The following is a 57671-nucleotide window of genomic DNA, read 5'->3' as shown; positions in this document are numbered from 1 at the left end:
GCAGATACTTGGGGGCATGGGGTACATGCGCGAGAGTCTGGTCGAACGGCTGTATCGGGATAATCGCCTGCTGTCGATTGGCGGCGGGACGCGGGAAGTGATGAACGAAATCATCAGCAAGCAGATGGGGCTTTAGAAGCAAAAGATCGCAGCCTTCGGCAGCTCCTACACGGGATTGCATTTCACCTGTAGGAGCTGCCGAAGGCTGCGATCTTTTGATCTTTACTATTTGTCAGACAGTGCAAACTGCGTCAGGCAAAAGGTCGGAATGCCCATGTCCTGCAAACGCTGCGAGCCACCCAGCTCTGGCAGATCAATGATCGCCGCCGCTTCGTGAACGCGGGCGCCCATGCGGCGAATCAGGTTCGCTGCAGCAATCAGGGTGCCGCCAGTCGCGATCAAATCATCAAACATCACCACCGAATCGCCTTCACACAGGCTGTCAGCGTGCACTTCAAGGAAGGCTTCGCCGTACTCGGTCGCATAACCCTCGGCCAGCACGTCCGCCGGCAGCTTGCCTTGCTTGCGGAACAGCACCAGTGGCTTGTTCAACTGATAGGCCAACACCGAGCCGATCAGAAAACCACGCGCATCCATCGCGCCGATGTGGGTGAAATCAGCTTCCACATAGCGGTGGGCGAAGCTGTCCATCACCAGGCGCAGGGCCGTCGGCGACTGAAACAGCGGGGTGATGTCGCGGAAGATCACGCCCGGTTTCGGGAAGTCGATCACGGGGCGGATCAGGGATTTGATGTCGAAGGAGTCGAAGACCATCGTCGAGTTGTCCTGGCAGGGCTGCAAACGACGCAGTATACCCGCGGCTGAAACGATTCGCTCGGCCGCGGGTCGAGATCAGACTTCGAGCGAGCCGCCGGCCAGTGCGCACAGCTGAATCGGGTCGAGAATATGAATTTCTTTGCCCTCGGCGGCAATCAGCGCGTTCTGCTGAAAGCGCGTGAACACGCGGGACACGGTTTCCACCGCCAGCCCCAGATAATTGCCGATTTCATTGCGCGACATGCTCAAACGGAACTGGTTGGCCGAGAAGCCGCGAGCGCGGAAACGTGCCGAAAAATTCACCAGGAAAGTCGCGATGCGCTCGTCGGCCGTTTTCTTCGACAGCAGCAACATCATCTGCTGATCGTCGCGGATTTCACGACTCATCACGCGCATCAACTGGCGGCGCAGTTGCGGCAATTGCAGGGCCAGTTCGTCGAGGCGTTCGAAGGGGATTTCGCAGACCGAGGTGGTTTCCAGCGCCTGGGCGGAGACCGGATGTTTCTCGGTGTCCATGCCCGACAGGCCGACCAGTTCGCTCGGCAGGTGGAAGCCAGTCAGTTGTTCTTCGCCGGCATCGCTCAGGCTGAAGGTTTTCAGGGCGCCGGAGCGCACGGCAAAAACGGAATCGAACGTGTCGCCCTGGCGGAACAGGAACTCACCTTTTTTCAACGGGCGACCGCGTTTAACGATTTCGTCCAGCGCATCCATGTCTTCCAGATTCAGAGAAAGTGGCAGGCAGAGAGGGGCCAGGCTGCAATCCTTGCAGTGTGCCTGGTTGTGAGCGCGCTGTTTAACTGGCTCAGACATTTCTTCAATCCTTGTGGGAAAACACACATAAGACGTAAGGGTAACCCACGAGAGGACATCCAGGCCAGCTTGTGGCGAGATTGCCCCACAGGCATAAAGCCGCAGGGCAACGCCAAAGTCAGATCACCCGGGAAAAACGCTGACGGTTCTGCTGTTCCAGATAGGCGTCGAAGACCATGCACACCGAACGCACCAGCAAGCGTCCGGCCGGTAGTACATTGATCCGATCACGATCAAGTTCGATCAAGCCATCGCTGGCCATGTCTTGCAGTTGCGGCCAGAGTGCGCCGAAGTAGCCTTGAAAATCGACGTTGAAGGTGCGCTCGATTTCGGCGAAATCCAGGCTGAAATTGCAGATCAATTGCTGGATCACGGCGCGGCGCAAGCGATCATCGGCGTTGCACACCAGGCCACGACTGGTCGCCAGTTGCGCGGAGGCGAGGGTGTTCTGGTATTCATTCAGGTCACTGCTGTTCTGGCAGTACAGATCACCAATCTGGCTGATCGCTGAAACGCCCAGACCAATCAAATCGCAGTGCCCATGTGTCGTGTAGCCCTGGAAATTGCGCTGTAGCGTCGATTCTTCCTGAGCCACCGCCAGTTCATCGTCGGGCAGGGCAAAGTGGTCCATGCCGATGTAGCGATAACCGGCGGCAGTCAGTTGCTCGATGGTGCGCTGGAGCATTTCGAGTTTCTGCGCCGCTGCCGGCAGTTCGTTGCCATTGATCCGCCGCTGCGGCATGAAGCGTTCCGGCAGGTGCGCGTAGTTGAACACCGAGAGCCGGTCCGGTTGCAGGCTGATCACTTCGTCGACGGTGCGGGCGAAGTTGTCCGGGGTCTGCTTCGGCAAGCCGTAGATCAAGTCGATGTTGATCGAGCGAAATTGCAGGGTCCGCGCCGCATCAATTACCGCGCGGGTTTCTTCCAGGCTTTGCAGACGGTTGACCGCGCGTTGTACCGCCGGGTCGAGGTCTTGCAGGCCGATGCTGACCCGGTTGAAGCCCAGTTCACGCAGCAGGCCCATGGTCGACCAGTCGGCTTCACGCGGGTCGATCTCGATGCCGTAGTCGCCGGAATCATCGTCGAGCAGATTGAAATGCTTGCGCAGGTGCGCCATCAACTGGCGCAGTTCGTCGTGGCTGAGGAAGGTCGGGGTGCCGCCGCCGAAGTGCAGTTGCTCGACTTTCTGCAGCGGGTCGAGGTGGCAGGCGATCAGCTGGATTTCCTGCTCGAGCCGTTGCAGATAGGGCAGGGCACGCCCGCGATCCTTGGTGATGACCTTGTTGCAGGCGCAGTAGTAGCAAATGTTCGCGCAGAACGGCACATGCACGTACAGCGACAACGGACGCTGCGCCTTGCGGCTGTCGCGCAGGGCGTGGAACAGGTCGAAGGTGCCGACCTGACTGTTGAATTGAACGGCCGTGGGATACGAGGTGTAGCGCGGCCCCGCCAGGTCGTAGCGGCGGATCAAATCGGTGTCCCAACGAATGGCGTCGAGCATGCGGGCGTTCCCCGGATAGGCTGGCAGTGTTGGCGAGTCTATCGGGGTGAGGCGATGGGGCTCTTGATTTGCATCAACCGCAGATCTTAATGGCCCATCAGCCAATGCTGGTGTGGGCCGGGCAATGTCCAGATGCCGAACAGGATCACCAGCAAGCCGCCGGCCATACGCACGCTGCGTTTGCGCAACAACGCGGTGACGCGCTCGGCGGCGAGGCCGGTCGCGAGCAACACCGGCCAGGTGCCGAGGCCGAACGCGAGCATCAACAACGCACTGTCCAGCGCATTGCCCTGACTCGCCGACCACAGCAAGGTGCTGTAAACCAGTCCGCACGGCAGCCAGCCCCACAGCGCACCAAGGAGCAAGGCGCGCGGCAGGCTCGACACTGGCAATAGGCGATTGGCGACCGGTTGGATGTAGCGCCACAAACCGCGTCCGAGGCTTTCGATGCGGGTCAGTCCGCTCCACCAGCCGGCCAGATACAAACCCATGGCGATCAGCAGCAGCCCGGCCAACACGCGCATGAACAACGCCGCAGGACTGTTGGCCAGCGCCCAGCCGGCGAGTCCGATCAACAGCCCGGCCGTGGCATAACTGAGGATCCGCCCGAGGTTGTACGCCAGCAGCAAGCGAAAACGCCGACTGCGTTGTTCCTTGGGAATTGCCAGTGTCAGCGCGCCCATCAAACCGCCGCACATGCCCAGACAATGGCCACCGCCGAGCAAACCGAGGATCAGCGCAGACACCAGCAGTGGCGCCAATTCAAGCATGGGGCGGAGCCTTGTCGTCGGGTTTGGCCGGTTTGACTTCGTCCACCGCTGCAGTGTGGTTCGGGTCCTGATCGTCGAACAAAATGCTGTGGGCCGGGCCGTCGAGGTCGTCGTACTGACCGCTGTCCACCGCCCAGAAAAAGATGTACACGGCGATCGCCACGATCAGCAGCGCGGCCGGGATCATCACGTAAAGAGCTGGCATCTGCTACTCCAGGCCCGCGCGGCTCAGGCCGGCAGCGGGCGATTTTCCGACGTGGCGTGAATGCTTGGCGCGCTCGGCAAACGAGTCAGGCGCAGGGCATTGAGCACCACGGTCAACGAACTGATCGACATGCCGACTGCGGCCCACACCGGGGTGATCCAGCCGAGGGCCGCGAACGGCAACATGAGACCATTGTACAGCGCGGCCCACAGCAGGTTTTCGATGATTACCCGGCGGGTGCGACGCGCCAGCGTAAAGGCTTGCACCAGCGCGTCGAGACGATTGGACAGCAGCACCGCGTCAGCGCTGGTCTTGGCCAGATCGGTGGCCGAGCCCATCGCCACGCTGATGTCGGCCGCAGCCAGCACCGGCACGTCGTTGACCCCGTCGCCAAGCATCAACACCTTGCGGCCTTCCTTGTGCAGTTGTTGCAGTACTTGCAACTTGTCGTCCGGGCGCAGACCGCCATGGGCCTCGTCGATACCCAGTTCGGCGGCGACACTGGCGACCATCGGCGAACTGTCGCCCGACAGCAGCAGCGTCCGCCAGCCACGCGCCTTGCACGCGGCGAGCAACGCCGGAGCATCGGCACGCAAGCGATCATCGAGAACCAACCACGCCAGCGGCCCGTGGCTGTCTCCGAGCAACAACCATTGACCAGCTTCGTCGGGCATCGGCGGGATATCGGCTGTGCTGAGGGCGCAGACAAACTCAGCCTGGCCAATGCGCAAACGCTGCTCGCCGACCAGACCTTCCAGACCCAGCCCTGGCGAACTGTGCACTTCTTCGGCGGCCAGCGGCGCTCGGCCGAAGGCGCGGGCAATCGGGTGTTCCGAGCGGTTTTCCAGCGCGGCGGCAAGGCTCAGGCATTGATCGCTGTCGAGTGCGTCGAGCGGGCGGATCGAACGCAGCACCAATCGCCCTTCGGTGAGGGTGCCGGTCTTGTCGAAAATCACCGTGTCGATCTGGTTCAGGCCTTCCAGCACATGCCCGCGCGTCAGCAACAGACCGAGTTTGTGCAGGGTGCCGGTGGCGGCGGTTAGCGCGGTCGGCGTTGCCAGCGACAGTGCGCAAGGGCAGGTCGCTACGAGCATGGCGAGAACGATCCAGAACGCCCGCGACGAATCCAGCTCCCACCACAGCAGGCCGATGGCTGCGGCGGCGATCAACGACAGCAGCAGAAACCACTGCGCGGCACGGTCGGCGATTTCTGCCAGCCGTGGTTTTTCGGCCTGGGCGCGGTCGAGCAAACGGACGATGGCCGACAGCCGCGTGTCCTGACCCAGCGCCTGCACTTCAACCGTCAGTGCGCCTTCGACGTTGAGCGTGCCGGCGGTGACCGCATCCCCCGGCCTGCGCGGTTGCGGCAGGTATTCGCCGGTCAGCAGCGATTCGTCGACGCTCGACTGGCCGTCGAGGATCTTGCCGTCCGCCGGCAGAATCGAACCCGGTTGCACCAGCACGTGATCGTTGAGGCGCAGTTCGCTGAGCAGGATGCGCTCGCTCTGGCCGGACTCATCGAGACGCAGGCACGAGGCCGGCAACAAGTTCACCAACTGCGCAGTGGCGGCAGCGGTGCGCTCGCGGGCGCGGCGTTCCAGATAGCGTCCGGCGAGCAGGAACAGCGCGAACATGCCCACCGCGTCGAAATACAACTCGCCGACGCCAGTGATCGAGGTCCAGATCCCGGCGATGTAGGCGCCGCCAATCGCCAGCGACACCGAAACGTCCATGGTCAGATGGCGCGTGCGCAAATCGCGCATCGCGCCTTTGAAGAACGGCGCGCAGCTGTAGAACACGATCGGCGTGGTCAGAAACAGCGCGACCCAGCGCAGTATCGTGTGCAGCTCGGGGCTGAGGTCGATGTTGAATTCCGGCCAGGTGGCCATGGTCGCCATCATCGCCTGGAACCACAGCAAACCGGCGACACCGAGTTGACGCAGGGCGAGACGGTTTTCGCTGGCCATTTGTTCGCTGGCGCGGTCGGCCTGATACGGGTGCGCGGCGTAACCGATGTGGCGCAGTTCGCCGAGGATCTGGCTCAGCGGCAATTGCGCGTCGGCCCAGCGTACGTGCAGGCGATGGTTGGACAGATTGAGTCGCGCCTCGGCCACCGCTGGCAGAGTGCGCAGGTGTTTCTCGATCAACCAGCCGCACGCGGCGCAACTGATGCCTTCCATCAACAGGGTGGTTTCGGCCAGTTCGCCTTCATGCCGCACGAAAGGTTTTTGCACATCGGCGCGGTCGTACAGCGCCAGCTCGTCGACCAGTTGCACTGGCAGCGCTTGGGGGTTGGCCGAAGCTTCACTGCGATGCTGGTAATAGCTTTCGAGCCCGCCGGCGACGATGGCTTCGGCCACGGCCTGACAGCCCGGACAGCAGAACTCACGCGACTCCCCGAGCACGACAGCGGTGAAGCGGCTGCCGGACGGAACGGGCAGGGCGCAGTGGTAGCAGGGGAGTGGGGTGGTCATGGCATCGTCGACGGGGTAAGCCCGGGTATTTGAGTGGTCCGCTTGCCCTCACCCCAGCCCTCTCCCGGGGGGAGAGGGAGCCGAATGGTGGTGGCCGGATTAACAGGTTCAGTCAGCGCTAACGTCACTGAAGTAGATCAATTACGCAAACGCCCGAGACCAGTCCCCTCTCCCTCTGGGAGAGGGTCAGGGTGAGGGGCTTTTGACGTTGACTCACTTCTTCAGGTCTTCCGCGCCCTGGAGGGGTTCGTCTCCGAGCAGCAGATCCTTGTCATGGCTGACCTGTTCTTCTTCGAACATCCGCCAAATATGCTCATCCTGCGTACCGAGCAATTCGACGAACCGCCGACCTTCAACCTTGTCTCCCAACTGACCGATATAGCGGCCCGCTTCCGATTCGCTGCGCGCCAGCACAATCTTGCGATCCTTCTCCGGTTGCGTCGGCGAGATCAGGTTCAGCTCCAGAGTGTTCGGCTGGCTGTCACCGCTCAAGCGCAAATCGACTTCGCCAGTGACGCCATCCAGATGCACGCTGGCACGCATCTTCAGGGTCTGCGCCAACAGCTCGCGATCCAGCGAGCGGTTGATGCCCTTGCCCGCCTCGTAGTAGTTGTCGTTGACCAGATTGTCCGGGTTGTTCACCGCGATGGTCACCATGGACAGGGTCAGGGTCACCGAGCAGGCGAGAATCGCGATGATGATCCATGGCCAGAGATGCTTGTACCAAGGACTTGCGGCGTTTGCTGCGGGCATGTTCAGTTCTCTCAACGAATTTGTGGGCCGATGAATCGGCTCTTGGCTTCAACGTGGACGCTGGCGTCATCGGCATCCTTGAGGGTGAATTTCACCTCGTTGGTGCTCGACGGCAGTTGCTCAGGCGCGCTCGACAGCTCGACCGGCATGCTGAAAATATCCCCGGCGGCGACCTTGATCTCGCGTTTGCCTTGCAGACGCAGATCCGGCAGACCGCTGGCTTCGAGCAGGTAGGTATGGTCGCGCTGGTCCTTGTTCATGATCTTCAGGCTGTAGACGTTTTCGATTCGGCCTTCGGCGTTTTCGCGGTACAGCACGCGGTCCTTGCTGACGTCGAAACCCACCAGCGAGCGCATGAAGAAAGCCCCCGCCAACAGGCTGATCATCGCCAGCAGCACCACGGCATAGCCGATCAGGCGCGGACGCAGTTTATGGGTTTTCTGCCCGGACAGATTGTGCTCGGTGGTATAGCTGATCAACCCACGCGGGTAGTCCATTTTGTCCATGATGCTGTCGCAGGCGTCGATGCACGCGGCGCAACCGATGCACTCGATTTGCAGGCCGTCGCGGATGTCGATGCCGGTCGGGCAGACTTGCACGCACATCGTGCAGTCGATGCAGTCGCCCAAACCCTGCGCCTTGTAATCGACGCCTTTCTTGCGCGGGCCACGGGTTTCCCCGCGACGTGGATCGTAGGAAACGATCAGCGTGTCCTTGTCGAACATCACGCTCTGGAAACGCGCATACGGACACATGTAGATGCACACCTGCTCGCGCAACCAACCGGCGTTGCCGTAAGTAGCGAGGGTGAAAAAACCGACCCAGAAATACGACCAGCCATCGGCCTGGCCGGTGAAGAACTCGAACACCAGCTCACGGATTGGCGAGAAATAGCCGACGAAGGTCATGCCGGTGACAAAGCCGATCAGCAACCACAACGAGTGTTTGGCCAGCTTGCGCAGGAGTTTGTTGCCGCTCATGGGCGCTTTGTCGAGCTTGATGCGCTGGTTGCGGTCGCCTTCGGTGACTTTCTCGCACCACATGAAAATCCATGTCCAGACGCTTTGCGGGCAGGTGTACCCGCACCAGACCCGCCCGGCATACACGGTGATGAAAAACAGGCCGAACGCGGCGACGATCAAAATCCCCGACAGCAGGATGAAATCCTGCGGCCAGAAGGTTGCACCGAAGATAAAGAACTTGCGCTCCGGCAGGTTCCACCACACCGCCTGATGCCCGCCCCAGTTCAGCCACACCGTGCCGAAATACAGCAGGAACAGTCCGGCACCGCCCAACATCCGCAGATTGCGGAACAGGCCGGTGAAAGCGCGGGTGTAGATTTTTTCTCTAGAGGCGTAAAGATCGACGCTGTTGTTCGCGTTTTTGCTCGGTGGTGTGACGTCGTGTACCGGAATCTGATTGCTCATCATTGCATCCCACGGCAGTGGAAAAATGCCTCGGTCGATACGTGCCAACCGGGGTCAGAAAGGGCTGTTGCGGTGGCGCAATGATACGCCTGTCATACCGACGAACGGGTGCGACCTTTGGTCGCGTTGGGCAAAATCAATTGATGGTGTAATGACTTGAATCAATTGACTTGTGAGAGATCGCCCTTTTTGGGTCGGCCAATAAATGAGTCTAGGCGATTCGTCGCCATTGCGCTGTCTGGTCATCTGCATGGCCGAAACCCGGCTCCTGGCTGTTCGTTGCCAGTGGTCAAACTTCGAGAAGTCTGGTTGAAACAAGAAACTTTGGTTTTCTGTTGTTTGTATGTTTGAAACAAGTTTATTTAATTGCTCCTGTAGTCTGCTTTGAAAGATTCCGTTTGATCGAATATGTTTGCGTCTGGCGATATTCGCGCCAGTTCTTATTCAGATTAAATGGAGTTTCAAGGTTATGTATTTCAATGGAGTGGTAAAGTTTCTGCTGGGTGTCTGTTTATTCGTTTTTGTTACTTTGGCTCATGCCGTTGAGGGCATGCCACGGCATATGGTGTTCGCGTCCGATACGCAATACCCCTGGACTGACAAGACCGACAGCGAAGCGCCGGAATCCGATGCGGATTTCGAAAAGCGTGCCAAATGGCTGGTGGACAGCCAGTTGCGCAGTATCGCCGAGTTTCGAAATGCCCACGGGGGGCAGGCGGCAATCCCGTTGATGATCAACGGTGACATTACTGCTTTCGGCCACGGTTGGCAGCGCTCGTACATGAAGTCGGCCCTGGAAAAATACTTCAAGGGTGATTACCTGTACGGCCTGGGTAATCACGATTACGAAAATAACGTGGATGACTGTTTCAGCAATAGTTGTGCGGCGGGCAGTATTGTCGAGTTCAATGAACATCATAAGGCGAAGGTGAATAATTTCGACCTGAAAGTCACCGGCGGTTTTCTGGATATCCTTTATTCGGGCAGTCTGGCTTACTCGAAGAGTGTCGGAGAAGTTCATCTGGTACAACTCAATAACGAGCCTACCTATACCACGAAGATTGCTCATGCACTGAATCCGACAACCTTCAATATCACCAGCGCACTGGACTGGCTGGAAAACGATTTGTGGGTGGCGAGGACTCAGGGCTACGCCATCATCCTCAACATGCACAAATGGGATGACTGGCAGGGAGACAGGCAACAGCAACAGCGCTTTCTGGACATGATCGAGAAGTATGAAGTCACCGCCATCTTTGCGGGTCATTACCATACCCGAGGTGGGGCCAAGCGCTGGATGGGTAAGGTGCCGATGTTTCTCAGCGGCGCAACGTCCCAGCAGACTTACCTGACGGCCAGCTTCTCAGATGACCGCAAGCAGCTGCACGTCAACCTCATCGAGAACAATGAATGGCAAAAACCGCAGTCCGTGCCTACGGTCCCGGTGAAGTCCATCTGGGCCAGTCGGCCTTGAGTAACCTCCAGGGCACCGCTTTCATTGGTTTTATCCGGTACACCGGACTTTTTTCAAGGATGAAAATGTATGAACGAAAGCACTCTCAAGGCACTTGGCGTTACTCAGAAAGAAATTGATGCACTGAACGTCATTCTCAATATCGCGATTCCGGGAGCTTCCGTGGCCGTCGCGCAGCTGCAAGCGGCTCTGGCAGCGCTTGAGTCTACCGAAGCTGCAGAGGAGACGAAGGATCCGTCCACACAGAAGAGCAACCCGCCGGACGACTCTGGCAAGAAGCGCAAACCTTCCGGCCTGGACAGTCTCGGTGGAGGCAATATTCTATGAATCAGTAGAGAGGGAAAATGAAACGGCCCCGCCAATTCACATTGGTGGGGCCGTTTTTTTGCTTCAAGCGTTGGTGTTACTGCGCCTCGGCTTCCGGCGCTTTTTCACCGTGGGACAGGCTGTAAACGTAAGCCGCCAGCAGGTGCACCTTGTCATTGCCTTGCAGCTGTTCCTGCGCAGGCATCTGGCCCTGACGGCCGTAACGGATGGTCTGTTGCAGTTGCGCGAAGCTTGAACCGTAGATGAACGCGCCCGGGTGGGTCAGGTCAGGGGCGCCCATTGCCGGCGTACCTTTACCGGCTGGACCGTGACAGGCCACGCAGTTGCCGGCGAACAGTTTCTGGCCGTTGGCGACATCGGCTTTGGTGCCTTCCGGCAGCTTGCGCCCATCGAGGTTGGTGACCACGTACGCAGCCACATCGGCCACGCCTTGCTCGCCAATCACTTCGGCCCAGGCCGGCATCACCGCGTGACGGCCGCCCATGATGGTGGTCTTGATGGTTTCCGCTTCGCCGCCCCAGCGCCAGTCGGCGTCGGTCAGGTTCGGGAAACCGTAGGCGCCCTTGGCGTCGGAACCGTGGCACACCGAGCAGTTGGAGGCGAACAGGCGGCCACCCATCTTCAGTGCTTGCGGGTCCTTGGCCACTTCTTCAATCGGCATCGCCGCGAACTTGGCGAAGATCGGACCGAACTTGGCGTCCGAACGAGCCATTTCCTTTTCCCACTCGTGCACACCGGTCCAGCCGGTCTGGCCGTTGGCGAACGCGGTCTGTTTCTCGGTATCGAGGTAGTTGTAACCCGGCAGCAGACCTTTCCAGTTGCCCAGGCCCGGGTACAGCACCAGATAACCCAGGGCGAAAACGATGGTGCCGACGAACAGCATGAACCACCATTTCGGCAGGGGGTTGTCGTACTCCTCGATCCCGTCGAACGAGTGGCCAACCGTCTCGTCCGTCTGCTCGCTGCGCTGGCCCTTGCGGGTCGACAGCAGCAGCCAGGTCAGGGCGAAAATCGTACCCAGACTGAGGACTGTGACGTACAGACTCCAGAACGTAGTCATTCTTTGTTACTCCTAGAAGCTTGCTCGACGTGCTTGATGGCTTCGGGATCATCCGCGAAAGGCAACAAGGTCGCGTCTTCAAACTCCGACTTGCGCTTGGGGCTGAACACCCACAACGCCAGACCGATGAAGGCCACCATCACAACAACGGTGCCCAGGCCACGAATCATCCCGATATCCATCTAGATCACCGTTTGCTTTTGATGATGGTGCCCAGGCCTTGCAGATAGGCCACCAGCGCGTCCATTTCGGTTTTGCCCTTCACGGCATCCTGTGCACCGGCGATGTCTTCATCGGTGTACGGAACGCCGAGCGTACGCAAGACCTCCATTTTCTTGGCGGTTTCCTTGCCGTCGAGCTTGTTTTCCACGAGGAACGGGTAAGCCGGCATTTTCGACTCGGGCACTACGTTGCGCGGGTTGTACAAGTGCGCACGCTGCCAGTCATCGGAGTAACGACCGCCGACACGGGCCAGGTCCGGGCCGGTACGCTTGGAACCCCACAGGAACGGGTGATCCCACACGCTTTCACCGGCAACCGAGTAGTGGCCGTAGCGTTCGGTTTCGGCACGGAACGGACGGATCATCTGCGAGTGGCAGCCGACACAGCCGTTGGCGATATAAACGTCGCGGCCTTCCAGTTCAAGCGCGGTGCGCGGCTTCATGCCTTCGACCGGCTTGTTGGTGACGTCCTGGAAAAACAGCGGAACGATTTGCGTCAGGCCGCCGATGCTGACGGCGATGACCATGAAGAAGGCCAACAGGCCAATGTTCTTCTCGACTGCTTCATGCTTCATCAGTGAGCTCCAACTACAGCAATCTTGGCGGCGGCTTCGGCTTCCACCGGATCCGAGGCGCGAACGGTGCGGTACACGTTGTAAGCCATCAGCAGCATGCCGCTGGCGAAGAACGCACCGCCCAAAGCACGGACGATGAAGCCCGGATGGCTGGCTTGCAGCGCTTCGACGAACGAGTAGGTGAGGGTGCCGTCATCGTTGATTGCACGCCACATCAGGCCTTGAGTAATGCCGTTGACCCACATCGAGGCGATGTACAGCACGGTACCGATGGTCGCGAGCCAGAAATGCGCGTTGATCAGACCGACGCTGTGCATCTGCGCGCGGCCGAACAGTTTCGGGATCATGTGGTAGATCGCGCCGATCGAGATCATCGCTACCCAACCCAAAGCGCCGGCGTGTACGTGGCCGATGGTCCAGTCGGTGTAGTGCGAGAGCGAGTTGACGGTCTTGATCGCCATCATCGGCCCTTCGAAGGTCGACATGCCGTAGAACGCCAGCGATACCACGAGGAAGCGCAGGATCGGGTCGGTGCGCAATTTATGCCACGCGCCCGACAGGGTCATCATGCCGTTGATCATGCCGCCCCAGCTCGGCGCCAGCAGAATGATCGACATGGCCATGCCCAGCGATTGTGCCCAATCCGGCAGTGCGGTGTAGTGCAGGTGGTGCGGACCGGCCCAGATGTACAGGGTGATCAGCGCCCAGAAGTGCACGATCGACAGGCGATAGGAGTAGATCGGACGTTCGGCCTGTTTCGGCACGAAGTAGTACATCATCCCGAGGAAGCCGGTGGTCAGGAAGAACCCCACGGCGTTGTGGCCGTACCACCACTGGATCATCGCGTCGGTCGCGCCCGAGTAGGCCGAGTAAGACTTGAACAGATTCACCGGCAGGGACGCGTGGTTGACGATGTGCAGCATCGCGGTCACGACGATGAACGCGCCGTAGAACCAGTTACCCACATAGATGTGCTTGGTTTTGCGCTTGGTGATGGTGCCGAAGAACACCAGACCGTAGGTGACCCAGACAATGGCCAGCAAAATGGCGATCGGCCATTCCAGTTCCGCGTATTCCTTGGTGGTGGTGTAACCCAGCGGCAAGGTAATGATCGCGCCGACGATGACCGCTTGCCAGCCCCAGAAGGTGAAGGCCGCGAGGCTGTCGGAAATCAGTCGCGTCTGGCAGGTTCGCTGCACGACATAGTAGGAAGTGGCAAACAGTGCACAGCCACCGAAGGCAAAAATCACCAGGTTTGTGTGCAACGGGCGCAGGCGTCCAAAGCTCGTCCATGGCAGACCGAAGTTCAACTCCGGCCAGACCAGTTGCGAGGCGATGAAGACACCGAGCCCCATGCCAAGGATCCCCCAGACCACCGTCATGATGGCGAACTGGCGGACTACCTTATAGTTATAAGCAGTCGGACTGATTGCTGTGCTCATTCTAAGGTTCCACGGTTTGGGTGTTTTATTAGGATTAAAATCGGCCGCAAGTATGCAGAGAGCAGGGGGTCATTGCAACGCGCCATGACCTGGGTCAATGCTTCCCAGCGCTGATTCTGCGGCCTTTCCATACGCCGCGTAAGGTCAAAATTGGCCTCGGACAAAATGTCGCAGCGAACGAAAAAAGCGAAGGGTTCAGGTCACTTGTAACTGCGTGTGTTGAAAAGCCCGGATCGGGCGACCGATGGCATTTGGCACGACAGCCGGTATCTACCTGCCTTTGCGGCCAGTTGCTCATCTGATTGGTCGAACACATCGCGCAAGCTTGACCCGGAACCGGCACGCGCCAGTTCGCCTCGAGCAAGCTTAGACCCGAATCCGGGGATTCGAAAGGCGGGGTTTAGAGGGGGTGCGACAATGGGTCGCAAAGAGGCAGGGAACTGCCGCATCCAAAAGAATGCGGCAGTCGGGTGCTACGCTTCAGTCTTTCTTGGTTTCAACTTGCAGATTATCTGTATTCAATCCGTGTGACAGGCTGTACACATAAGCGGCGAGCAATTGTACTTTATCGTTGCCCAGCAACTCGTTCTGCGCTGGCATGTGGCCCTGACGACCGTGGCGGATAGTCTGCTCGAGTTGCGTCAGGCTGGTGCCATAAATGAATCCCGCCGGATGCGTCAGGTTCGGCGCGCCCATCGCTGCAGTGCCCTGACCGTTAGCGCCGTGACAGGCGACGCACATGGTGCTGAACGCCTGCTGACCTGCTTGCAGATCCGCCTTGTTATCCGCCGCCAGCGGCAGACCGGCCAGTTCATGACGCACGAATGCGGCAACGTTCTTCACACCGGCTTCGCCCAATGCTTCACCCCAGGCCGGCATCGCCGCCATCCGCCCACCCATGATGGTTGCCTTGATGGTGTCGGCGTCGCCGCCCCAGCGCCAGTCGCTGTCGGCGAGGTTAGGGAAACCGAACGCGCCTTTGGCGTCGGAACCGTGGCACACCGAGCAGTTGGAGGCGAACAGACGGCCACCCATTTTCAGTGCCTGCGGATCCTTGGCCACTTCTTCCAACGGCATCGCGGCGAACTTGGCAAAGATCGGCCCGAACTTGGCGTCAGCCTTGCTCATTTCCTTTTCCCACTCGTGCACGCCAGTCCAGCCGTCCTCATAACCCGGCAGGATACCTTTCCAGTTGCCCAGGCCCGGATACAGAATCAGGTAACCCACGGAAAACACCAGCGTGCCGGCGAACAGCATGAACCACCACTGCGGCAGCGGGTTGTCGTACTCCTCGATGCCGTCGAAGCTGTGGCCCATGGTCTGGTCGACGCTGCCCTTGGTCTCGCCCCGACGGGTGCCGACCAGCAGCCAGGTCAGGCCGATCAGGCTGCCGATGGTCAGTACGCAGATCCACGTACTCCAGAAGGTGGTCATGACCGGGTACTCCTTGTTTCTTCAGATGCTGGATTTGGGGCGAGTTGTGGTTCGTCGGCGAAGGGCAGCAGGCGCGCTTCGGCGAATTCCGGATTGCGCTTGCCGTTGAACACCCACAAAGTCAGGCCGACGAAGGCCACGAACACCACGACCGTGCCTAAACCACGAATCAGTCCTGCGCTCATTTCAAAGACCATCGTGATCACCTCTTGCTCTTGATCGCAGTGCCGAGCACTTGCAGATAGGAGACAAGGGCGTCCATTTCGGTCTTGCCCTTGAGGCTGGCGACCGCGCCGCTGATGTCGTCGTCGGTGTACGGCACGCCGAGGGTGCGCATGACTTTGAGCTTGGTTTCGGTGTGGCTGCTGTCGACCGCTTGCGTGACCAGCCATGGGTAGGCCGGCATCTTCGATTCCGGTACGACGTTGCGCGGGTTGTACAAATGCGCGCGGTGCCAGTCATCCGAGTAGCGTGCGCCGACCCGTGCCAGATCCGGCCCGGTGCGTTTGGAACCCCAGAGGAACGGGTGATCCCAGACGCTTTCGCCCGCCACCGAGTAGTGCCCGTAACGTTCGGTTTCGGCGCGAAACGGCCGGATCATCTGCGAGTGGCACTGTACGCAGCCTTCGCGGATATAGATGTCGCGACCTTCCAGTTGCAGCGCGGTGTAGGGCTTCATGCCTTCCACCGGTTTATTGGTTACGTCCTGGAAGAACAGCGGGACAATCTGCGTCAGGCCGCCGATGCTCACGGCGAGCACCATCAACAGCATCAACAGGCCGACGTTCTTTTCAATCGTTTCGTGTTTCATGGCGGACTCCTCAGGCCATCTGCGCGGCAGCGGCGACGTCAGCAGGCTGCGAGGCCCGCACGGTGCGCCAGGTGTTGTAAGCCATCAGGAACATGCCGCTGAGGAAGATCGCACCGCCTACCAAGCGCACGACGAAGCCCGGGTGGCTGGCCACCAGGGTTTCGACGAAGGAGTAGGTCAGCGTGCCGTCCTCATTGACTGCGCGCCACATCAGGCCCTGGGCGATGCCGTTGACCCACATCGACGCGATGTAGAGCACGGTGCCGATGGTCGCGAGCCAGAAGTGCGCGTTGATCAGACCGATGCTGTGCATCTGCTCGCGGCCGAAGATTTTCGGGATCATGTGGTACAGCGCGCCGATGGAAATCATCGCCACCCAGCCGAGCGCACCGGCGTGAACGTGGCCGATGGTCCAGTCGGTGTAGTGGGAGAGGGCGTTGACAGTCTTGATCGCCATCATCGGACCTTCGAAGGTCGACATGCCGTAAAACGCCAGCGACACCACGAGGAAACGCAGGATCGGGTCGCTGCGCAACTTATGCCAGGCACCCGAGAGGGTCATCATGCCGTTGATCATCCCGCCCCAGCTCGGTGCCAGCAGCACCAGCGACATCACCATGCCCAGCGACTGCGCCCAGTCCGGCAGCGCGGTGTAGTGCAAGTGGTGCGGGCCGGCCCAGATGTACAGGGTGATCAGTGCCCAGAAGTGCACGATCGACAGGCGATAGGAATACACCGGACGCTCGGCCTGTTTCGGCACGAAGTAGTACATCATCCCGAGGAAACCGGCAGTCAGGAAAAAGCCCACAGCGTTGTGCCCGTACCACCACTGCACCATCGCGTCGGTGGCGCCGGAGTACAGCGAGTAGGACTTGGTGAAGCTGACCGGGATTTCCAGGTTATTGACGATGTGCAGAATCGCCACGGTGATGATGAACGCACCGAAGAACCAGTTGCCGACATAAATGTGCTTGGTCTTGCGCTGCATGATCGTGCCGAAAAACACGATGGCGTACGCGACCCAGACGATGGTGATCAGAATGTCGATCGGCCATTCCAGCTCGGCGTATTCCTTGGAGCTGGTGTAACCCAGCGGCAGGCTGATCGCCGCCAACAGAATCACCAGCTGCCAGCCCCAGAACGTGAACGCGGCGATTTTCGGCGCAAACAGTTGGGTCTGGCAGGTGCGTTGCACCGAGTAGAACGAACTGGCGAACAACGCGCAGCCGCCGAACGCGAAGATCACCGCGTTGGTGTGCAATGGGCGCAGGCGACCGAAACTGGTCCACGGCAGATCGAAGTTGAGCTCGGGCCAGACCAATTGAGCCGCGAGAAAAACCCCGAGCCCCATGCCGACGATGCCCCACACCACCGTCATAATGGCGAATTGGCGGACCACCTTGTAGTTGTAGGCGGTACTGATAGAAGTGTTCATGGTTCCCCATCCACGGTTCAGCCGAAGTGAGCGCGCAAAAAATGCGGCGAATCCTTCGTCTGGAGTTATAGGCAGACTAAAAGCGAGGCAAGCATGGACAAACAGCACAAGGCCAGTATTGACGGGGATCAATGGGCGCAGTGTGTACGTGATCATGGGTGGCTTTGGGATGCGGCCAGCGGTGAGGCTTCGGCGACTCTCATCCTCGCCCATGGTGCTGGGGCGCCGATGGACAGTGAGTGGATGACGGATATGGCTGGGCGCCTTGCCGGGCTTGGGGTGAATGTGTTGCGGTTTGAGTTTCCGTATATGGCGCAGCGGCGGGTTGATGGGGTTAAGCGACCGCCCAATCCTGCGGCGAAATTGCTTGAGTGCTGGCGTGAGGTGTATGGCTTGGTGCGACTTCATGTCGCTGGGGTTTTGGCGGTTGGCGGGAAGTCGATGGGGGGGCGGATGGCCAGTCTTTTGGCTGATGAGTTGGGGGCTGATGCGCTGGTGTGTTTGGGGTATCCGTTTTATGCGGTGGGGAAGCCGGAGAAACCACGGGTCGAACATCTGGCTTCTTTGCGGACTCGGACGTTGATTGTGCAGGGGGAGCGGGATGCTCTGGGGAATCGGGAGGCGGTTGAAGGTTATTCGTTATCGCCGGAAATTGAAGTGTTTTGGCTGGTGGCAGGGGATCATGATTTGAAGCCGCTCAAGGTTTCGGGGTTTACGCATGAGCAGCATTTGGCTTCGGCGGCCGAGAAGGTTGGCCTGTTTCTCAAGGATTCTCCAAAATTCTGAACGGCATGAAGATCGGCTCCCTTTCCCCCTCGCCCCCTTGGGGGAGAGGGCTGGGGTGAGGGGGTAGATCTTGAACGTTGCACATTTTTCGATCTGTGTGCATATCCATTGCTGCGGCAACGGCCAATTAGGGTTCCGCCCTGACGGCGGGTCACCTTTTCCAAACGCCGAAAAGGTAACCCAAAAGGCTTTACCCCAACGTTCGGCCCACTCGCTAAGGCTCGGGGTTCCTTCGCTCCGGGGTTCATCCGGGGGCATCGCCTCCGGTTTGCTGCGCTGCACCTCCTCTCGATGTGTTTGGCTGCGCCAAACGGTCGCTGCGCTCCCACCCCGAATGAGCCCCTCCACTCAGCCTGCCGACGGGGCCGGTGGATCAAGATCAAGAGCGGCTGCCGAGCTAACGCTCATCCTGTTGAGTGGTGAGAGGCGGGTGGTTGGCTTTTGTTTTTTTGTGGGAGCCAGCCTGCTGGCGATGGCGGCCTGATAGCCGACCAGTTTCCAGCAAATGAACACAATCAACCTGTGCGGATTTGGTGACTGCGGTAAGGCCGCTATCTGTGTTCCTTCAGGGCCAGCCCTCACCCTAGCCCTCTCCCAGAGGGAGAGGGGACTGACCGAGGTGATCTTGAAAGTTACGCCGACGTGAAATACCGAGTCGAACTCAGATTTTGAAAGGCATGAAGATCGACTCCCTTTCCCCCTCGCCCCCCTGGGGGAGAGGGCTGGGGTGAGGGGGATGGATCTGACATACAACACAATTTTCGAGTGCAAGAAAATTGCAAGCCAACCAACCGTCACCCCTCTATTACCGCAAGCAATAAACACAACTCGGCCAGTGCGTTTAACTTACACGAACCGTTACTCCATAAAGGCTACAACAACTTGCGTCGTTGCCTACGCGTACGCCAGAATCCGCCGGCTTACGCGGCTATAGGGCGGGCTGTATCGTTTCCCTGTCACTGAAAAACAGTGATCGGGTTTGGTAGCCCGCCTCAAATTGTCGTTGTAGCGACACCCTAGATGCCGTCTCTTTTTTGGGTATGGCTTTGTATGGTGGGCATGCGTGGGGCTCCTTTGTGAGCGCCGGGTTTCCCGATTTGACCGGTCTACCAACCCGCGCATGGCCGCCACCCGCCGTTTGGTAGCGAGGGTGATGGCTCCTATTTTCAAATTGGAGCTCTATCTATGTTCAAAGCGACGCCAAACCCACCGCACACCGATCCAATCCCCTACGACCCCGAGCTCGAAGCCGAAAACATAAAAACGGCCACAGAACGAGCAATCAACCTCTACCTCGATCCTGCCACCCACAAGACATCCAAACCTTCACGCAAGCCCGGCCGAATCTTCCTCGTCAACCCGACCGTGGACGACGAAACCCTTCTCGTCGAAGCATGCGAAACGCTGTCGTCCGCCACGGACATGGCCCGCGACATTGCCAGCACCATCGATCCATCACAGCGCAAAGCAATGTTGGTGCTGCAGCAGGTCATCATGCTCAGTGAGCTGCTGGCCAATCGTGTGCTCGATAACCAGCGCATCCCGCAAGCCGGGGGTATCAACTGATGCTCACGACAGCGCCCACCGCCAGAATCATGGCCACTCCCTACACGCCCAGCGTGATGTTCATGGTCAATCCGCAAGCTGACACTGAGTCGTTACTGGTCAATGCCTGCGAGTCGTTGGCCTCAGCCACGGTCATGCTCGGTGATTTTGCCGGGTTGCTGGAGGGGCCGAACCGCAACACGCTTTTGGGTATTGCCCAGGTGGTGATGTTGGGGGAGTTGGCGGTTAATCGAGTGCTGGATAACGTTGTGCCGAAGGAGTAGTTGCGGTGGGGCTGCTTGCTGTGTTCCTTCAGGGCAAGCCCTCACCCTAACCCTCCCGAAACGTCGGACCGCCCAGAGGGAGAGGGGACTGAGCGAGGTGTTTGGGCGAAATACATCGACCTGCATTCCCGAGCCGAACTCAAAATTTGAACCGCATGAAAATCGGCTCCCTTTCCCTCTCGCCCCCTTGGGGGCGGTCCGACGTTTCGGGAGGGCTGGGGTGAGGGGGCAGCGGCCCCCCTGATACAACAAAAAACCCGGACAGCTCACGCCATCCGGGTTTTTTCGTTCCCGCCAAACCAATCAGCGGTTAAACCGCTCCACCAACGAATACTGCGTATTAGCCGTCTTCGTCAGCTCCTCACTCAGCAGCGCCGAGTTTTGCGCCTGTTCCGAGGTCTGGTCGGCCAGTTGCGAGATGTTGCTGATGTTGCGGCTGATCTCTTCAGCGACCGCACTTTGCTCTTCGGTCGCAGCGGCGATCTGGGTGGTCATGTCGGTGATGTTGGCCACCGCTTCGCTGATGCCTACCAGTGCCTGATCCGCTTCCAGAACCCGCGCAACGCCTTCTTCGGCCTGGCGGTGCCCGGCTTCCATGGTTTGCACGGCGCTCGAGGCGGTTTGCTGCAGCTTGGCGATCAAGGCATGGATCTGCCCGGTCGATTCGCTGGTGCGTTGTGCCAGTTGGCGCACTTCGTCAGCCACCACCGCAAAGCCGCGACCCATTTCACCGGCGCGGGCCGCTTCGATGGCGGCGTTGAGGGCCAGCAGGTTGGTCTGGTCGGCGATGCCTTTGATCACGTCGACCACGCCGCCGATTTCGTCGCTGTCCTTGGCCAGTTGGGTCACGGTCAGGCCGGTTTCGCCGACGACAACGGACAGGCGCTGAATGGCTTCGCGGGTTTCGCCGGCGATGTCGCGGCCGCGACCGGTCAGGCGATTGGCTTCCTGAGTGGCGTCAGCGGTGCGTTGCACGTGGCTGGCAACTTCCTGCGTGGTGGCGGCCATCTGGTTGACGGCGGTGGCGACCTGTTCGGTTTCCACGCGCTGACGCTCCAGACCGGTCGAGCTGCTGTGCGCCAGTCGGTCGGACTGCTTGGCCTGATCGGTCAGGTGTTCGGCGGTGTCCTGCAGACGGGTCAGGCAGGTTTTCAGGCGTGCTTCCTGGCTGAGGATCGCCATTTCCAGACGCGCCTGAGAGCCGCGGCTGTCGGTGTACATCTGTGCGATCAACGGGTCGGACGTGGTCTGTTCAGCCAGACGCAACAAGCGCTTGAGGCCACGCTGCTGCCATTGCAGGCCCAACAGGCCGAGCGGCACCGACAGGCCGGCGGCGAGGGCAAAGCCCCACTGCGAGTTGAGCGTGGCGCCGATCATGAAGCTCAGTTGGCTGACCAGAATAAATGGCAGCCAGTCTTGAACCACCGGCAGCCATTTGTCGCTCGAAGGAATCGCCGACTTGCCCTGGTTGATGCGTTGGTAGAGCGCTTCGGCACGGCGGATCTGTTCGGCGGTGGGTTTGACCCGCACCGACTCGTAACCGACCACCTGATTGCCTTCGAACACCGGTGTTACATAGGCGTTAACCCAGTAATGGTCACCGGTCTTGCAGCGATTCTTGACAATGCCCATCCATGGCAAGCCTTGTTTCAATGTGCCCCACATGTGCGAAAACACCGCAGCCGGGACGTCTGGGTGACGAACCAGGTTGTGCGGCGCACGGATCAGTTCTTCACGCGAAAACCCGCTGATCTCGACGAAAGCGTCGTTGCAGTAGGTGATCACGCCCTTGGCGTCGGTTGTGGAGATCAACCGTTGCTGAGCCGGGAAAGTCCGTTCGCGTTGTGTAATGGGCTGGTTGTTACGCATGGTTTTTCAATCCGCAAGGCTTTGAAAGGTTGTCGGCGGCCTCGGGAAATTATTGAATTTTTCTTTCAGTAATAAGTACCGCGTCGCAAAACGCGGCTTGCTTCAGCCGGCCAGCATCGGATAGGTGAACAGTCCGAAATGCAGCAGATTCAGGCCGAAGTGGGTGAGGATCGCCGCACCGAGTCCGCCGAAACGGTAGGCCAGACCATAGCCGACCCCCGCCAGCGTCGCCAGCAACACCCAGGTCCAGCCTGCGCCGATATGCGCCAGACCGAACAACAGGGACGCCAGCAGCAGCGCTAGATTTTCGCCATAAGGCAGGTGCTTGAAACGTCGGCTGAGGCCGCCTTGTATATAGCCGCGAAACAGCGCTTCCTCGACCAGCGTCACCAGCAGCAGATTGTTCAGTACCCACAACCACGCCTGATCCGGCCACTTCGGCGCCCAAGCGATCACGCCGAGCAACAGCGCGCCGCCCAAGGCAAGGATGGCGCTCAAGGCCAGGCCCATTGCCGTTGCATACACCGTCATGCGCAAAGACCGCCGCGCGACGATCCACGGGCAGACCAGCAACAGCCAAAAGCCGAGCAGCGGTTTGTCCTGATTGAGGTGCATCGAAAAGCGCACGGCATTGTCGGTGAGACGCTGCGGTTCGATCACTCGACCGTTATAGAAACCGGGTAGCCAATGCATGGCCAGCGCCACCGCCAGCACGATAAACAGCCCATGGCCGAGATATCGTGCGAACGGTACGGTTTGCTGACGCACGGCGTACCCGGCGAACAACAGCAGCGCTATGGAGATCAGCGCGAGCCAGCCAAGTTGGCCGAAGCTCAATGCCAGTGCGTAGCCGAGGCTGAGCAGGGCGAGTGAGAGCCATGGCAGGGAGGTCATGAAGAATCCTTGTACACATTTTTGGTGGACAGGCTTTCTACACGCACGACCGCCAAAGATCAAAGGATCGCAGCGTGCCGCAGCTCCTACAGTTTAAATGCGATCCCATGTAGGAGCTGCGGCACGCTGCGATCTTTTGATCTTGCTCTCAGCTCAAATTCAACTTCGCCGCAGCACGCTGGGTAATTTCCGTACGTAACTTCAACGAAGGCGCCGCACGCTTGCGCGCCTCCTCGACAACCGCACTCGGTGCAGTCTCGGGGCTACCGGCAGCAAACGGAGGCGCCGGCGCATATTCCAATTGCAGTTGTACCAGTTGCGCAGTGTCGGCACCGACCAGTTCCTGCGCCAGCACCAGCGCAAAATCAATCCCCGCGGTAATTCCGCCGCCGGTAAACAGATTGCCGTCACGCACCACCCGATCCTTCACCGCGATTGCGCCCAGCGTCGGCAGCAGATCGTGATAAGCCCAGTGTGTAGTCGCGCGTTTGCCTTGCAGCAAACCCGCCGCACCGAGCACCAGCGAACCGGTGCACACCGACGTCACATAACGCGCCTGCGCCGCTTGCCTCCGGATAAACGCCAGCGTCTGCTCATCCTCCATCAACGGCCCGACGCCGCCACCGCCAGGGATGCAGATCACATCCAGATCCGGACAATCCTCGAACGTGGTGGTCGGTTTCAACACCAGGCCGGTGCTGGCAGTAACCGGCACCAAATCTTTCCAGATCAGATGCACCTGCACGTCCGGCAACGAAGCCAGCACGTCATACGGGCCGGTGAGGTCGAGTTGCTGTACCTGCGGAAACAACAGAAAACCGATCTGCAAAGTCATGGCGTGTTTCTCAAGAGTGGGGTGGACGGCTTCACTCTAGGCGCGTAGCGTCTGGCGCATACGCCAATCACCCCACGAATTACGCCAAATGCCTAAAGCCATCCACGTACTCGCGTTTGCCAACGTTCAGCTGCTCGACGTCACCGGGCCGTTGCAGGTGTTCGCCACCGCCAATGACATCGCCCGCCAGCAGGGTTCGCCCGCACCCTATGCGCCGACAGTGATCGCCAGCGGTGGCGGGGCGGTAATGTCTTCGGCGGGGCTGGCGCTGCTGGCCGAGCCATTACCGTTGGAGGCCAGCGATACGCTAATCATCTCCGGTGGTTGGGGCGTGTATGCAGCCGCCGAAGACGTTGACTTAGTGAATTGGGTGCGCGATCACGCGGCGGAATGTCGGCGCGTATCGTCGGTTTGCACCGGGGCATTTCTACTCGCCGCCAGCGGCTGGCTCGATGGCCGGCGCGTGGTCACCCACTGGACCCGTTGCGAACAACTGGCCAAGCAGCACCCGCAATTGCACGTTGAACCCAACCCGATCTTCATCAACGACGGTCCGATCTGGACCTCGGCCGGGGTCACCGCCGGCATCGACCTCGCGTTGGCCATGGTCGAAGACGACCTCGGCCGCGACATGGCCCTCGACGTCGCGCGGCAACTGGTGGTGTTCCTCAAACGCCCGGGCGGGCAATCGCAATTCAGCGTGACCCTGTCGCTGCAAAAACACGGCAATCGTTTCGACGAACTGCACGCCTGGATCGCCGAAAACCTCACCCGCGATCTCGGCATCCCGACCCTCGCCGAACAGGCCGGCATGAGTGAACGCAGCTTCGTGCGCCACTACCGCGCCGACACCGGCCAGACCCCGGCCCGCGCCATCGAACTGATCCGCGTCGAAACTGCACGGCGGTTGCTCAGTGACACCGGGTTACCGGTGAAACGAGTCGCGGTGAATTGTGGCTTCGGCAGTGAGGAAACCTTGCGCCGCAGTTTTCTCAGGGCTATTGGTGTGACGCCGCAGGCGTATCGGGAGCGGTTTTCGGTGAGTGGTGCGACTGATCCCGCAATGCCATGACCGTCGCCTCCGCTATCCGAACAAAACCTTCTTCCAATGGTCTTCGCCAACAATAGCAATCGGCACGCCGCTATTTCGCAGCTCTACTGCTTTCTTGATTTTGGTGCCATAGCTGCTGTGAAGCCATTGATCGTTGCCAATGCTACCAACGACTAAATAGTGAATTTTTTTGCTGACAGAGCCGCCGATGATGCCGCCGCGCTCGACTACCAAGGCTTCACAATCTTTGCGCGGCCCGTGTTCCATGATTCCGGTGAATAGAAAAACTCGATCTGCCCAATTCAGATCCGGCGCAGGGTTGTCGAGTGGCAGGGTGGTGGAGGCAGTGGCGGATTGTGGCGAGCCGATGGGCAGACCCGTGAACTGATGCAGCATCTCCAACAATTCCGCCGACTCTTCTGCATGCAACACGTTGTCGCTGAGCATTTGAGCGAGGCGCGTGTAAAGAATGTTAACGACTGGATCGGCCAGGTGAATCAAATGGCTTTCGATCCATGTCTTGAGAAACTCGGCTTCCTGCTGGTTGATTTTGCCGTCAGCGGCGAGTCCGGCAGCAGTACCTACCAAGGCGTCAGCAGAACGACGGTCAATCCGTGCTTGGTGAAAGAAAGCGCTGTTTTGAAATTCCTGATGTAAATCGACCATCGTGCTTCTCCTTAAGCCTCAGTTTCCGCCACTTGATTCAAATACTTGCTGCGATCCGGCGTAAACGTCACCACCATCTTCGTCCGCGAGCAAGTCAGCGCGCGCTCCACGCTCAGATCGATATCCAGATCTTCCCCACGCAAGCCCTGCCACTGCGCAAGGTATTTCAACGAGCCGTACTTTTCGTTTTTCTTCAGGCTGCGACTCGCTCCGCCTTTCCAGCCGAGGACTGGCAGTTCATTGGCGAGGCAACGTTGGGCGAGGTCGGGGAAGCGGGTGGCGCGTTGGCGGCCGATTTCCCAGCATTTGATCAGGCCTTTGTCGGCGGCTTCCCATAGCTGGGTGCGGCTGAGGCCGGTGCGCAGGGGCGCGGCGATTTCACGGTGGATGCGCTGGGTCATTCTGGTTCCTTGAATCGGGTTTTATTGGACAGCTCCGCTGTGCCCGTTGCGGTGGATGGTAGGGGGGGATGTAACAGCTGGCAACAAGGTATTTCGGGGTGTGAGTGCGAGTTACAGCGCAGGCTTCGTTGGGATTTGTTTAATGGTTGCAGGTCGGACGCTGCGCTCATTGTGGCGAGGGGATTTATCCCCGTTCGGCTGCGCAGCAGTCGCAAACCCAGGCGATTCGGTACTTCTGGAGGAATGCGGGGGGATGGAATGGGGCTGCTGCGCAGCCCAACGGGGATAAATCCCCTCGCCACAGGGGGTTGGGGCACCGCTTTCTTTGTAAGTTTTAGTCCTACATTTTCAGAAGTGCATGGGAAATCTCTGACAGCCTGTGACGAGTTTTACGGCTGCCAGACGTTCTTTTCCCCACTCAGCTTGCGATCCAGGAAGCTCGCCGCGCTGATTAACGCCAAATGCGTCAGCGCTTGCGGCGTGTTACCCAGATGCCGGCCGCGACTGTCGAATTCCTCGGCGTATAGCCCCAGCGGGTTGGCGTAGCGCAACAGTTGTTCGAACTCAAGGTGCGCTTTCTCCACCTGTCCGGCGCGGGCCAGACACTCGACGTACCAGAATGAACACGCCGCAAACGCACCTTCAGTGCCGGCCAAACCGTCGATGCCGGCTTCTTCGTTGCGATAGCGGTAAACCATGCCGTCACGCACCAGAGTCTTTTCGATGGCCGCCAGCGTCGATAGCCAGCGCGGATCCTTGGCGCTGACAAAACGCACCAGCGGCATCAACAACATCGAACCGTCGAGGGCGGTGCCGCCCTTGTACTGGACAAAATGTCCGCGTTCTTCATCCCAGAAGTTGTCCCAGATGTCGCTGTAGATCGCCTGACGTGTCGCGTCCCAACGTTCAAATGGCGCCGGCAGCGAGCGTTTCGAGGCGAGGCGAATCGCCCGGTCCAGCGCTACCCAGCACATCAGCCGCGAATGCAGGAAATGATGTTGCTCACCGCGCATTTCCCAAATGCCTACATCCTTGGTATTCCAGGTCTCACAGACTTGATCGACAACTTCCACCACATGTTTCCAGCCCTCGTGGGAAATCGCGTCGCCGTACTTGTTGACCAGATACACCGCGTCCATCAGTTCGCCGAAGATATCCAGCTGGATCTGGTCGTAAGCGCCATTGCCGATGCGCACCGGTTTGGCGCCGCCGTGGCCGGAGAAATGGCTGAGTTCGGTTTCCGGCAATTCCTGACGGCCGTCGATGGCGTACAGGATATTCAGCTTCATAGGCTTGCCGCAGCAATCGCTGACCCGCCCGCGCAGCCAGCGCATGTAATCATTGGCTTCGCCGACAAAACCCAAACGCAGGAATGCGTAAACGGTGAAAGAGGCGTCGCGAATCCACGTGTAGCGGTAATCCCAGTTGCGTTCGCCGCCGGGCGTTTCCGGCAGGCCGAAGGTCGCGGCGGCGAGGATCGCGCCGTGTTTGCGCGAGGTCAGCAGCTTCAGGGCCAATGCCGAGCGGTTGACCATTTCGCGCCAGCGTCCGCGATAGATCGATTGACCAATCCAGTCGCGCCAGAACTTCAGCGTGCGCTCGATACACAATTCGGCCGCACCTTCGGCGAAGCGCGGATCGTCACTGGCGCCGAGCATGAACGCGGCCGTCTCATTTTGCGTGAGGGTGAATTGCGCGACCGCCGCATGTGCGTCAACGCGCATCGGCTGATCGGAGGCCAAGCGCAGGGTCGGCTGGTCAGTAGCGCTGAACGTCACATCGCGTTCGTCGATCTGCGCCTGCGTCTGCGCGCGGGCATAGTCATGCCGCACCGCGCAGCGCATATGGAAAGTCGCCTGCCCGCTGACCACGCGCACCCTGCGCATCAGCAGCGGCAGGGCGTCTTCGCTGTCGCCGATCGGCAGTAGATCGGTGATTTCCACCACCGCGTGTTCGCTCAGCCAGCGAGTTTGCAGGACGTTTGTGTCCGGCAGGTAAATCTGTTCGCGGCGCGCGTCGGGCAAGTCCGGGGCGAGTTGGAAAATCCCTGCGTCGGGACTGTCCAGCAGCGAGCAGAAGATCGTCGGGCTGTCGAATTCCGGCCAGCAGAAAAAGTCCACGCTGCCCTTGTCGTTGACCAGCGCTGCGCTGCGCATGTCGCCGATGATGCCGTGGGCGTCAATCGGACTTTGTCGTTCGGATTGATGCTCAGCCATTGCCACGGAACTCCGGATAGAGGCTCATGCCACCGTCGATGAACAGCGTGGTGCCGACGATGTAATCGGATGCATCGCTGGCGAGAAACACCACGGCGTTGGCCACGTCTTTGACATCGCCGATGCGCCCGTAAGGAATCAGTTTCAGCAGCTCTTCGGCAGCATCGCCCTCGGTCGCTTCTTTGTTGATTGCAGTGCGAATCGCCCCCGGCGCAATGCCGTTGATGCGGATGCGCTGGTGGCTGACTTCCTGCGCCAGCGTCTGCATCAACTGATCGACGCCGCCCTTGGACGCGGCGTAATTCACATGCCCGGCCCACGGAATCCGCTGGTGCACCGAGCTCATGTGGATGATCTTGCCAGCAGCGCGCGACACGCCTTCGCGTACGCCCTGACGGTTGAAAATACGCAGCGCAGCTCGGGCGCAGAGGAACTGGCCGGTGAGGTTGACGCCGATCACTTGGTTCCAGTCGTCGAGGGACATGTCGACGGCGGCGGCGTCTTTTTGCAGGCCGGAATTGGCGATCAGAATGTCCAGCGTGCCGAAGGCATCCAGGGTTTGCTGGAACAAACGCTCGACGTCTTCTTCTTTGGAGACATCGGCGCCAATCGCCAGCGCCTGACCGCCAGCGGCGATGATCTGCCGCGCGAGTTCCTGCGCCGGTTCAGCCTGGCGGTTGTAGTTGATGACCACGGCAGCGCCAGCGGCGGCCAGTGCTTTGGCGGCGCCGTGGCCGATGCCGGAACTGGCACCGGTGATGAGTGCCACTTGGCGGGCGAGGGAGATCTGCATGCAGGGTCGCGCCTTGGGTTGGGGGCTTATTTAGCTGACTGATGCCTGGCCGCGAGAGTTCATCCGCGTACATGAAAAGATCGACATCCAACCCTTCACACTCCACCAACAATTCCACGCTTCCCGGCCCACCAACCTTTATGGCAACTTGGCGGCCCTTGATGAGGCAGCAACCATGGCAAACCCGTACCGCGAACTGTTCAACGCCCCCGGCGCCCGCGCTTTTGTGCTGGCCGGAATGATCGCGCGCATGCCGATTTCCATGACTGGCATCGGCCTGATCACCATGCTTGCGCAATTGCATGGCGGCTATGGACTGGCCGGTGCGGTAGCGGCGACGTTTGCGTTGTCCACAGCATTTTGCGCGCCGCAGGTGTCGCGCCTGGTTGATCGTTTCGGGCAGGGGCGGGTGCTGCCGGTGTCGGCGTTGGTCGGTGGCGGGGCGCTGTTGATGTTGCTGCTGTGCACGCGTCTGCAGGCGCCGACCTGGACCCTGTTTATCTGCGCGGCGCTGGCCGGGTGCATGCCGAGCATGTCGGCGATGGTCCGCGCGCGCTGGACCGAAATCTATCGCGGCCAGCCGCAATTGCAGACTGCTTATGCGCTGGAATCGGTGCTCGACGAAGTCTGCTTTATCGTCGGCCCGCCGCTGTCGGTCGGCTTGTGTGTGGTGGCGTTTCCCGAGGCCGGGCCGTTGGCGGCACTGGTGATGCTGGCGATTGGCGTCACGGCGTTTGTCGCGCAGCGCAGCAGCGAGCCGCCGGTGCATCCGCACGAATTGCAGCATCAGGGTTCGATCATTCGTTCGACGGATGTGCAGTGGTTGCTGCTGTTGATGATCGCCATGGGCGTGATTGTTGGCGTGGTGGATGTGGTCAGCGTTGCGTTTGCCCAGCACCAAGGGCAACCGGCAGCGGCGAGCATTGTGTTGTCGGTGTATGCGATTGGTTCGTGCATGGCCGGTATCGCCTTCGGCGCGATGCGTTCAAAATTGCCGTTGCCGCGTCTGTTCCTCTACGGCGGCGTGGCGACGGCGGTAACGACATTGCCGCTGTTGCTGGCGACGAACATTTTCGGCTTGTCGCTGGCGGTGTTCATCGCCGGGTTGTTCTTCTCGCCGACGCTGATCGTGGCGATGGCGTTGATCGAACGCATCGTACCGCCGGCCAAACTCACCGAAGGCCTGACCTGGCTGGTGACCGGTTTGAGCATCGGCGTGGCCGTCGGCGCGGCGGGTTCCGGCTGGCTGGTGGATGCGTTCGGTGCGCGCAGCGGATTCTGGCTGGCGATTGGCGCCGGCGCCGTGGTACTCGGCTCCGCGGTGCAGAGCTTCCGCCACCTGAAATAGCGGTATCCCTGTAGAAGCAGCGTGTCGCAGCTCCTACAGGGGGGTGTGATCTTCTTTACCAACCCCGTCCCGAGTTCACCCAGAAGTTCACCGACAGCGACGTCGATACCGATTCCACTTGATGGAACCAGCCCTCCGGCAGAAACAGCAGATCCCCGGCCTCCAGCGTCACGCGCAGGAACGTGACGTTGCGCGCCAGCGGGAAGCGCTGATAATCCGGTGCATCCGGGTTGAAGTCGCAACCGTCCAGCCCACCTTGCGGCGCGGTCGACCACGTACCCAGCGCCTGACGGTGGTGCGGCGCGGCGAGGGTGAATTTTTTCTGGCCCCAGACCTGCGCGAACAGGTTGTCGGTGTCATCGCGGTGCAGCGGCGTCAGCGTGCCTTTGGGGCCGATCCAGATGCGCGGCGGGATAAACAGCGCAGCGTCGAAGTAGGGCGGGTACTTGATCTGCTCCATCAATTGCGCGGGCAGGATGTTGTTGCCCATGTACGCCGGCGGCTCGCCGTCCGCGCCTTTGGCCGCCGGGCTGTCCAGCGAGGCGATGAAATCAGCCATGGACGTGGAGCGAAAATCGCGTTCGGTGGAAAAGGTTTTCTTCACGTAATCGCCGTGCCGGGTGATCCCTTGCAGTTCGGCGAAATGCACCAGCGACTCTTCGCGGCTGAGCTTGAACAGCGGCCAGTCATGCAAGGCATCGCGGATCACCACGGGTACCCCGTTGGGCAGGTAGCGGCGTTTGAACTCGTCGACGGACAGCTCGCTGCGCGCGTGCCGCTCGACCACGGTCTGGGTCGGCAGGCTGGCGCTCACGCGCTCGCTGACCCGGGGCGGGGTCGGGTAGCGCTTGTTCATGTCGACCTTTTCCACCGGTGCGGCGCCGTGACGCGCATGGTCGATGATCTGCGGCAGCATCGTCGCCAGGCCCATGTTGCCTGCGATCTTCAGGCGTCCGCTGGCGAACAGCTCTTCGACGTTGGCGATGCCGGCCATGATTCCCAGAAAATCCTTTTCCGCCACCTCAATCGTCACGTCCGGACTGGCATGGCGCCCGGCCTCGGTGCGGCTGCTGGTCTTGATCTCGGACCAGTAGGCCTGATGCGGGCCGAACACGAATTGAAAGACCCCTTCAATACCGACTGCGCCAGCATTGGCGAACAGCTTGCCCAGAATCGTCTGCAGGTCCACGGCGTTGCCTCTTGTTCAGGTTTTGGCGTGAACAGGAAACGTACCGCTTAGTGAAAAATTTACCGGCGCCGCTAACTTTCAGCCGCGCTCGCGCGTTCTCTAAGCAATATGACTTTTGTGAGGTGAGTGCGGTGACTCAATTGACACTGCTGTGCCTGCCGTATTCGGGGGCCAGCGCAATGGTGTACAGCCGCTGGCGGCGCAAACTGCCGGAGTGGCTGAAGTTGCAGCCGGTGGAGTTGCCGGGACGCGGCATGCGTTTCGATGAAGAATTGCAGACCGACATGCAGGCGCTGGTGCAGCAACTGGCCAGGGAATTGCGCGGTTCGCTGAAAGCGCCGTATGCCTTGTTCGGCCACAGCCTGGGCGCGTTGCTGGCCATCGAGCTGGCACATGCGTTGCGGGCGATGGGTTGTCCGCCGCCGGTGGCGCTGTTTGCTTCGGGCACGGCGGCGCCGAGTCTGCGCGATGAATATGACCGCGATCTGGCGCGACCCAAGAGTGACGCTGAGTTGCTGGAGCAACTGCGCGGCTTGCAGGGCACCAGCGACGAAGCGCTGGCCAATGAAGAATTGATGAGCCTGACCCTGCCGATCCTGCGCGCCGATTTTTTGTTGTGCGGCAGCCACCACCCCGTCGAGCGGCCATTGCTCGATTGCCCGGTGCATGTGCTGGGCGGCACCACGGATCGCGCGACCACCGAGCAGTTGATCGGCTGGAGCCGGGAAACCCGTGGCAGCTTTTCCGTGGACATGTTCGCCGGCGGGCACTTCTTCATTCATGAGCACGAAGCCAAGGTGTTGCGCCTGATCAAAGATCATCTGGATATCCATCATCGCCGGCACGCAATCCCCGAAACCGCCTGAACACCACCCGGTCCCTGTAGGAGCTGCGGCACGCTGCGATCTTTTGATCTTGATCCTGAAAAATCAAAAGATCGCAGCCTCGTTTCACTCGACAGCTCCTACAAGGGGTTGTGTGGTTTGCAAAGCCTCGTTTTACCTCCCGCCTGACAGTTGTTCTCAATCGCTAATTTTTCCGGTGTGCATTCGTTTTATAGGGACGACGTGCCTTTGTGGCTGCCAGCCTACTGATCCGGATGCCAAGAAATGAATGCTGAAGACTCCTTGAAACTCGCTCGCCGGTTTATCGGGTTGCCCCTGGAAAAGCGCCAGATGTTCCTGGCTGCCCTGAATAAGGAAGGGGTGGATTTTTCACGGTTTCCGATTCCGGCCGGGGTCGAGGCTGAGGATCGTCAGGCGTTGTCTTATGCGCAGCAGCGCATGTGGTTTCTCTGGCAGCTGGATCAGCAAAGTGGCGCCTACAACCTACCGAGCGCGGTGCGCCTCAAGGGGCGCTTGAACGCCGAGGCGGTCGAGCAGGCCTTCACCAGTCTGGTGGCGCGTCACGAAACCTTGCGTACGGTGTTCGTGCGTCAAGCCGATGAAAGTTTGCAGCAAGTGCCCGCCAGCACGCCGTTGCGCGTCGAGCAGGTTGATCTGCGCGACTTGCCGGACGAGGCCCGCGAGCAGGCAGTGGTGCGCGAAGTCGAGCAGCAATCAGTGTTGCCGTTCGATCTGGCGCAAGGCCCGTTGCTGCGGGTGAAATTGCTGCGCCTTGGCGAGCAGGAGCACGTCCTGCTCCTGACCCTGCACCACATCGTTTCCGATGGCTGGTCGATGAACGTGCTGATCGACGAGTTCACCCGTTGCTACGACGCGCATGAGGCTGGCGTTCAGCCGCAGTTGCCGGCGTTGCCGATCCAGTACAGCGACTACGCGTTATGGCAGCGGCGCTGGCTGGAGGCGGGTGAGCAGGCGCGGCAGTTGGAGTACTGGCAGGCGCGTCTGGGTGATGAACACCCGGTGCTGGAATTGCCTACCGATCAGTCGCGCCCGGCGATGCCCAGCTATCGCGGCACGCGCCATGAGTTCGCCGTCGATGGCGAACTGGCCGAGCAACTGCGCAGCACTGCCCGCCAGCACAACATCACCTTGTTCATGCTGTTGCTCGGCGCGTTCAACGTGTTGCTGCATCGCTACACCGGGCAGAACGATATCCGCGTCGGCGTGCCCATCGCCAACCGTAACCGTGCCGAAGTCGAAGGCCTGATCGGTTTCTTCGTCAACACCCAGGTGTTGCGCACCGAGCTGGACGGGCAGACGCGCGTCGCCGATCTGCTGCGCACTGTCAAAGACACCGCGCTGGGTGCGCAGGCGCATCAGGATCTGCCGTTCGAGCGGCTGGTCGAAGCGCTCAAGCTTGAACGCAGCCTGAGCCACACGCCGCTGTTCCAGGTGATGTACAACCACCAGCCGCAGGTTGCTGACGTTTCCGCGTTGAGCACCGCTTCGGGCCTGCAACTGAGTGCGCTCGACTGGCAAAGCCGCACCACCCAATTCGACCTGACCCTCGACACCTATGAGCAGGGCGGCAAGCTGCGCGCGGCGCTGACGTACGCCAGCGACATGTTCGACGCCTCGACCATCGAACGCATGGCGCGGCACTGGACGCGGCTGTTGCAGGCGATGGTCGGCGACCCCGATCAGCGCATCGGCGAATTGCCGCTGCTGGATGCGGATGAACTCAACGTGCTGGTGCACGACTGGAACCACACCGCCCAGAGCTACCCGACCGAACACTGCATGCATCAGCTGATCGAAGCCCAGGCCGAGCGCACGCCGGATGCCACGGCGCTGGTGTTTGGCGACGTCGCGTTGAGCTATGCGCAACTGGATGCCCGTGCCAATCAGCTGGCCCATCTGCTGCGTGAGCAGGGTGTCGGGCCGGATGTGCTGGTGGGCATCGCGCTTGAGCGTTCGATTGAAATGGTCGTCGGTCTGCTGGCGATCCACAAGGCTGGCGGCGCTTATGTGCCACTCGACCCGGAGTATCCGCAGGAACGTCTGGCGTACATGATCGAAGACAGCGCGATTGCGCTGCTGCTGACCCAGAGCAGTCTGCTTGAGCGCCTGCCGACCCAAGGCGTGAACGTGATCACGCTCGATCAGGACGCCGACTGGCTGGACCGCTACAGCGACGCACGCCCGGCTGTGGCGATGCACAGCCTGAACCTTGCGTATGTGATTTACACCTCCGGCTCCACCGGCAAACCCAAGGGTGCCGGCAACAGCCACGCCGCGCTGGTCAATCGTTTGTGCTGGATGCAGCAGGCTTATGCGCTGGATCACAGCGATGCGGTGCTGCAAAAGACCCCGTTCAGCTTCGACGTGTCGGTCTGGGAATTTTTTTGGCCGCTGATGAGCGGCGCGCGGCTGGTGGTGGCTGCGCCGGGCGAACATCGCGAACCGGCGCGACTGATCGACACCATCAACCGCCAGCAGATCAGCACGCTGCACTTTGTGCCGTCGATGTTGCAGGCGTTCATTCACGAGCCGGGCGTCGAAGCCTGCACCAGCCTCAAACGCATCGTCTGCAGCGGTGAAGCGTTGCCGCTGGATGCGCAATTGCAGGTGTTCGCCAAACTGCCGCAGGCCGGGCTGTTCAATTTGTACGGGCCGACCGAAGCGGCCATCGACGTGACTCACTGGACGTGTGTCGATGAAGGCGCCGACAGCGTGCCGATTGGCCAGCCGATCGCCAACCTGCGCACTCACGTGCTGGACGCACAATTGCGTCCGGTGCCGGCCGGTGTGGCGGGCGAGTTGTACCTTGGCGGTGCCGGTCTGGCGCGCAGTTACCATCGGCGTCCGGCGCTGACGGCTGAACGTTTTGTGCCGTGCCCGTTCCACGCTGGCGCGCGGCTGTACCGCACCGGCGACCGCGTACGCCAACGCGCCGATGGCGTGATCGAATACCTCGGGCGTCTCGATCATCAGGTCAAACTGCGCGGCTTGCGCATCGAACTGGGCGAAATCGAAACCCGCCTGATGCAACATCCGCTGGTGCGCGAGGCCGTGGTGCTGGTGCCGGGTGGCAAACATCTGGTGGCGTATCTGGTGCTCGAAGACGCGGCGCCGGATGAGCAATGGCCGCAAACCCTCAAGGCCTGGCTGCTCGGCAGCCTGCCGGAATACATGGTGCCGACGTACCTGATCCCGCTGGCCAGGCTGCCGGTGACCGCCAACGGCAAGCTCGACCGCAAAGCCTTGCCTGAGCCGGAAGCGGCGGTGCAGCAAGCGTTTGTCGAGCCGCAGGACGCCATGCAAATCGCCCTGGCGCAGATCTGGCAGCAGGTGCTCGGCGCCGAGCGCATCGGCCTGGAAGACAACTTCTTCGAGCTGGGCGGCGATTCGATCATCTCGATTCAGGTGGTCAGCCGCGCGCGGCAGGCGGGGATTCGTCTGAGTCCACGCGATCTGTTCCAGTACCAGACGGTGCGCAGTCTGGCGCTGGTCGCGAGCTTCGAGCAGCACACCACGCTCGATCAGGCACCGGCCACTGGCGCGGTACTGCTGACGCCAGTGCAACATGCGTTCTTCGAACAACCGATGGCCGTGCGCGGACATTGGAACCAGTCGTTGTTGCTGACGCCACGGCAAGCCTTACAAGCGCCGCTGCTGGAGCGAGCGTTGACCCAACTGCTCAACCAGCACGACGCGCTGCGTCTGCGCTTCAACCAAGGCGCGCAAGGCTGGCAACAGGCTTACGCCGATGTCGTCAGCGAATCCGGTTTGTGGCAGCGTCAGGCCGACAGCGACGATTCGCTGGCCGCTCTGTGCGACGCAGCGCAGCGCAGCCTTGATCTGCACGACGGCCCGTTGTTGCGCGCGCTGCTGGTGCAGATGCCCGATCACACGCAACGCCTGTTGCTGGTGATCCATCATTTGGCGGTGGACGGCGTGTCGTGGCGGGTGCTGCTGGAGGATTTGCAGCAGGCCTACAGCCAACTGGAAAGCGGCGGTGGCGTGGTGCTGCCGGCGCGCACCAGCGCCTATCAGGCGTGGGCCGAGAAGCTGCATCAATATGCGCCGCAACTCAGTGCAGAGTTGCCGTACTGGCAGCAACAAACGGTGGTCGCCGAACTGCCACGCGACCGTGCGGATGGCAGCCTGGAAAACCGCTTCGGCCAGAAAATCGAAGTCAAGCTCGACAGCGCGCTGACCCGACAACTGCTGCAAACCGCACCGGCGGCCTATCGCACGCAGGTCAACGATCTGCTGCTGACTGCGCTGGCGCGGGTGGTTTGCCGCTGGAGCGGGCAGCCATCGACCTTGATTCAACTCGAAGGCCATGGCCGCGAAGACCTGTTCGATGAACTCGATCTGACTCGCACTGTGGGCTGGTTCACCAGCCTGTTCCCGGTCAAGCTGCAACCCGTCGAAACCCTGGCGGATTCGATCAAGTCGATCAAGGAACAGCTGCGCGCGGTGCCGGGCAAAGGTCTCGGTTACGGACTGTTGCGCTACCTCGGCGAGGCGCCGGCGCAACAAGCGCTGGCGGCCCTGACACCGCCGCGGATCACCTTCAACTACCTCGGCCAGTTTGATCGCCAGTTCGACGAAACCGCGCTGTGGGAACCGGCCCGCGAGCGCAGTGGCGTGGCCCAGGACGAACACGCGCCGCTGGCCAACTGGCTGACGGTGGAAGGTCAGGTGTATGGCGGCGAGCTGGCGCTGCAATGGGGTTTCAGCGAGCAGATGTTCGACGCGGCGACCATTCAACATTTGGCCGATGCCTATGCCGCTGAACTCAAAACCCTGATCGAGCATTGCTGCGCAACCCCGGCCGGGCAGGCGACGCCGTCCGACTTTCCGTTGGCCAGCGTCAGCCAGCAACAGCTGGAGGAACTGCCGCTGAACCTGTCGGCCATGGAAGATTTCTACCCGCTGTCACCGATGCAGCAGGGCATGCTCTTTCACACCCTGTACGAGCCGCAGGTTGGCGCCTACATCAACCAGTTGCGCCTGGATATTCAGGGTCTGGAACTGACGCGTTTCACCGCTGCATGGCAAGCGGCGCTGGAGCGCCATGACATTCTGCGCAGCAGCTTCCACTGGCTGGGTCTGCACAGCGCGCATCAGGCGATTCATCGTCAGGTCGAGCTGCAATTGCAGGTGATCGAGCAAGCGGATGCCGACCTCGATGCGCTGGCCGATGCCGAACGCGCGCGTGGTTTCGAGTTGAGCGCGGCGCCGCTGTTCCGTCTGCAACTGGTACGCACTGGCACCAACGATTGGCACCTGATCTACACCAGCCACCACATCCTGATGGACGGCTGGAGCAACGCGCAGTTGCTTGCCGAAGTCATTCAGCATTACGCCGGGCAGGCGCCGGGCAAACCGCTGGGGCAGTACCGCGATTACCTCGGCTGGTTGCAGCAACAATCGGCGAGTGCCGGCGAGCAGTTCTGGAAAACCGCACTGGCGCCATTGCCAGCGCCAACCCTGCTGGCCGAAGCGCTGCGTCCGCCGCAGGGCGGTCAGGGCAGCGCCGAGTATCGCGTGGCACTCGACGTGCCGAGCACCCAGCGCCTGGCGGATTTTGCCCGCCAGCAGAAAGTCACCCTGAACACCGTGATGCAAGCGGCGTGGGGCCTGTTGCTGCAACGCTATACCGGCCAGGATTGCGTGGCGTTCGGCGCGACGGTGGCCGGACGTTCAGCGGCATTGCCGGGCATCGAGCAGCAATTGGGGCTGTTCATCAACACCTTGCCGATGGTCTGCAGCGCAGCGCCGGATCAGCCGGTCGGCCAATGGCTGGGCGAACTGCAAGCCTTGAACCTGAGCATGCGCGAGTTCGAACACGTGCCGCTCTACGACATTCAGGGTTGGGCCGGGCAACAGGGCACGGCGCTGTTCGACAGCCTGCTGGTGTTCGAGAACTTCCCGGTGGCCGAAGCGCTCAAGCGCGGCGCGCCGGCCGGGTTGTCCTTCGGCGAGTTGCACAACCATGAACGCACCAACTATCCGCTGACCCTCGGCATCGAGCTGGGGGCTGGCCTCAGTCTGGAATTCAGCTACGACGCGGCACGTTTCAGCGCCGCGCAAGTCGCGCAACTCAGCGCCAACCTGCAACACCTGCTGGCGCAAATGGTCGCGACGCCGAATAGCCATCTCGGCGCACTGCAACTGCTGGATGACGCTGGACGTGCGGCGGTGCTGGCCGTCAGCCAGCCGCCGGCGTTGCATCTGCGCAGTGACGCGCTGGTGCATCAGCGTTTTGCCGCGCAAGCCGCTGCGACCCCGCAAGCGCTGGCGCTGCAAGTCGGCGAGCAACAACTGAGCTACGCCGAGTTGAATGCGCAAGCCAACCGTCTGGCCCATCGTCTGCTGGAACTCGGCGTCGCGCCGGGACAGCGTGTCGGCCTGGCCATGCGTCGTGGCCCGCAGTTGATCGTCGGCCTGCTGGCGGTGCTGAAAAGCGGCGCGGCTTACGTGCCACTCGACCCGAAATACCCGGCCGAGCGTCTCGCGTACATGATCGAGGACAGTCGCCTCAATCTGCTGCTGTGCGAGACCGGCCTGCTGCAAGATTTGGCGCTGCCGGACGCGCTGACGCGTCTGAGCATCGGTGATCTGCAACGTGAACTGGCCGGCTATGCCGACAGCGATCCACAATCCACAGCGCTCGCTGCTGACCTTGCGTATGTGATCTACACCTCCGGCTCCACCGGGCAACCGAAAGGCGTGGCCATCGATCATGGCGCGCTGCGCGAGTTCTGTCAGACCGCTGCCGAGTATTCGCGGCTGACTGCCGAGGATCGTGTGCTGCAATTTGCCACTTTCAGCTTCGACGGCTTCGTCGAGCAGTGCTATCCGCCGCTGTGTGTCGGTGCGGCGCTGATCATGCGCGGTGACGAGCCGTGGGATGTCGGCCAGTTGGCGGCCGAGATCGTCGCTCACGACGTGACTCTCGCAGACTTGCCGGCGGCTTACTGGTATCTGCTGGCGCGCGAATGCGCCAACGGCAGCGTGGCCGGGCTGGGCAACCTGCGTCAGGTGCACGTCGGCGGCGAAGCCATGTCGGTGGAGGGCTTGCGCCTGTGGCACGCGGCGGGGCTTGGCCATGTGCGCTTGCTCAACACCTATGGCCCGACCGAAGCGACCGTGGTTTCGAGCGTCCACGAATGTACGCTGGACGATGCCAACGACACCTTCGGCATTCCGATTGGTCAGGCCACGCCGGGCCGTGCGTTGTATGTGCTGGATGCGGCGGGGCAATTGTTGCCCGCTGGCGGGGTCGGCGAGTTGTGCATCGGTGCAGCGGCCTGTCTGGCGCAGAGTTACTTTGATCGTCCGGGATTGACTGCTGAACGCTTCCTGCCCGATCCGTTCTCCAGCGAACCGGGTGCGCGGCTGTATCGCAGCGGCGATCTGGCACGCTACAACGAGGCGGGGGCGCTCGAGTACGTCGGGCGCATTGACCATCAGGTGAAAATTCGCGGTTTCCGCATCGAAATGGGCGAAATCGAAGCCTGCCTGCAAGCGCTCGAACAGGTGCGCGAAGCGGCAGTGATCGCCCAGGACGGCCCGGGCGGCGCGCAACTGGTGGCGTACGTGGTGGCGAGCGATGCTTCACTGTTCGCCGCCGACCTGACTGCGCAAGGTGCATGGCTTGAACAGCGCAAAATCGCACTGCGCCAGGCGCTGCCGGAATACATGGTGCCGGCGCATCTGGTGCTGTTGGCGGCACTGCCGCTGAACAACAACGGCAAGCTTGATCGCCGGGCTTTGCCGGCAGTCGATATGAGCCAAAGCCAATACGCGTTCGTCGCGCCGACCACGCTCTTGCAGCAGCAATTGGCGGCCATCTGGGAAGCGGTTCTGCAGGTCGCGCCGATTGGTCTGGCCGATCAGTTCTTCGAACGTGGCGGTCATTCTTTGCTCGCCACTCAAGTGATTTCGCGGGTGCGGCATGAACTCAAACTCGACGTGCCGTTGCGCGTATTGTTCGAGCAGCCAAGCCTCGGCGGATTTGCCCAGGCCTGCGCCGAGCTGAGCGCCAGCCATTCGCTGCCGATGCTCGCGCTGGAGCGCGGCCAGCCGCTGGCGTTGTCGTTTGCCCAGGAGCGCCAGTGGTTCCTCTGGCAGCTTGAACCCGACAGCGCCGCCTACCACGTGCCGACCGCATTGCATCTGCGCGGTGCGTTGCATGTCGAGGCGCTGGACCAGGCATTGCAGGCGCTGGTGGCACGCCATGAATCGCTGCGCACGGTCTTCGTCGAAGAACCTGCACAAACCCTGCAAGTGATCCGCCCGGCCCAGCGGCTGCTGATCGAGCGCGACCGTTTCGCTGCGCACGCCAGCCAGGCACAACTGAAGGCGCGCGTGGAAGCCGAAATCCAGCGTCCGTTCGATCTGCTCAACGGCCCGCTGCTGCGGGTGCTGTTGCTCGAATTGTCGAGCGAGCACCACGTGCTGGTGATCACGGCTCACCACATCATTTCTGATGGCTGGTCGATGCAGATCATGGTCGATGAATTGGTGCGCTTGTATGGCGGTTTCAGTCAGGGGCACGAAGTGCAGTTACCGCCGTTGGCGTTGCAATACGCCGACTACGCCGTGTGGCAGCGCCAGTGGATGAACGACGGTGAAAGTGCCCGGCAACTGGCCTACTGGCGCGAGCGGCTGGGTGGCGAACAGCCGGTGCTGGAATTGCCGTTCGACTTCCCGCGTCCGGCCCAGCAGAGTTTCCGTGGTGCGCGCTTCGACTTCGAGCTGCCGGCTGATCTTGCGCAGCAGCTCAACGCACTGGCGCAGCGTGAAGGCGTGACCTTGTTCATGCTGTTGCTGGCCTCGTTCCAGACCTTGCTGCAACGCTACAGCGGGCAACGCGACATTCGCGTCGGCGTGCCGGTGGCTAACCGCAATCGTCTGGAAACCGAAGGCCTGATCGGCTTCTTCGTCAACACTCAGGTGCTGCGTGCCGAGGTCGATCCGGAATACGGTTTTGACCGCTTGCTGCAACAGGTGCGTCAATCGGTGCTGGATGCCCAGGCCTATCAGGATCTGCCGTTCGAACAGCTGGTGGATGCCGTGCAGCCGCAGCGCAGCCTGAGCCACAGCCCGTTGTTCCAGGTGCTGTTCAATCACCAGAACCTTCAGCGTGTGCCGACCGGGTTGGCGGGCTTGCAGATCGAAGGCATTGCCTGGGACAGCGCTGCGGCGCAGTTCGACCTGACGCTGGACACCGCCGAAGTGCCGGACGGTCTGGCGGCCTCGCTGACTTACGCCACCGATCTGTTCAAACCCGCGACCATCGAACAACTCGCGCGCCACTGGCTGAATGTGCTGCGCGCGGTGAGCCTTCAAGCGTCGCAAGCCATCGGCGATTTGCCGTTGCTCGACCATGCCGAACAACAGTTGATCATGGCCGACTGGAACAGCCTTGAACTGACGCAACCGACCGAGCAGACCATTCATGCGCTGGTCGAGGCGCAGGTCGCCGCCACGCCGCAGGCGTTGGCAATGATCTTCGGCGAGCAATCGTTGAGCTATCAACAACTGAACAACCGGGCCAATCGTCTGGCGCTGCAACTGCGTGAATTGGGGGTTGGCGCCGAGGTGCGGGTCGGCGTGGCGCTACCGCGTTCGGTGGAAATGATTGTCGCGCTGCTGGCCGTGCTCAAGGCTGGCGGCACCTACGTGCCGCTGGACCCGAGCTACCCGGCCGAACGTCTGGGCTACATGCTCGAAGACAGCCACGCTGCATTGTTGCTGGTGGGTGTCGACGGTCAGTTGGCGGGGTTGGCCACACCGGGTCTGCGCGTGTTGGTCGTGGCGCCCGAAGCGGATGATCTGCCGCCCGTGGCTGACCTGCCGGCGCTCAGCGTGGCCGATAACCTCGCATACGTGATCTACACCTCCGGCTCCACCGGTAAACCCAAGGGCGTGGCGATCACGCATCGCAACGCGGCGGCGCTGATCCAGTGGGCACACGGCGTGTACAGCCAGCAGGATCTGCAAGGGGTGTTGGCCTCGACCTCGATCTGCTTCGACTTGTCGGTATGGGAGCTGTTTGTCACCCTGGCCGGTGGCGGTTTCTTCGTTCTTGCGCAAAACGCGCTGGAGCTGCCGGACTTGCCGGCGCGCGACCGCGTGACGCTGATCAACACCGTACCGTCGGCGATTGCCGCGCTGCACCAGGCCGGACAGATTCCGCCGGGCGTGCGCATCATCAACCTCGCGGGCGAGCCGCTCAAGCAAGTGCTGGTGGACGCCTTGTATGGCCAGCCGTCGCTGCAACACGTCTACGACCTGTATGGCCCGTCGGAAGACACCACCTATTCGACCTATGTACGGCGTGAGGCCGGTGGCCAAGCGAGCATCGGCCGACCGCTGGCCGGCACCGACAGTTTTGTCCTCGACGCGCGCCTGCAACCGGTGCCGTTGGGTGTGGTCGGTGAGCTGTATCTGGCCGGCGCGGGCATTGCCCGGGGCTATCTGCTGCGTCCGGACCTGAGCGCCGAACGTTTCGTGCCGAACCCGTTCAGCACCAGCGGCGAGCGCCTGTATCGCACCGGAGATCTGGTGCGCTATCAGGTCGACGGCCAGATCGAATATCTGGGGCGCGTCGATCATCAGATCAAAGTGCGCGGCTTCCGTATCGAGCTGGGCGAAATCGAGAAACGCCTGCTCGCGCATGCCGATGTGCAGGAAGCGGTGGTGGTTGCGCGCGACAGCGGCCACGGCACGCAACTGGTCGGCTATGTGGTCAGCGACGCGCAAGCGCCTGTGCTGGATCAAGAGCTGCGCGCCTGGCTCAAGGAAACCCTGCCGGAATACATGCTGCCTGCGCAGTTGATGTTCCTCGCGCAACTGCCGCTGACCCCCAACGGCAAGCTCGATCGCAAAGCCTTGCCGGAACCGGATTTCAGCGCCGCGCAAGCCACTTACCTGGCGCCGCGCAATCCATTGGAGCAGGCGCTGGTGGCGATCTGGCAAGACGTGCTGAAGCTTGCGCAAGTGGGCATCAGCGACAACTTCTTCGAACTTGGCGGCGACTCGATCGTGTCGATTCAGGTGGTCAGTCGGGCGCGTGCGGCGGGGATTCATTTCAGCGCCAAAGAGCTGTTCCAGCATCAAACCATTCAGGACCTGGCGCGGGTCGCGCGACAGTCCGCGGCGCCGGCGCTGATCGATCAAGGGCCGGTGCGTGGCGCGACGCCGCTGCTACCGATCCAGCACGATTTCTTCGCTCAGGCGATTGCCGAGCGTTCGCACTGGAACCAGTCGCTGCTGCTGCGGCCTGCGCAAGCGCTGAACGCCGAAGCGCTGGAGCAAGCCTTGCTGGCGTTGCTTGAACATCACGATGCATTGCGCCTGAGTTTCGCCCCGGCCGCCCACGGTTGGGACGCGCTGCACCTGCCATTCGACGCGCAAAGCAGCGTGCTGTGGCAGGCCGATGTGGCCGATGCTGCGGCGCTCGAAGCCTTGTGCGACAAAGCCCAGCGCTCGCTGCACATCGAGCACGGGCCGTTGCTGCGCGCAGTGCTGGCGCAGATGGCTGATGGCAGTCAGCGGCTGTTGCTGGTGATCCATCACTTGGCGGTCGACGGGGTGTCGTGGCGGATTCTGCTGGAGGATTTGCAGAACGCTTACGCTCAGCGTGTGCAGGGGCAAACGCTGCAACTGCCGCTCAAGACCAGCGCCTTCAAAGCGTTCGCCGAGCGTATGCGCGAATACGCGGTGAGCGCGCCGGTGCAGGCCGAACTCGCTTACTGGCAGGCGCAAGGTGCGCTGGCCGAGCTGCCGTGCGACAACCCGGCGGGCAGTCTGCAAAACCGTTATGCGGCCACCGTGCAGAGCCGACTCGACACCACCCTGACCCGGCAACTGCTGCAAGACGCCCCGAGCGCCTACCGCACGCAGGTCAACGACCTGTTGCTGACCGCACTGGCGCGAGTGATCTGCCGCTGGACCGGGCACGCAGCGACCGCGATTCAACTTGAAGGGCATGGCCGCGAAGAGCTGTTCGATGACATCGACCTGACTCGCAGCGTGGGTTGGTTCACCAGCCTGTTCCCGGTGCGCTTGACTCCGCAAACCCGCCTCGACGACTCGATCAAGGCGATCAAGCAGCAACTGCGCGATGTGCCGAACAAAGGTCTGGGTTTCGGTGCCTTGCGCTACCTGGGCGATGCCGAAACGCAAGCAGCGCTGGGCGGCATAGCGATGCCGCGCATCACCTTCAACTACCTCGGCCAGTTCGACAGCCAGTTCGATGAGCGCTCGCTGTTCGTCCCGGCCAGCGAAAAGGCAGGCGCCGAGCAAAGCGAAACGGCACCGCTGAGCAACTGGTTGTCGCTCAACGGCCAGGTGTATGGCGGCCAATTGAGTCTGGACTGGAGCTTCAGTCGCGAGATGTTCGACGAAGCGACCATCCAGCGTCTGGCGGATGACTACGCCGCCGAACTGGGCGCGTTGATCGACCATTGCCTGCGCGCCGACAGCGGCGGTTTCACTCCGTCGGACTTCCCGCTGGCAACGCTGCAACAGGCGCAACTCGATGGCCTGGGCCTGATCGCCCGGGACATCGAAGACATCTATCCGCTGTCACCGATGCAGCAAGGCATGCTCTTTCACAGCCTGTTCGCCGCAGGCACTGGCGACTACATCAACCAGATGCGCGTCAGCGTGCAGGGGCTTGAAGTCGAGCGCTTCCGCGACGCCTGGCAAGCCACCGTGCAAGCGCATGCGGTGCTGCGCAGCGGGTTCATCTGGACCAGCGAGCAGGAGCAACCGGTGCAGGTGGTGCAACGCCACGCGTTGTTGCCGTTCAGTGTTCACGACTGGCGCACTCGGGCCGGGCAGGAACAGGCGCTGGAGGAGTTGGCCAGTGCCGAACGCGCAAGCGGTTTTGATCTGACACGCGCGCCATTGTTGCGTCTGGTGCTGGTCCGCACGAGCGATGACACCCATGAGCTGATCTACACCAGCCACCACATCCTGATGGACGGCTGGAGCAACTCGCAGCTGCTCGGTGAAGTGCTGCAACGCTACAGCGGTGCAGCGCTGCCGAGCCGTGTCGGCAGCTACCGCGATTACATCGGCTGGCTGCAACGTCAGGACGCGCAGGCCAGCGAAACCTTCTGGAAGGCGCAACTGCGCCTGCTGGATGAGCCGACCTTGCTGGCGCGGGTCTGGGCGGATGGCACGCAAGTCGCGGCCAGCGGCCACGCCAGCCACACGCAATTGCTCGACAGCGTGCAGACGCGCAGTCTGAGCGAGTTTGCCCGTCGCCAGAAAATCACCGTCAACACCGTGGTGCAGGGCGCCTGGCTGTTGCTGTTGCAGCGCTACACCGGTCAATCGGCGGTGGCGTTCGGCGCGACAGTCTCGGGTCGTCCGGCGGAATTGCCGGGCGTCGAGCAACAGGTAGGCCTGTTCATCAACACCTTGCCGGTGATCGCCGCGGCGCGACCGGAGCAAGCACTGGGTGCATGGCTGCAAGCCTTGCAGGCACAGAACCTGGCACTGCGCGAGTACGAACACACGCCGTTGTTCGATATTCAGCGCTGGGCCGGGCAGGGCGGTGAAGGCCTGTTCGACAGCTTGCTGGTGTTCGAGAACTACCCGGTCTCGCAAGCCTTGGAACAGGGGGCGCCGCAGGGCATGCGGTTCGGTCAGGTGTCGAGCCATGAACAGACCAATTTGCCGCTGACCGTGCTGGTGGATCTGGGTGAGACCCTGGCGCTGGAATTTGCCTATGCACGCCAGCACTTCAGCGCCGACGTGATCGAGCAGATCGCCGGGCAGATGCAGCATCTGTTGCTGCAATTCAGCCAGGCCTCGGCCGAGCATCTGATCAGTGACATGCGTCTGCTCGATGCTGCACAGCAACAGTCGGTGGTGCAGGACTGGAACCGCCACAGCGCGACCTTCCCGCAGACCACCAGCCTGCACCAACTGATCGCCGAACAGGCGCGGCGCACGCCACAAGCGATTGCCGTGAGCCTGGACGAGCAACAGCTGACCTACGCGGAGTTGAACCAGCGCGCCAACCGTCTGGCGCATGCGCTGATCGAGCGCGGGGTCGGTGCCGACGTGCTGGTGGGGCTGGCGGCCGAGCGTTCGCTGGAGATGATTGTCGGCCTGCTGGCAATCCTCAAGGCGGGCGGGGCTTACCTGCCTCTCGACCCGCAATACCCGGCCGAGCGTTTGCAATACATGGTCGAGGACAGCGGCATCAGCCTGCTGTTGATGCAGCCGGGAGTGCTGGCGCACGTCGCTCTGCCGAATACCGTCCAGACGTTACTGCTGGGCGAAGAGGGCGCGGGTTATCCGTCGACCGATCCGCACGTCACGGTCGACAGCGACAACCTCGCGTACGTGATTTACACCTCCGGTTCCACCGGCAAACCCAAGGGCACGCTGCTCGCGCATCAGCAGGTGTTGCGCCTGTTCGACGCAACCGGACACTGGTTCAACTTCGGCCCGCAGGACAGCTGGACGCTGTTCCACTCGTATGCGTTCGACTTCTCGGTCTGGGAAATTTTCGGCGCGTTGTTGCACGGTGGGCGGCTGGTGATCGTGCCGCACGCGGTCAGTCGTTCGCCGCAAGAGTTCTACGCGTTGCTCTGCCGTGAGCAGGTCACGGTGCTCAACCAGACGCCGTCGGCGTTCAAGCAACTGATGCAGGTCGCCACTGATGCGCAGCAGACCGCGCAACCGGCGCTGCGCTACGTGGTGTTCGGCGGCGAAGCGCTGGAGGTCAAGAGCCTCAAGCCGTGGTTCGACCGTTTCGGCGACAGTGCACCGCAATTGGTGAACATGTACGGCATCACCGAAACCACCGTGCACGTGACTTACCGGCCACTGACCCTGGCCGACTTGCACAACGCTGCCGGCAGCCCGTTGGGCGAGCCGATCCCGGATCTGTCGTGGTACGTGCTCGACGCCGATCTCAACCCGGTGGCCAAGGGTTGCATCGGTGAACTGCACGTCAGCGGCGCCGGTCTGGCGCGTGGTTATCTCAATCGTGCTGACCTGAGTGCGCTGCGCTTTGTGCCGAATCCGTTCAGCGCCCACGGGGCGCGGCTGTATCGCACCGGTGACCTGGCGCGTTATTGCGCCGACGGCCGGATTGAATACAGCGGCCGGATCGACCATCAAGTGAAGATCCGTGGTTTCCGTATCGAGCTGGGCGAAATCGAGGCGCAGTTGCTTGCCTTGCCGGGTATTCGTCAGGCCGTGGTGCTTGATCAACCGGGCGCCGGCGGCGTGCAACTGGTGGCGTACATCGTCGCCGCGCAAGCGCTGGACGCGGCGCAGCAGGGCGCATGGCGTGATCAAGTGCGCCAGGCACTCAAGGGCAATCTGCCGGATTACATGGTGCCGGCGCACCTGCTGCTGCTCGACAGCTTGCCGCTGACAGCTAACGGCAAACTCGACCGCCGCGCCTTGCCGCAACCGGACGCGCATTTGTTGCAGGGGGCTTACGTGGCGCCGGTCAGTGAGCTGCAACAGCAGATCGCCGAAGTCTGGGGCGAAGTGCTCAAACTGGAACGCGTGAGCCTCAGCGACAACTTCTTCGAACTCGGCGGCCATTCGTTGCTGGCGACGCAAGTGGTGCTGCGTTTGCGCGAGCTGCTGGGCTTCGAAATACCGCTGGCGAGCCTGTTCGGCAGTGCCGATCTCGCAGCGTTCAGTGCTGCGGTGCAAGCCCTGCAACCCGATTTGCAGCCCGTTCATGATGTTTTGGCTAAATCCTTGGAGGCCCTCAATCGTTTATCAGCAGATGAACTTGAAAAACTGATTTCCTAACGAGGACCACGGCATGCAGGAGTTGATTGAATCGGTAGGCGCGCTTTCTCCCGAGAAACGCAAGGCGCTGGCGATTCTACTGGGCAAACAAGGGGTCAATCTCTATGGCATCGCCCCGGTTTTCCGGCGCGGCGCCAGTGAGCCCCTGTTGCTTTCCTATGCTCAGGAGCGGCAGTGGTTCCTCTGGCAAATGGAGCCGCACAGCGCGGCCTATCACATTCCGACCGCGCTGCGTCTGCGTGGGGCGCTGGATCTGCCAGCCTTGCAGGCCAGCGTCGCGGCACTGATCGAACGGCACGAAAGCCTGCGTACCGGGTTCGTGCTCGACGAGCAGGGCAAAGTCTTGCAGACGATCCATGCGCCGTTCGAACTCGCGTTGGCGGTGCAGGATGTGCAAGGCATTGATGAGGCGGCGTTGAAAGCGCTGATTCAGGAGGAAATCGCTCAGCCGTTCGACTTGCTGCAAGGCCCGTTGCTGCGCATTCGCGTGTTGCGTCTGGGCGCCGACGAGCATGTGTTGGTGGCAGTGCAGCACCACATCGTGTCTGACGGCGTGTCGATGCAAATCATGGTCGATGAGCTGATCCAGTTCTACGCCGCATGCAGTCGCGGTCAGGCCGTGGCATTGGCGCCACTGCCGATCCAGTACGCCGACTACGCGTTGTGGCAACGCAGCTGGATGGACGCGGGCGAGCGCGAGCGGCAACTGGCGTACTGGACCGACCGCCTCGGCGGCGAGGCCTCGGTGCTCGAATTGCCGCTGGATCATCCACGGCCGGCCGGCCAGAGTTTTCGCGGTGGCAGCCTCGACATCAGCCTGCCGTCGGCTTTGAGCCAAGGCTTGCAGGAGGTGGCGCGGCGCGAAGGCGTGACCTTGTTCATGCTGTTGCTGGCGTCGTTCCAGACGTTGTTGCACCGCTACAGCGGCCAGAATGATATTCGTGTCGGCGTGCCGATTGCCAACCGCAATCGCAGCGAAACCGCAGGCTTGATCGGCTTCTTCGTCAACACTCAGGTGTTGCGCGCGGAACTCGACGAGCAGCTGCGTTTCAGCGATTTTCTGCAACAGGTCAAGCAACATGCACTGGGCGCGCAGGCGCATCAGGACTTGCCGTTCGAGCAACTGGTCGAAGCGCTGGCGCCGACCCGCAGTCTGAGCCGCAGCTCGCTGTTTCAGGTGATGTTCAATCACCAGACCGCCGCCGTGGCCGCACACAAATCGCTGCAAATGCCCGGGCTGAGCGTCGAGCCGGTGAGCTGGGACAGCCACACCGCGCCGTTCGATCTGACCCTCGATACCTACGAATCCGCCGCTGGCCTGAGTGCTTCGCTGGTGTACGCCAGCGATCTGTTCGACGCCGCGACCATCAGCCGTATGGCAGATCACTGGCAGCGTTTGCTCGGCGGCATCGTGGCCGACAGCAACCAGCGTATCGGCGAGTTGCCGATGCTCGGGCGTGAAGAGTTTACGCAGCTGCAACTCGACAATGCACTGGCGCCGATGGATCTGCTGCCGGTGCATCAACGTTTTGCGCGCATCGCGGCAACTCAGCCGCAGGCGCTGGCAGTACGTTGCGCCGAGTTGCAACTGAGCTTCGCCGAGCTGGACGTTCAGGCCAACCGCCTGGCACAGCGCCTGCTGCTTGAGGGTGTCGGGGCGGAAGTACGCGTCGGTATCGCATTGCCGCGCAGCCCGCAGATGCTGGTGGCAATGCTTGCGGTGCTCAAGGCGGGCGCGGCGTATGTGCCGCTGGATGCCAGTTATCCGCGTGAGCGGCTGGCGTACCTGATCGCGGATTCGGGGATTGCCTTGCTGCTCAGCGACTCGACGCTGATCGACCAATTACCGCTGACTGATGGATTGCCGAGCCTGTGCCTCGACACGCTGGACACTACGACGTTTCCTGACACCGCGCCTGCCGTGGATATTCATGAACACAGTCTGGCGTACGTGATTTACACCTCCGGTTCCACCGGGCAACCCAAAGGCGTGTGCGTGGCCCACGGCCCGCTGGCGATGCATTGCCAGGCCATCGGCCAGCGCTATGCGATGAGCCCGGACGATTGCGAACTGCATTTCATGTCGTTCGCTTTCGATGGCGCGCATGAGCGCTGGATCACGCCGCTGACCCACGGCTCCAGCCTGTTGCTGCGCGATGACAGCCTGTGGACGGCCGAACAGACGTACCGCGCGATGCAGCGTCACGGCGTGACCGTGGTGGCGTTCCCGCCGGCCTATTTGCAGCAGTTGGCCGAGTTCGCCGAAATCGACGGCAACCCACCGAACGTGCGCATTTACTGCTTCGGCGGCGACGCCGTGCCCAATGACAGCTTCGAGCGCGTGCGCCGCGCCTTGGCCCCGCAACACATCATCAACGGTTATGGCCCGACCGAAACCGTGGTCACGCCACTGCTGTGGAAGGCCGATCGCGACACCGCGTGCGGCGCAGCGTATGCGCCGATCGGCCAACGCGTGGGCGAGCGCAGCACCTGGGTGCTCAGCGCGCAACTGCATCCAGTGCCGCAAGGCGTGGCCGGCGAGTTGTACCTGGGCGGCTACGGCGTGGCGCGCGGTTATCTGGATCGTCCGGCGCTGACTGCCGAACGTTTTGTGCCGGATCCGTTCGGCGAGCCGGGTGCGCGTCTGTATCGCAGCGGCGATCAGGTGCGCCTGCGCGCTGACGGCGTGTTCGACTATCAGGGGCGGGTCGACAATCAGGTCAAGGTGCGCGGTTTCCGCATCGAACTGGGCGAAATCGAAGCGCGTCTGATGGCCCTCGACTCGGTGCGCGAAGCGGTGGTGCTGGCGCAGCAAGGGCCGAACGGCGCGCAACTGGTGGGCTACGTGGTCGCCGCGCATGCCATCGCCGACAGTCAGCACAACGCCTGGCGCGAACAGATTCGCGCCAGCCTCAAACATAGCCTGCCGGACTACATGGTTCCGGCGTACCTGATGGTGCTCGAGCAGATTCCGCTGACGCCCAATGGCAAGGTTGACCGCAAGGGCTTGCCGCAACCCGACGCCAGTCTGCTGCAGCAAACCTATGTGGCGCCGGTGACTGAGCTGGAGCAGCAGACCGCACAGATCTGGGCCGATGTGCTCAAGCTGGAGCGGGTCGGCATGACCGATCACTTCTTCGAACTCGGCGGCCATTCGTTGCTGGTCACGCAAGTGCTGTCGCGCGTGCGTCAGGCCCTGCAACTGGACGTGCCGCTCAAAGCCTTGTTCGAACACAGCAGCCTCGGCGCGTTCTGCGGCCATCTGGCGCAGGCAGCAAACGCTGCGCAACAACCGGCGCTGGTGGCGCTGCAACGCGGGGCGCCGCTGGCGTTGTCGTTCGCGCAGGAGCGTCAGTGGTTCCTCTGGCACATGGATCGCAACAGTTCGGCGTACCACATTCCCACCGCGTTGCGCCTGCACGGGCCGCTGGATCGCGCGGCGCTGCAACGCAGCTTCGACAGTTTGATCGAGCGTCACGAAAGCCTGCGCACCTGCTTCCTGCAAGATGCCGACGGCACTCGCCAATTGATTCTGGCGCCGTTCAGCCTGGCGATTGAATGCCAGAGCCTCGCCGCCGACAGCGATGACGCTGCGCTCAAGGCGCGGGTCGAGGCTGAAATCAGCCGGCCGTTCGACTTGCACCAAGGGCCGCTGCTGCGTGCCACGTTGCTGCAACTGAGCGCCGAAGATCATGTGCTGGTGTTGATCCAGCATCACATCGTCTCCGACGGTTGGTCGATGCAGTTGATGGTCGATGAGCTGATCCGCCTGTACGCCGGCTACTGCCGTGGCGACGCGCTGCAGTTGCCGGCACTGCCGATTCAGTACGCCGACTATGCCGTGTGGCAGCGGCAGTGGATGGCGGCGGGCGAGCGTGAACGACAACTGGATTACTGGCTGACCCGGCTCGGTGGCGAGCAACCGGTGCTCGAGCTGCCGCTGGATCATCCGCGCCCGCCGACCCAGAGTTTGCGCGGTGGACGCTTTGAACTGGCGCTGGACGCGACCCTCAGTCAAGCCCTCAACGAGGTGGCGCGCCGTGAAGGCGTGACGCTGTTCATGCTGTTGCTGGCATCGTTCCAGACCTTGCTGCACCGTTACAGCGGCCAGGACGACATCCGCGTCGGGGTGCCGGTGGCCAACCGTAACCGGGTGGAAACCGAAGGCTTGATCGGCTTCTTCGTCAACACTCAGGTGATGCGCGCTGACCTCTCTGGCGGCATGACCTTCAGTGCGTTGTTGCAACAAGTCCGCCAGGCGGCGCTTGGTGCCCAGGATCATCAGGATCTGCCGTTCGAGCAACTGGTGGAAGTCTTGCAACCGGAGCGCAGCCTGAGCCGCAGCCCGCTGTTCCAGGTGATGTTCAACCACCAGGCGCAAACCCGTCGCAGCACGGCACTCGCGCAACTCGACGGTTTGCAGATCAGCGAGGTCAACTGGGACAGCCTGATGGCGCAGTTCGACCTGACCCTCAATACCGAAGAATCAGCCGACGGCATCTGCGCCTCGCTGGTGTATGCCGCCGACCTGTTCGACGCCGCGACCATTGCGCGCATGGCCCAGCACTGGCAGGCGTTGTTGCGCAGCATCAGTGCACAGCCGCAGCAATTGATCGGTGAGTTGCCGATGCTCGGCCAGCCGGCCATTCAACACAGCCTCAGACAATGGAACCCGGCACCGCGCAGTTTTCCTGTGCAGCAAGCGCTGCACCATTTTATCGAAGCCCAGGCGCACAAGGCGCCAGAGGCGATTGCCGTGAGCCTTGGCGAGCAGCAACTGAGCTATGGCGAACTCAATCGTCGGGCCAACCGGCTGGCCCATGGGTTGATCGCGCGCGGTGTTGGCGCGGATGTGCTGGTAGGGCTGGCGGCCGAGCGGTCGCTGGAGATGATTGTCGGCCTGCTGGCGATTCTCAAGGCTGGTGGCGCTTATCTGCCGCTGGACCCGCAATACCCCGCCGAACGTTTGCAGTACATGATCGAGGACAGTGGCATTGCACTGTTGCTGGCGCAGCCCGGTGTGCTTGATCACGTCGCGGTCGGCGCGCACGTCACTCGCCTGTCGTTCGCTGACGGCGCCCAAGGGCAGGCGGACAGCGATCCGCAAGTCAGCGTCGATCCGGCCAATCTGGCCTACGTGATTTACACCTCCGGCTCCACCGGCAAGCCCAAAGGCACGCTGCTCAGCCACGCCAATGCGTTGCGCCTGTTCGAGGCCACGCAAGACTGGTTCAACTTCGGCGCGCAAGACTGCTGGACGCTGTTCCATTCCTGCGCGTTCGACTTCTCGGTCTGGGAAATCTTCGGTGCATTGCTGCATGGCGGGCGTCTGGTGATCGTGCCGCAGGACGTCAGCCGCTCGCCACAGGATTTCTACCAGTTGCTGTGCCGCGAGCAGGTCACGGTGCTCAATCAGACGCCGTCGGCGTTCAAGCATTTGATGCAAGTCGCCTGCGAGTCCTCGGCGCAGCTGCAACCGGCGCTGCGTTACGTGGTGTTCGGTGGCGAGGCGCTGGAGGTCAAAAGCCTGCGACCGTGGTTCGAACGCTTCGGCGACAGCGCGCCGCAACTGGTGAACATGTATGGCATCACCGAAACCACCGTGCACGTCAGCTACCGTCCGCTGTCGCTGGCCGATCTCGACAACGCGGTCGGCAGCCCGTTGGGCGCGCCGATAGCAGACTTGTCCTGGTACGTGCTGGATGCCGACCTCAACCCGGTGGCGCAGGGCTGCATCGGTGAGTTGCACGTGGCCGGCGCCGGTCTGGCGCGCGGTTATCTGAACCGCGCCGATCTGAGTGCCATGCGTTTTGTGCCCAACCCGTTCAGCGCCGAGGGTGCGCGGTTGTATCGCACCGGCGATCTGGCGCGTTACTGCAGCGATGGGCGCATCGAATATGCCGGGCGTATCGATCACCAGGTGAAGATTCGCGGGTTCCGCATCGAACTCGGCGAAATCGAAGCGCGCCTGCTCGCGTTGCCGGGCGTGCGTCAGGCCGTAGTGCTCGATCAGCCGGGTGTCGGCGGCGTGCAACTGGTGGCGTACATCGTTGCGGCGCAAGCACCGGAGCCGATTGAACAGGCTGCCTGGCGCGAACAGATCCGCCACAGCCTGCGCCAGGATCTGCCGGACTACATGGTCCCGGCGCACCTGTTGCTGCTCGACCAATTACCGCTGACCGCCAACGGCAAACTCGACCGCAAGGCACTGCCGACGGCGGATGCCAGCCTGGCGCAGCAAGCCTACGTGGCGCCCGTGACTGAGCTGGAGCAACAGGTCGCGGCGATCTGGGGCGATGTGCTCAAACTCGATCAGGTCGGCCTGACCGACAACTTCTTTGAATTGGGAGGTCACTCCCTGCTGGTGATAAACATCGTGTCGCGCATTCAACTTGAACTCGGCAGGACGCTGCTCCCGCAAACCATTTTCCAGCACCCGGTGCTCGGCGATCTGGTGGCGCAATTGCAAGGTAACGGTGAACAGGTCACGGCCTCGAAACTGAGCCTGCTCGAAGACCTCCTCGACGAAATGGAGGACGCGTGAATGGACATTAACGTCGCCACGCGGATTGCCCGCCGTTTCATCACCCTGCCGCTGGAGAAGCGTAAGGAATACCTTGGCAAGATGCTCGCCGAGGGCGTGTCCCCGGCCAACCTGCCGATTCCCGAAGTGCAATCGGCTTTCGACAGCGTTGCGTTGTCGTACGCCCAGGAGCGCCAGTGGTTTCTCTGGCAACTGGAACCGGACAGCGCGGCTTATCACATTCCGATGGCCCTGCGCTTGCGCGGCCAGCTCGATGTGCCGGCGCTGCAACGCAGCTTCGACAGCCTGATCGAACGTCATCAGACCCTGCGCACGGTGTTCGTCCACGACGGCCAGCGTCCGCAGCAGGTGCTGGTAGAAGCTGCAGGCTTGAGCATCGTGCAGCAGAATCTGCCGGCCGATACTGCCGACAGTGAGCTGCAACGGATGATCGAAGCCGAGATCCAGCAGCCGTTCAACCTGGCCGATGGGCCGTTGCTGCGGGTCAAGTTGCTGCACCTGGGGGCGGATGAGCATGTGCTGATTCTGATCCAGCACCACATCGTGTCCGATGGCTGGTCGATGCGGGTGATGGTCGATGAGTTGATCGGTCTGTACGCCGGTTTCAGCAGCGGCACGCCGACCGCATTGCCGGCGTTGCCGATTCAGTACGCCGACTATGCGCTGTGGCAACGCAGCTGGATGGAGGCAGGTGAGCGTGAGCGGCAACTGGCGTATTGGCTCGAACAGCTCGGCGGGGAACAACCGGTGTTGGAGTTGCCGCAGGACCGCGCGCGGCCGGCAGTGCAAAGCTATCGCGGCGCGCGGGTCGACCTTGAACTCGACGCTGATCTGAGCCGTGGTCTGCACGCCATCGCGCGCCGTGAAGGCGTGACGCTGTTCATGGTCTTGCTGGCGGCATTCCAGAGCTTTTTGCACCGTTACAGCGGTCAGGGCGATATCCGCGTCGGCGTGCCCAACGCCAACCGCAACCGCACCGAAACCGAAGGCCTGATCGGCTACTTCGTCAACACCCAGGTACTGCGCGCACAGCTGGAACCGCGCCTGCCATTCACGGCGTTGTTGCAGCAGGTCAAACAGGTGGCGCTCGGCGCGCAAGCGCATCAGGAGCTGCCGTTCGAGCAATTGGTCGAAGCTCTGGCGCCGGAGCGCAGCCTGAGCCGCAGCCCGCTGTTCCAGGTGATGTTCAACCATCAGACCGCCAGCCGCGAGCAGGGCGCGAACGCTTCACTGGCGCAGTTGCAGGTCGAACCGATGACCTGGGACACCCATCAGGCACAACTCGACCTGACCCTGGAGACGCACGAATCGGCCGACGGCATCGGCGCGTCGCTGATCTACGCCACAGATCTGTTCGACGCCGCGACCATCGAGCGCATGGGCCAACATCTGTTGGCGCTGTTGCACGGGATTGTTGCGCAGCCAGAGCAAGTCATCGGCGAATTGCCGATGCTCACCGCGCAACAACGCCAAGTGATCTTGCACGACTGGAACGCCACGGCTGTCAGTTACCCGCTGACCTCCAGCGTCCAGCAGTTGATCGAAGCGCAAGTCGCGAAAACCCCGGACGCTCCGGCGCTGGCGTTTGGCGACACGCATCTGAGCTATGCACAACTTAATGCCAAGGCCAATCGCCTCGCGCATCGTCTGATCGAAAGTGGTGTCGGCCCCGAGTCGCTGGTGGGCATCGCCGTCGAGCGTTCGATTGAAATGGTCGTCGGCCTGCTGGCGGTGCTCAAGGCTGGCGGTGCTTATGTACCGCTGGACCCGGAGTACCCGCAGGATCGCCTGCGCTACATGATCGAAGACAGCGGCGTGCAGCTGCTGCTGACGCAAGCGGCGCTGCTCGCCAGCCTGCCGCTGACGGACAACGTCCAGACCCTGGCGCTGGATCTGCTCGGTGAGTTGGAGGCGTATCCGTGCAGCGATCCGCAAGTGCCGGTGGATGGCGAAAACCTCGCCTACGTGATCTACACCTCGGGTTCCACCGGCAAGCCCAAGGGTGCCGGCAACCGCCATTCGGCGCTGACCAACCGTTTGTGCTGGATGCAGCAGGCCTATCAGTTGGGTGCCGCTGACAGCGTGCTGCAAAAGACCCCGTTCAGCTTCGACGTGTCGGTGTGGGAGTTTTTCTGGCCGCTGATGACCGGCGCGCGACTGGTGGTTGCAGCACCGGGTGATCACCGCGATCCGGCGACGCTGGTGGCGCTGATCAAGCGTGAACAGATCACCACGCTGCACTTTGTGCCGTCGATGTTGCAGGCCTTCCTGCAAGATCGCGACGTGTCGACTTGCCATAGCCTCAAACGCATCGTGTGCAGCGGCGAAGCGTTGCCGGCCGATGCGCAACAGCAAGTGTTTGCCCGACTGCCGCTGGCCGGTCTGTTCAACCTCTACGGCCCGACCGAAGCCGCCATCGACGTGACGCACTGGACGTGCGTGGAGGAGGGCCGCGACAGCGTGCCGATCGGTGCGCCGATTGCCAATCTGGCGTGCTTCATCCTGGACGACGAACTGCAGCCGGTGCCGGTCGGTGTGCTCGGCGAACTGTATCTGGCCGGCGCCGGTCTGGCCCGTGGTTACCACCAGCGCCCGGCGCTGACTGCCGAACGCTTTGCGGTCAGCCCCTATGGCGATGGCCAGCGGATTTATCGCACTGGCGATCTGGCGCGGTATCGCGACAACGGCGTGATCGAGTACGCCGGGCGCATCGACCATCAGGTCAAGCTGCGCGGCTTGCGCATCGAAATGGGTGAGATCGAGGCGCGTCTGCTCGAACACGAGGCCGTGCGCGAAGCGGTGGTGCTGGTGATCGACGGCAAACAGTTGGTGGCGTACGTAGTGCTGGTCGACGAAAGCCCTGACTGGCGTGAAGCACTGGCCGCGCATGTGCAGCAACAATTGCCCGAATACATGGTGCCTACGCAATGGCTGGCGCTGGCGCAAATGCCGCTCAGCCCCAACGGCAAACTCGACCGCAAGGCTTTGCCGAAACCCGATGCGAGTGTCGCGCAGCAGCAATATCTGGCGCCGGACAACGCCATGGAGCAGCAACTGGCCGAGATCTGGCAATCAGTGCTGGGCCTG

At 61.6% G+C, this 57671-nt stretch carries 35 protein-coding genes and 1 pseudogene (2 of these 36 only partly in view); 12 read left to right on the top strand and 24 right to left on the bottom strand.

What is annotated here, in order from left to right; all coding sequences use genetic code 11:
* Positions 1-136, top strand: partial view of an acyl-CoA dehydrogenase family protein gene (locus ACOI8A_RS03970; RefSeq protein ID WP_420648781.1) — the end only. The gene continues 1013 nt to the left of window position 1, outside the view; the window shows 136 of its 1149 coding nt (coding positions 1014-1149); the start codon falls outside the window, past its left edge; it ends in the stop codon at positions 134-136.
* A gap of 89 nt (positions 137-225) precedes the next feature.
* On the opposite strand, the gene ACOI8A_RS03965 is transcribed toward ACOI8A_RS03970, so the two are convergent.
* The 8 genes from ACOI8A_RS03965 to ccoG all read right to left on the bottom strand — a co-directional run bounded on the left by ACOI8A_RS03965 (position 226) and on the right by ccoG (position 8717).
* Positions 226-774: an adenine phosphoribosyltransferase gene (locus ACOI8A_RS03965; protein ID WP_150701076.1), complete on the bottom strand. Its 549-nt coding sequence runs from the start codon at positions 772-774 to the stop codon at positions 226-228.
* A gap of 78 nt (positions 775-852) precedes the next feature.
* Complete coding sequence (gene fnr / locus ACOI8A_RS03960; protein WP_420648780.1) at positions 853-1587, bottom strand: fumarate/nitrate reduction transcriptional regulator Fnr; 735 nt, start codon at positions 1585-1587, stop codon at positions 853-855.
* Positions 1588-1705: 118 nt separating this feature from the next.
* Positions 1706-3088: an oxygen-independent coproporphyrinogen III oxidase gene (gene hemN, locus ACOI8A_RS03955; protein ID WP_420648779.1), complete on the bottom strand. Its 1383-nt coding sequence runs from the start codon at positions 3086-3088 to the stop codon at positions 1706-1708.
* A gap of 86 nt (positions 3089-3174) precedes the next feature.
* Entirely contained in the window at positions 3175-3858 is a 684-nt protein-coding gene (locus tag ACOI8A_RS03950) for a sulfite exporter TauE/SafE family protein (protein WP_115077156.1), read from the bottom strand.
* Complete coding sequence (gene ccoS / locus ACOI8A_RS03945) at positions 3851-4063, bottom strand: cbb3-type cytochrome oxidase assembly protein CcoS (protein WP_420648778.1); 213 nt, start codon at positions 4061-4063, stop codon at positions 3851-3853. The genes ACOI8A_RS03950 and ccoS overlap by 8 nt, the downstream gene beginning before the upstream one ends.
* A 23-nt stretch (positions 4064-4086) precedes the next feature.
* Positions 4087-6537 carry a heavy metal translocating P-type ATPase gene (locus ACOI8A_RS03940; protein WP_420648777.1) on the bottom strand — a complete coding sequence of 817 codons (2451 nt, stop codon included), beginning with the start codon at positions 6535-6537 and terminating at the stop codon, positions 4087-4089.
* 213 nt (positions 6538-6750) lie between these two features.
* Positions 6751-7290 (bottom strand): FixH family protein, encoded by a 540-nt coding sequence (locus ACOI8A_RS03935; protein WP_420648776.1) that lies wholly within the window; start codon positions 7288-7290, stop codon positions 6751-6753.
* An 11-nt stretch (positions 7291-7301) separates the two neighbouring features.
* A complete protein-coding gene (ccoG, locus tag ACOI8A_RS03930; RefSeq protein WP_420648775.1) occupies positions 7302-8717 on the bottom strand; it encodes a cytochrome c oxidase accessory protein CcoG in 1416 nt (471 codons plus the stop codon).
* A gap of 469 nt (positions 8718-9186) precedes the next feature.
* On the opposite strand from ccoG, the gene ACOI8A_RS03925 reads away from it, so the two are divergent.
* Positions 9187-10191 (top strand): metallophosphoesterase family protein, encoded by a 1005-nt coding sequence (locus ACOI8A_RS03925; RefSeq protein ID WP_420648774.1) that lies wholly within the window; start codon positions 9187-9189, stop codon positions 10189-10191.
* A gap of 69 nt (positions 10192-10260) precedes the next feature.
* Positions 10261-10518, top strand: a complete 258-nt coding sequence (locus ACOI8A_RS03920; RefSeq protein ID WP_420648773.1) for a hypothetical protein — start codon at positions 10261-10263, stop codon at positions 10516-10518.
* Positions 10519-10594: 76 nt separating this feature from the next.
* On the opposite strand, the gene ccoP (ACOI8A_RS03915) is transcribed toward ACOI8A_RS03920, so the two are convergent.
* The 8 genes from ccoP (ACOI8A_RS03915) to ccoN (ACOI8A_RS03880) all read right to left on the bottom strand — a co-directional run bounded on the left by ccoP (ACOI8A_RS03915) (position 10595) and on the right by ccoN (ACOI8A_RS03880) (position 17496).
* Entirely contained in the window at positions 10595-11578 is a 984-nt protein-coding gene (gene ccoP / locus ACOI8A_RS03915; RefSeq protein ID WP_420648772.1) for a cytochrome-c oxidase, cbb3-type subunit III, read from the bottom strand.
* Complete coding sequence (locus tag ACOI8A_RS03910) at positions 11575-11760, bottom strand: CcoQ/FixQ family Cbb3-type cytochrome c oxidase assembly chaperone (protein WP_003175465.1); 186 nt, start codon at positions 11758-11760, stop codon at positions 11575-11577. The genes ccoP (ACOI8A_RS03915) and ACOI8A_RS03910 overlap by 4 nt, the downstream gene beginning before the upstream one ends.
* Before the next feature lie 5 nt (positions 11761-11765).
* Positions 11766-12374 (bottom strand): cytochrome-c oxidase, cbb3-type subunit II, encoded by a 609-nt coding sequence (ccoO, locus tag ACOI8A_RS03905; protein ID WP_150594629.1) that lies wholly within the window; start codon positions 12372-12374, stop codon positions 11766-11768.
* Positions 12374-13816 (bottom strand): cytochrome-c oxidase, cbb3-type subunit I, encoded by a 1443-nt coding sequence (ccoN, locus tag ACOI8A_RS03900; RefSeq protein ID WP_420648771.1) that lies wholly within the window; start codon positions 13814-13816, stop codon positions 12374-12376. The genes ccoO (ACOI8A_RS03905) and ccoN (ACOI8A_RS03900) overlap by 1 nt, the downstream gene beginning before the upstream one ends.
* A 480-nt stretch (positions 13817-14296) precedes the next feature.
* Positions 14297-15250, bottom strand: coding sequence for a cytochrome-c oxidase, cbb3-type subunit III (gene ccoP / locus ACOI8A_RS03895; protein ID WP_420648770.1), 954 nt, complete (start codon positions 15248-15250; stop codon positions 14297-14299).
* Complete coding sequence (locus tag ACOI8A_RS03890; protein ID WP_420648833.1) at positions 15247-15447, bottom strand: cbb3-type cytochrome oxidase subunit 3; 201 nt, start codon at positions 15445-15447, stop codon at positions 15247-15249. The genes ccoP (ACOI8A_RS03895) and ACOI8A_RS03890 overlap by 4 nt, the downstream gene beginning before the upstream one ends.
* A 5-nt stretch (positions 15448-15452) precedes the next feature.
* Positions 15453-16061 (bottom strand): cytochrome-c oxidase, cbb3-type subunit II, encoded by a 609-nt coding sequence (gene ccoO, locus ACOI8A_RS03885; RefSeq protein WP_420648769.1) that lies wholly within the window; start codon positions 16059-16061, stop codon positions 15453-15455.
* 10 nt (positions 16062-16071) lie between these two features.
* Positions 16072-17496, bottom strand: coding sequence for a cytochrome-c oxidase, cbb3-type subunit I (gene ccoN, locus ACOI8A_RS03880; RefSeq protein WP_420648768.1), 1425 nt, complete (start codon positions 17494-17496; stop codon positions 16072-16074).
* A 93-nt stretch (positions 17497-17589) separates the two neighbouring features.
* Between ccoN (ACOI8A_RS03880) and ACOI8A_RS03875 the strand changes: the two genes are divergently transcribed.
* The 3 genes and pseudogenes from ACOI8A_RS03875 to ACOI8A_RS03865 form a co-directional block, all read left to right on the top strand.
* On the top strand, positions 17590-18282 hold the full coding sequence (locus ACOI8A_RS03875; protein WP_420648767.1) for an alpha/beta family hydrolase: 693 nt from the start codon (positions 17590-17592) through the stop codon (positions 18280-18282).
* A gap of 1185 nt (positions 18283-19467) precedes the next feature.
* Complete coding sequence (locus ACOI8A_RS03870) at positions 19468-19848, top strand: DUF6124 family protein (protein ID WP_420648766.1); 381 nt, start codon at positions 19468-19470, stop codon at positions 19846-19848.
* A 20-nt stretch (positions 19849-19868) separates the two neighbouring features.
* Positions 19869-20111 (top strand): annotated as a pseudogene (locus ACOI8A_RS03865) (DUF6124 family protein); the annotation flags it as partial.
* 303 nt (positions 20112-20414) lie between these two features.
* Here the strand turns inward: ACOI8A_RS03865 and ACOI8A_RS03860 are convergent.
* The 3 genes from ACOI8A_RS03860 to inhA all read right to left on the bottom strand — a co-directional run bounded on the left by ACOI8A_RS03860 (position 20415) and on the right by inhA (position 23709).
* Positions 20415-21980, bottom strand: a complete 1566-nt coding sequence (locus ACOI8A_RS03860) for a methyl-accepting chemotaxis protein (protein ID WP_420648765.1) — start codon at positions 21978-21980, stop codon at positions 20415-20417.
* 102 nt (positions 21981-22082) lie between these two features.
* Positions 22083-22874 carry a type II CAAX prenyl endopeptidase Rce1 family protein gene (locus ACOI8A_RS03855; protein ID WP_420648764.1) on the bottom strand — a complete coding sequence of 264 codons (792 nt, stop codon included), beginning with the start codon at positions 22872-22874 and terminating at the stop codon, positions 22083-22085.
* Positions 22875-23022: 148 nt separating this feature from the next.
* Positions 23023-23709, bottom strand: a complete 687-nt coding sequence (gene inhA / locus ACOI8A_RS03850; protein WP_420648763.1) for an isonitrile hydratase — start codon at positions 23707-23709, stop codon at positions 23023-23025.
* A gap of 88 nt (positions 23710-23797) precedes the next feature.
* Here inhA and ACOI8A_RS03845 point away from each other — a divergent pair, with 88 nt between their 5' ends.
* Positions 23798-24781, top strand: a complete 984-nt coding sequence (locus ACOI8A_RS03845) for a GlxA family transcriptional regulator (protein ID WP_420648762.1) — start codon at positions 23798-23800, stop codon at positions 24779-24781.
* 12 nt (positions 24782-24793) lie between these two features.
* Here ACOI8A_RS03845 and ACOI8A_RS03840 read toward each other — a convergent pair whose 3' ends face one another.
* From ACOI8A_RS03840 to ACOI8A_RS03825, 4 genes are all read right to left on the bottom strand, one after another.
* Positions 24794-25426: a BRCT domain-containing protein gene (locus ACOI8A_RS03840; RefSeq protein WP_420648761.1), complete on the bottom strand. Its 633-nt coding sequence runs from the start codon at positions 25424-25426 to the stop codon at positions 24794-24796.
* 11 nt (positions 25427-25437) lie between these two features.
* A complete protein-coding gene (locus ACOI8A_RS03835) occupies positions 25438-25827 on the bottom strand; it encodes a hypothetical protein (protein ID WP_420648760.1) in 390 nt (129 codons plus the stop codon).
* Positions 25828-26216: 389 nt separating this feature from the next.
* On the bottom strand, positions 26217-28043 hold the full coding sequence (locus tag ACOI8A_RS03830) for a glycoside hydrolase family 15 protein (RefSeq protein WP_420648759.1): 1827 nt from the start codon (positions 28041-28043) through the stop codon (positions 26217-26219).
* Positions 28036-28836, bottom strand: a complete 801-nt coding sequence (locus ACOI8A_RS03825; RefSeq protein WP_420648758.1) for a glucose 1-dehydrogenase — start codon at positions 28834-28836, stop codon at positions 28036-28038. Before ACOI8A_RS03825 ends, ACOI8A_RS03830 begins: the two co-directional genes overlap by 8 nt.
* A 175-nt stretch (positions 28837-29011) precedes the next feature.
* Here ACOI8A_RS03825 and ACOI8A_RS03820 point away from each other — a divergent pair, with 175 nt between their 5' ends.
* Positions 29012-30184, top strand: coding sequence for an MFS transporter (locus ACOI8A_RS03820; RefSeq protein ID WP_420648757.1), 1173 nt, complete (start codon positions 29012-29014; stop codon positions 30182-30184).
* A gap of 55 nt (positions 30185-30239) precedes the next feature.
* Here ACOI8A_RS03820 and ACOI8A_RS03815 read toward each other — a convergent pair whose 3' ends face one another.
* The gene (locus ACOI8A_RS03815; protein ID WP_420648756.1) at positions 30240-31373 is read right to left on the bottom strand and encodes a cupin-like domain-containing protein; all 1134 of its coding nucleotides are present in this window, start codon (positions 31371-31373) and stop codon (positions 30240-30242) included.
* Positions 31374-31504: 131 nt separating this feature from the next.
* On the opposite strand from ACOI8A_RS03815, the gene ACOI8A_RS03810 reads away from it, so the two are divergent.
* From ACOI8A_RS03810 to ACOI8A_RS03795, 4 genes are all read left to right on the top strand, one after another.
* Positions 31505-32239 (top strand): thioesterase II family protein, encoded by a 735-nt coding sequence (locus ACOI8A_RS03810; protein WP_420648755.1) that lies wholly within the window; start codon positions 31505-31507, stop codon positions 32237-32239.
* A gap of 243 nt (positions 32240-32482) precedes the next feature.
* Complete coding sequence (locus ACOI8A_RS03805; RefSeq protein ID WP_420651331.1) at positions 32483-48040, top strand: non-ribosomal peptide synthetase; 15558 nt, start codon at positions 32483-32485, stop codon at positions 48038-48040.
* Positions 48041-48053: 13 nt separating this feature from the next.
* Complete coding sequence (locus tag ACOI8A_RS03800) at positions 48054-54584, top strand: amino acid adenylation domain-containing protein (RefSeq protein WP_420648753.1); 6531 nt, start codon at positions 48054-48056, stop codon at positions 54582-54584.
* Positions 54585-57671, top strand: partial view of an amino acid adenylation domain-containing protein gene (locus ACOI8A_RS03795; RefSeq protein WP_420648752.1) — the beginning only. It continues 6042 nt past the right edge of the window; only the first 3087 of its 9129 coding nucleotides appear in the window; the start codon lies at positions 54585-54587; its stop codon lies off the right edge, out of view. It abuts the gene before it with no gap.

The organism is Pseudomonas sp. P4795, assembly GCF_048822895.1.
Classification (GTDB): Bacteria; Pseudomonadota; Gammaproteobacteria; order Pseudomonadales; family Pseudomonadaceae; genus Aquipseudomonas.
Note: the sequence above shows the minus strand (reverse complement) of the source record. Positions and strands in the feature narration are given on the sequence as shown.

What these genes read in the sequence shown, in the direction of transcription:
- ccoP (WP_420648772.1), bottom strand. Translation starts at nt 11,578, where the DNA reads ATGACTACGTTCTGGAGTCTGTACGTCACAGTCCTCAGTCTGGGTACG.
- ACOI8A_RS03925 (WP_420648774.1), top strand. Translation starts at nt 9,187, where the DNA reads ATGTATTTCAATGGAGTGGTAAAGTTTCTGCTGGGTGTCTGTTTATTC.
- inhA (WP_420648763.1), bottom strand. Translation starts at nt 23,709, where the DNA reads ATGACTTTGCAGATCGGTTTTCTGTTGTTTCCGCAGGTACAGCAACTC.
- ACOI8A_RS03935 (WP_420648776.1), bottom strand. Translation starts at nt 7,290, where the DNA reads ATGCCCGCAGCAAACGCCGCAAGTCCTTGGTACAAGCATCTCTGGCCA.
- ACOI8A_RS03845 (WP_420648762.1), top strand. Translation starts at nt 23,798, where the DNA reads ATGCCTAAAGCCATCCACGTACTCGCGTTTGCCAACGTTCAGCTGCTC.
- ccoS (WP_420648778.1), bottom strand. Translation starts at nt 4,063, where the DNA reads ATGCCAGCTCTTTACGTGATGATCCCGGCCGCGCTGCTGATCGTGGCG.
- ccoO (WP_420648769.1), bottom strand. Translation starts at nt 16,061, where the DNA reads ATGAAACACGAAACGATTGAAAAGAACGTCGGCCTGTTGATGCTGTTG.
- ACOI8A_RS03950 (WP_115077156.1), bottom strand. Translation starts at nt 3,858, where the DNA reads ATGCTTGAATTGGCGCCACTGCTGGTGTCTGCGCTGATCCTCGGTTTG.
- ccoG (WP_420648775.1), bottom strand. Translation starts at nt 8,717, where the DNA reads ATGAGCAATCAGATTCCGGTACACGACGTCACACCACCGAGCAAAAAC.
- ccoN (WP_420648768.1), bottom strand. Translation starts at nt 17,496, where the DNA reads ATGAACACTTCTATCAGTACCGCCTACAACTACAAGGTGGTCCGCCAA.
- hemN (WP_420648779.1), bottom strand. Translation starts at nt 3,088, where the DNA reads ATGCTCGACGCCATTCGTTGGGACACCGATTTGATCCGCCGCTACGAC.
- ACOI8A_RS03860 (WP_420648765.1), bottom strand. Translation starts at nt 21,980, where the DNA reads ATGCGTAACAACCAGCCCATTACACAACGCGAACGGACTTTCCCGGCT.
- ACOI8A_RS03825 (WP_420648758.1), bottom strand. Translation starts at nt 28,836, where the DNA reads ATGCAGATCTCCCTCGCCCGCCAAGTGGCACTCATCACCGGTGCCAGT.
- ccoP (WP_420648770.1), bottom strand. Translation starts at nt 15,250, where the DNA reads ATGACCACCTTCTGGAGTACGTGGATCTGCGTACTGACCATCGGCAGC.
- ACOI8A_RS03870 (WP_420648766.1), top strand. Translation starts at nt 19,468, where the DNA reads ATGTTCAAAGCGACGCCAAACCCACCGCACACCGATCCAATCCCCTAC.
- ACOI8A_RS03830 (WP_420648759.1), bottom strand. Translation starts at nt 28,043, where the DNA reads ATGGCTGAGCATCAATCCGAACGACAAAGTCCGATTGACGCCCACGGC.
- ccoO (WP_150594629.1), bottom strand. Translation starts at nt 12,374, where the DNA reads ATGAAGCATGAAGCAGTCGAGAAGAACATTGGCCTGTTGGCCTTCTTC.
- ACOI8A_RS03910 (WP_003175465.1), bottom strand. Translation starts at nt 11,760, where the DNA reads ATGGATATCGGGATGATTCGTGGCCTGGGCACCGTTGTTGTGATGGTG.
- fnr (WP_420648780.1), bottom strand. Translation starts at nt 1,587, where the DNA reads ATGTCTGAGCCAGTTAAACAGCGCGCTCACAACCAGGCACACTGCAAG.
- ACOI8A_RS03940 (WP_420648777.1), bottom strand. Translation starts at nt 6,537, where the DNA reads ATGACCACCCCACTCCCCTGCTACCACTGCGCCCTGCCCGTTCCGTCC.
- ACOI8A_RS03805 (WP_420651331.1), top strand. Translation starts at nt 32,483, where the DNA reads ATGAATGCTGAAGACTCCTTGAAACTCGCTCGCCGGTTTATCGGGTTG.
- ACOI8A_RS03840 (WP_420648761.1), bottom strand. Translation starts at nt 25,426, where the DNA reads ATGGTCGATTTACATCAGGAATTTCAAAACAGCGCTTTCTTTCACCAA.
- ccoN (WP_420648771.1), bottom strand. Translation starts at nt 13,816, where the DNA reads ATGAGCACAGCAATCAGTCCGACTGCTTATAACTATAAGGTAGTCCGC.
- ACOI8A_RS03820 (WP_420648757.1), top strand. Translation starts at nt 29,012, where the DNA reads ATGGCAAACCCGTACCGCGAACTGTTCAACGCCCCCGGCGCCCGCGCT.
- ACOI8A_RS03800 (WP_420648753.1), top strand. Translation starts at nt 48,054, where the DNA reads ATGCAGGAGTTGATTGAATCGGTAGGCGCGCTTTCTCCCGAGAAACGC.
- ACOI8A_RS03920 (WP_420648773.1), top strand. Translation starts at nt 10,261, where the DNA reads ATGAACGAAAGCACTCTCAAGGCACTTGGCGTTACTCAGAAAGAAATT.
- ACOI8A_RS03965 (WP_150701076.1), bottom strand. Translation starts at nt 774, where the DNA reads ATGGTCTTCGACTCCTTCGACATCAAATCCCTGATCCGCCCCGTGATC.
- ACOI8A_RS03835 (WP_420648760.1), bottom strand. Translation starts at nt 25,827, where the DNA reads ATGACCCAGCGCATCCACCGTGAAATCGCCGCGCCCCTGCGCACCGGC.
- ACOI8A_RS03890 (WP_420648833.1), bottom strand. Translation starts at nt 15,447, where the DNA reads ATGGTCTTTGAAATGAGCGCAGGACTGATTCGTGGTTTAGGCACGGTC.
- ACOI8A_RS03855 (WP_420648764.1), bottom strand. Translation starts at nt 22,874, where the DNA reads ATGACCTCCCTGCCATGGCTCTCACTCGCCCTGCTCAGCCTCGGCTAC.
- ACOI8A_RS03875 (WP_420648767.1), top strand. Translation starts at nt 17,590, where the DNA reads ATGGACAAACAGCACAAGGCCAGTATTGACGGGGATCAATGGGCGCAG.